Annotated in this window: 38 protein-coding genes and 9 pseudogenes; 20 read left to right on the plus strand and 27 right to left on the minus strand. The window is 38.9% G+C overall.

Going from position 1 to position 40,903, the window contains the following annotated elements; all coding sequences use genetic code 11:
- Positions 1-44: 44 nt before the first annotated feature.
- From ACINWC743_RS19075 to ACINWC743_RS19120, 12 genes and pseudogenes are all read right to left on the minus strand, one after another.
- Positions 45-1,210, minus strand: a protein-coding gene (locus ACINWC743_RS19075; RefSeq protein ID WP_085947548.1) for an IS3-like element ISAba21 family transposase whose coding sequence is annotated in 2 segments (ribosomal slippage) — positions 45-952 and positions 952-1,210 — 1,167 coding nt in all. Because the reading frame shifts where the segments join, the coding sequence is not laid out codon by codon here.
- Positions 1,211-1,398: 188 nt separating this feature from the next.
- A pseudogene (locus tag ACINWC743_RS24045) lies at positions 1,399-1,515 on the minus strand (transposase); the annotation flags it as partial.
- A gap of 186 nt (positions 1,516-1,701) precedes the next feature.
- Positions 1,702-1,995 (minus strand): type II toxin-antitoxin system RelE family toxin, encoded by a 294-nt coding sequence (locus ACINWC743_RS19085; protein ID WP_000221360.1) that lies wholly within the window; start codon positions 1,993-1,995, stop codon positions 1,702-1,704.
- Complete coding sequence (locus tag ACINWC743_RS19090) at positions 1,985-2,230, minus strand: type II toxin-antitoxin system RelB/DinJ family antitoxin (RefSeq protein WP_000246757.1); 246 nt, start codon at positions 2,228-2,230, stop codon at positions 1,985-1,987. The genes ACINWC743_RS19085 and ACINWC743_RS19090 overlap by 11 nt, the downstream gene beginning before the upstream one ends.
- Positions 2,231-2,486: 256 nt before the next feature.
- Positions 2,487-3,389, minus strand: a complete 903-nt coding sequence (locus ACINWC743_RS19095; RefSeq protein ID WP_000466974.1) for a hypothetical protein — start codon at positions 3,387-3,389, stop codon at positions 2,487-2,489.
- A gap of 207 nt (positions 3,390-3,596) precedes the next feature.
- Positions 3,597-4,109, minus strand: coding sequence for an SMI1/KNR4 family protein (locus tag ACINWC743_RS19100; protein ID WP_001089570.1), 513 nt, complete (start codon positions 4,107-4,109; stop codon positions 3,597-3,599).
- A 131-nt stretch (positions 4,110-4,240) separates the two neighbouring features.
- Complete coding sequence (locus tag ACINWC743_RS19105; RefSeq protein ID WP_000447196.1) at positions 4,241-4,759, minus strand: tetratricopeptide repeat protein; 519 nt, start codon at positions 4,757-4,759, stop codon at positions 4,241-4,243.
- A gap of 316 nt (positions 4,760-5,075) precedes the next feature.
- Positions 5,076-5,171 (minus strand): annotated as a pseudogene (locus ACINWC743_RS25320) (DNA-binding protein); the annotation flags it as partial.
- Positions 5,169-5,339 (minus strand): annotated as a pseudogene (locus tag ACINWC743_RS24380) (IS3 family transposase); the annotation flags it as partial. The pseudogenes ACINWC743_RS25320 and ACINWC743_RS24380, both read right to left, overlap by 3 nt.
- A 185-nt stretch (positions 5,340-5,524) precedes the next feature.
- Positions 5,525-5,809: a putative quinol monooxygenase gene (locus tag ACINWC743_RS19110; RefSeq protein ID WP_000155817.1), complete on the minus strand. Its 285-nt coding sequence runs from the start codon at positions 5,807-5,809 to the stop codon at positions 5,525-5,527.
- A 20-nt stretch (positions 5,810-5,829) separates the two neighbouring features.
- Positions 5,830-6,828, minus strand: coding sequence for a zinc-binding alcohol dehydrogenase family protein (locus ACINWC743_RS19115; protein ID WP_002120211.1), 999 nt, complete (start codon positions 6,826-6,828; stop codon positions 5,830-5,832).
- 73 nt (positions 6,829-6,901) lie between these two features.
- A complete protein-coding gene (locus ACINWC743_RS19120) occupies positions 6,902-7,642 on the minus strand; it encodes an SDR family oxidoreductase (RefSeq protein ID WP_001059480.1) in 741 nt (246 codons plus the stop codon).
- Between the two features lie 135 nt (positions 7,643-7,777).
- On the opposite strand from ACINWC743_RS19120, the gene ACINWC743_RS19125 reads away from it, so the two are divergent.
- Positions 7,778-8,677 (plus strand): LysR family transcriptional regulator, encoded by a 900-nt coding sequence (locus ACINWC743_RS19125; protein WP_001180108.1) that lies wholly within the window; start codon positions 7,778-7,780, stop codon positions 8,675-8,677.
- A gap of 50 nt (positions 8,678-8,727) precedes the next feature.
- On the opposite strand, the gene ACINWC743_RS19130 is transcribed toward ACINWC743_RS19125, so the two are convergent.
- From ACINWC743_RS19130 to ACINWC743_RS24065, 8 genes and pseudogenes are all read right to left on the minus strand, one after another.
- The gene (locus ACINWC743_RS19130) at positions 8,728-9,744 is read right to left on the minus strand and encodes a zinc-dependent alcohol dehydrogenase family protein (protein WP_000009381.1); all 1,017 of its coding nucleotides are present in this window, start codon (positions 9,742-9,744) and stop codon (positions 8,728-8,730) included.
- Complete coding sequence (locus ACINWC743_RS19135; RefSeq protein WP_001038516.1) at positions 9,734-10,729, minus strand: zinc-dependent alcohol dehydrogenase family protein; 996 nt, start codon at positions 10,727-10,729, stop codon at positions 9,734-9,736. The genes ACINWC743_RS19130 and ACINWC743_RS19135 overlap by 11 nt, the downstream gene beginning before the upstream one ends.
- A gap of 485 nt (positions 10,730-11,214) precedes the next feature.
- Positions 11,215-11,905: pseudogene (locus tag ACINWC743_RS24195) on the minus strand (IS5 family transposase).
- A 195-nt stretch (positions 11,906-12,100) separates the two neighbouring features.
- A complete protein-coding gene (gene yddG / locus ACINWC743_RS19140) occupies positions 12,101-13,015 on the minus strand; it encodes an aromatic amino acid DMT transporter YddG (RefSeq protein WP_000925802.1) in 915 nt (304 codons plus the stop codon).
- Positions 13,016-13,027: 12 nt separating this feature from the next.
- Entirely contained in the window at positions 13,028-14,320 is a 1,293-nt protein-coding gene (locus ACINWC743_RS19145) for an MFS transporter (RefSeq protein ID WP_000794339.1), read from the minus strand.
- Positions 14,321-14,376: 56 nt separating this feature from the next.
- On the minus strand, positions 14,377-15,615 hold the full coding sequence (locus ACINWC743_RS19150; RefSeq protein ID WP_001094923.1) for a M24 family metallopeptidase: 1,239 nt from the start codon (positions 15,613-15,615) through the stop codon (positions 14,377-14,379).
- 115 nt (positions 15,616-15,730) lie between these two features.
- The gene (locus ACINWC743_RS19155; RefSeq protein ID WP_000941154.1) at positions 15,731-16,690 is read right to left on the minus strand and encodes a GlxA family transcriptional regulator; all 960 of its coding nucleotides are present in this window, start codon (positions 16,688-16,690) and stop codon (positions 15,731-15,733) included.
- A gap of 166 nt (positions 16,691-16,856) precedes the next feature.
- A pseudogene (locus ACINWC743_RS24065) lies at positions 16,857-17,435 on the minus strand (DDE-type integrase/transposase/recombinase); the annotation flags it as partial.
- Between the two features lie 89 nt (positions 17,436-17,524).
- On the opposite strand from ACINWC743_RS24065, the gene ACINWC743_RS19160 reads away from it, so the two are divergent.
- From ACINWC743_RS19160 to ACINWC743_RS19175, 4 genes are all read left to right on the plus strand, one after another.
- A complete protein-coding gene (locus ACINWC743_RS19160) occupies positions 17,525-17,800 on the plus strand; it encodes a metal/formaldehyde-sensitive transcriptional repressor (protein ID WP_001133624.1) in 276 nt (91 codons plus the stop codon).
- A gap of 21 nt (positions 17,801-17,821) precedes the next feature.
- Positions 17,822-18,934 (plus strand): S-(hydroxymethyl)glutathione dehydrogenase/class III alcohol dehydrogenase, encoded by a 1,113-nt coding sequence (locus ACINWC743_RS19165; RefSeq protein WP_000842149.1) that lies wholly within the window; start codon positions 17,822-17,824, stop codon positions 18,932-18,934.
- 228 nt (positions 18,935-19,162) lie between these two features.
- Complete coding sequence (fghA, locus tag ACINWC743_RS19170; RefSeq protein ID WP_000402510.1) at positions 19,163-19,993, plus strand: S-formylglutathione hydrolase; 831 nt, start codon at positions 19,163-19,165, stop codon at positions 19,991-19,993.
- A 334-nt stretch (positions 19,994-20,327) separates the two neighbouring features.
- Entirely contained in the window at positions 20,328-20,630 is a 303-nt protein-coding gene (locus ACINWC743_RS19175) for a putative quinol monooxygenase (RefSeq protein WP_000920558.1), read from the plus strand.
- 85 nt (positions 20,631-20,715) lie between these two features.
- Here ACINWC743_RS19175 and ACINWC743_RS25325 read toward each other — a convergent pair.
- Positions 20,716-21,045: pseudogene (locus ACINWC743_RS25325) on the minus strand (IS3 family transposase); the annotation flags it as partial.
- A 184-nt stretch (positions 21,046-21,229) separates the two neighbouring features.
- Here ACINWC743_RS25325 and ACINWC743_RS19180 point away from each other — a divergent pair.
- From ACINWC743_RS19180 to ACINWC743_RS19190, 3 genes are all read left to right on the plus strand, one after another.
- A complete protein-coding gene (locus tag ACINWC743_RS19180) occupies positions 21,230-22,387 on the plus strand; it encodes an iron-containing alcohol dehydrogenase (protein WP_000931663.1) in 1,158 nt (385 codons plus the stop codon).
- Between the two features lie 85 nt (positions 22,388-22,472).
- On the plus strand, positions 22,473-23,150 hold the full coding sequence (locus ACINWC743_RS19185) for a type 1 glutamine amidotransferase domain-containing protein (RefSeq protein ID WP_000697979.1): 678 nt from the start codon (positions 22,473-22,475) through the stop codon (positions 23,148-23,150).
- A 203-nt stretch (positions 23,151-23,353) separates the two neighbouring features.
- On the plus strand, positions 23,354-24,481 hold the full coding sequence (locus ACINWC743_RS19190; protein WP_000655283.1) for an alkene reductase: 1,128 nt from the start codon (positions 23,354-23,356) through the stop codon (positions 24,479-24,481).
- 83 nt (positions 24,482-24,564) lie between these two features.
- Here ACINWC743_RS19190 and ACINWC743_RS19195 read toward each other — a convergent pair whose 3' ends face one another.
- Together ACINWC743_RS19195 and ACINWC743_RS19200 are read right to left on the minus strand one after the other, a co-directional pair.
- Positions 24,565-24,795, minus strand: coding sequence for a hypothetical protein (locus ACINWC743_RS19195; protein WP_001088959.1), 231 nt, complete (start codon positions 24,793-24,795; stop codon positions 24,565-24,567).
- Between the two features lie 107 nt (positions 24,796-24,902).
- A complete protein-coding gene (locus ACINWC743_RS19200; protein ID WP_000805351.1) occupies positions 24,903-25,508 on the minus strand; it encodes a TetR/AcrR family transcriptional regulator in 606 nt (201 codons plus the stop codon).
- Between the two features lie 145 nt (positions 25,509-25,653).
- On the opposite strand from ACINWC743_RS19200, the gene ACINWC743_RS19205 reads away from it, so the two are divergent.
- Both ACINWC743_RS19205 and ACINWC743_RS19210 read left to right on the plus strand, forming a co-directional pair.
- Entirely contained in the window at positions 25,654-26,673 is a 1,020-nt protein-coding gene (locus ACINWC743_RS19205; RefSeq protein ID WP_000859510.1) for an NADP-dependent oxidoreductase, read from the plus strand.
- Between the two features lie 15 nt (positions 26,674-26,688).
- Positions 26,689-27,327 carry a glutathione S-transferase family protein gene (locus ACINWC743_RS19210; protein WP_000631290.1) on the plus strand — a complete coding sequence of 213 codons (639 nt, stop codon included), beginning with the start codon at positions 26,689-26,691 and terminating at the stop codon, positions 27,325-27,327.
- A gap of 414 nt (positions 27,328-27,741) precedes the next feature.
- Here the strand turns inward: ACINWC743_RS19210 and ACINWC743_RS19215 are convergent, their stop codons facing one another.
- On the minus strand, positions 27,742-28,173 hold the full coding sequence (locus ACINWC743_RS19215) for a PPC domain-containing protein (protein WP_000684953.1): 432 nt from the start codon (positions 28,171-28,173) through the stop codon (positions 27,742-27,744).
- Between the two features lie 299 nt (positions 28,174-28,472).
- Between ACINWC743_RS19215 and ACINWC743_RS19220 the strand changes: the two genes are divergently transcribed.
- Positions 28,473-29,672: a tyrosine-type recombinase/integrase gene (locus ACINWC743_RS19220; protein ID WP_000059636.1), complete on the plus strand. Its 1,200-nt coding sequence runs from the start codon at positions 28,473-28,475 to the stop codon at positions 29,670-29,672.
- Positions 29,673-29,705: 33 nt separating this feature from the next.
- A pseudogene (locus tag ACINWC743_RS24625) lies at positions 29,706-29,927 on the plus strand (antitoxin HicB).
- Positions 29,928-30,203: 276 nt separating this feature from the next.
- Here the strand turns inward: ACINWC743_RS24625 and ACINWC743_RS19225 are convergent.
- Positions 30,204-30,455 (minus strand): hypothetical protein, encoded by a 252-nt coding sequence (locus ACINWC743_RS19225; protein WP_000937271.1) that lies wholly within the window; start codon positions 30,453-30,455, stop codon positions 30,204-30,206.
- 194 nt (positions 30,456-30,649) lie between these two features.
- Here ACINWC743_RS19225 and ACINWC743_RS19230 point away from each other — a divergent pair, with 194 nt between their 5' ends.
- Both ACINWC743_RS19230 and ACINWC743_RS24070 read left to right on the plus strand, forming a co-directional pair.
- Positions 30,650-30,871 carry a helix-turn-helix domain-containing protein gene (locus tag ACINWC743_RS19230; RefSeq protein ID WP_004658364.1) on the plus strand — a complete coding sequence of 74 codons (222 nt, stop codon included), beginning with the start codon at positions 30,650-30,652 and terminating at the stop codon, positions 30,869-30,871.
- 251 nt (positions 30,872-31,122) lie between these two features.
- Positions 31,123-31,776: pseudogene (locus tag ACINWC743_RS24070) on the plus strand (IS5 family transposase).
- 246 nt (positions 31,777-32,022) lie between these two features.
- On the opposite strand, the gene cadR reads toward ACINWC743_RS24070, so the two are convergent.
- Positions 32,023-32,430: a Cd(II)/Pb(II)-responsive transcriptional regulator gene (gene cadR / locus ACINWC743_RS19240; protein WP_001219642.1), complete on the minus strand. Its 408-nt coding sequence runs from the start codon at positions 32,428-32,430 to the stop codon at positions 32,023-32,025.
- Positions 32,431-32,525: 95 nt separating this feature from the next.
- On the opposite strand from cadR, the gene ACINWC743_RS19245 reads away from it, so the two are divergent.
- The 5 genes and pseudogenes from ACINWC743_RS19245 to ACINWC743_RS25205 form a co-directional block, all read left to right on the plus strand.
- Entirely contained in the window at positions 32,526-33,422 is an 897-nt protein-coding gene (locus tag ACINWC743_RS19245) for a cation transporter (RefSeq protein WP_009392494.1), read from the plus strand.
- A gap of 60 nt (positions 33,423-33,482) precedes the next feature.
- Positions 33,483-33,911 (plus strand): signal peptidase II, encoded by a 429-nt coding sequence (gene lspA / locus ACINWC743_RS19250; protein WP_227549024.1) that lies wholly within the window; start codon positions 33,483-33,485, stop codon positions 33,909-33,911.
- A gap of 27 nt (positions 33,912-33,938) precedes the next feature.
- Positions 33,939-34,871: an IS5 family transposase gene (locus ACINWC743_RS19255; protein ID WP_000743262.1), complete on the plus strand. Its 933-nt coding sequence runs from the start codon at positions 33,939-33,941 to the stop codon at positions 34,869-34,871.
- A gap of 199 nt (positions 34,872-35,070) precedes the next feature.
- A complete protein-coding gene (locus tag ACINWC743_RS19260) occupies positions 35,071-35,400 on the plus strand; it encodes a four-helix bundle copper-binding protein (protein ID WP_004827037.1) in 330 nt (109 codons plus the stop codon).
- A gap of 346 nt (positions 35,401-35,746) precedes the next feature.
- Positions 35,747-37,163 (plus strand): annotated as a pseudogene (locus ACINWC743_RS25205) (HNH endonuclease); the annotation flags it as partial.
- Between the two features lie 32 nt (positions 37,164-37,195).
- Here ACINWC743_RS25205 and ACINWC743_RS19275 read toward each other — a convergent pair.
- Positions 37,196-37,804, minus strand: a complete 609-nt coding sequence (locus ACINWC743_RS19275; RefSeq protein ID WP_004726718.1) for a recombinase family protein — start codon at positions 37,802-37,804, stop codon at positions 37,196-37,198.
- Between the two features lie 94 nt (positions 37,805-37,898).
- Between ACINWC743_RS19275 and ACINWC743_RS19280 the strand changes: the two genes are divergently transcribed.
- Positions 37,899-40,865: a Tn3-like element ISAcsp1 family transposase gene (locus tag ACINWC743_RS19280; protein ID WP_004726714.1), complete on the plus strand. Its 2,967-nt coding sequence runs from the start codon at positions 37,899-37,901 to the stop codon at positions 40,863-40,865.
- The last annotated feature ends 38 nt before the right edge of the window (positions 40,866-40,903 follow it).

The following is a 40,903-nucleotide window of genomic DNA, read 5'->3' on the forward strand; positions in this document are numbered from 1 at the left end:
CTTGATATGTGCTGAATTAGCAGGAGACTTTCACTTGGGATATGCTAGGCAGCTAACCGATAAAAGTTCTCTGCTATTTGATTTGGCGTTTTAAAATCCAAACTCTTTTGAATTCTTCGCTGATTATAAAATAACACAATGTATTCTGTAATATCTGCTTTAGCTTCATCTCTGGTTTTATAGTTGCAATGATGCACTAATTCATTCTTGAGTATGCCCCAGAAACTTTCAATCGGTGCATTATCGTAACAGTCCCCACGTTTGCTCATTGAACCTTGAAAATCACATTTTTCCAGTATCTTTCGATATTCATGGCTGCAATATTGGCTGCCTCTGTCCGAATGAATAATTAAGCCTTTCGTTGGTTTTTGATTACGAATCGCCATAGTCAGTGCATTGCAAACAAGTTGTGCGGTCATACGCTCATTTAAGCTATAGCCAACCACTTGTTTCGTGTACAGGTCTTTTACTGCTGCCAAGTATAACCAACCTTCAGCAGTCCAAATGTATGTAATATCGCTTGACCATGCAAGATTGGGCTTAGTCATTGAAAACTGTTGCTCTAGTAAATTTGCGTAGATCGCTCGATTATGATCACTCTTCGTAGTTCTTTTGAAACGCTTATGACGCTTACAATACAGCTGGTTGAGCTTTTTTATTTGACGTACAGCATACGTACTGATTTTGATACCTTGCGCTTGTAAATGCTTAGTTAATCGAATATAGCCATAGCTTTGTTTAGTTTCCTCATGAGCTATTTTGACCAAAATTGTCTGTTGATTTCGCTGAACCAATCTTTTATTCATGCCTCGTTTTAGCCAATCATAAAATCGTGACACTGAAACGTGAAGTAATCTAGCCATAAAGCTAATCGGGAATAAATATCTTTGCTGTTTCATATAGGCGTACCTTACTGACTTTCTTTCGCAAAGTACGCTGCTGCCTTTTTTAGAAATTCACGTTCCATTTCAGCTGTTTTGAGCTGTTGTTTGAGCTTTTTATTTTCTTCGAGTAAGGCATTTAGATCAGGTGAATATTGTTTAGTGCCTGCTAAGGTGCCAGTCTTTGCTTTATTATTCCAATTTGAAAGAGTTTGCATTGAAATGCCAAGTTGTCTGGCTGTTTCCGATACATTGCCTTGATTGGCTTCAATCAATTTTATTGCTTCAACTTTAAATTCTGCGGTGTAAGTCTTCTGTTTCTTGCTCATGGTAAACTCCTGATGAGTGTCTATAGTTTACCAAGTTAAAACCTCCTGTTTTCTCAGCACACATCAGTTTCAAAAGTGGACGAATGAAGAGATCAATGAAGTGATAGAGAAAACTATATATGAAGATAAAATTAGGGTGTAGGAGATTTTAAGAGAATATTCTAGAAATATTTAGGGCGTGTTATCAATTAAGCCTGGTAGATCGCTGATAAAAAGTTTTGAGCCAATTTATCATAGCGTGTGGCAATAGCACGATACTGCTTGAGCTTGGTAAAAAATTTCTCGATCAGATGTCTTGCCTTGTAGGAGGCATCCCAGTATTGGGCTATATTTTGCAGCAGAACAAGCTGACAAAAAAATGTATGAGAATAAGCAAAAAATTAAATCAGCTTTAAAATTAGTTGCAGAAGCTATCTAAATTTTATATTAACTAAAAATTAACATAATACACCTTATACGAGGTCAAAAATGGGAGCTTGAAGCTCCCATTTTTAGTCTTTAATGCGTTTTTTTGCTTCGTCATAAACTATGCTGTCAGCTCGTTTCCCAACGGTGATGAGCAAGATAACTACCTGATCATCTTTGACTTGATAGACCAGTCGAACTCCAGTCTTTAGTAATTTAATTTTATAACATCCCGTGAGATCACCTCTAAGCATATTCTTGGGAATATGTGGCTGCTCTATGACCTTGGCGAGTTTCTTCTTAAATTGATCTCTTATAGCACTAGGAAGCTTTTCCCATTCAGCTGTGAAGTCCTTATTACGTAAAAGCTTATAAGTCATCTAAAGTAATTTCCTCGAACATTTCTTTAGGATCATTCATACGTTTACGAACAATCGCTAATAGCTCGGTATCCTCTTCTGAGAGTAAAGCTTTTTGTACAGGGAGTTTCCCAGTCGCTGCAATGTATTCAAGGACATTTGTAAAAAACTCAGTAGGTGCAATACCTTGTTCTCTAAGAACTGAATAAGATTTTTCTTTAAGGGCTTCATCAACCCTGAAGTTAACAGTAGCCATTATTTTTTTCCCATTTATTGAATGTATGGGGATATTGTAATGCGAATTGCATTACATAGCTAGTTTTTATAACAGCCATTATGTTAAATGATGAAATTTTAGATATTTTTACTAAAAAACGATATAGAACAGTAAAAGTAGCTGAGCAAACCTCGATCTAAGCAAGATCGAGGTATGGATTTTAGTTTTTATAGCTAGGAAATAGTAAAAACTTTATCTTAAATATAAGCGCTTATGTAAATTATAGACTACTATCTTACAAGCCTGATTTAGCTGTATTCACTAAATGTGAAGAAGTCTGTCTGTCTATAACAATATAATATTTATTGATCCACTCTAGTGCTTTATCTAATGATGATTCTTGAAAAGAGACTTGCTCTTCTCTAGAAATAGATTGGCCGATTAGAATGACTCTATTAAAAAAGCCTTGATCAACAGCATCAAAGTCAGCTTTTGAACATATTCCTTGAGAATACATGCCAGCATAAGCGATACGAAGAGCGTAAAGTAAGGGCATAAAAGTACTATGTGATGGCTGTTCATATAAGCTACTTAAATAATCCTCAAGGTCTTTGAACATGTCATAGTACTTTCCTTGTGCTGTATGGTTTGAAGGAGTAATAATTTTTGTTAAATCATCGGGTTCTAGGATAGTTTTTTTACTAGCTCCTTGTATTGAGTTAATGACATCAAACCATGCTTGAATTTCACCTTCTGGAAGATAAGAACTTCCAACCTGAATGTAGCTTTTTGCAAAAGTTAAACGGCTACTATTTAATGTGTTTTGATTTGCCTCTATTAACCTTTTTATAAGCGTACATCTTATTTTTACAGCCTCATCTATTCCTAACTCCTTAATCAACTGGGGGCTGACACTATTATTTAATATTGATAGTGGGCTATTAGGTAAGTCCATTGCAGATTCTTTATTTAATGCATTCCTATATTCAATTTCATGAAATTGTGAAAAATCTACTAGTTGTTTTCCATCATTGTTCCCTTGTGATGCTCCACAAAGTTCCTCAATTAAAAAAAGATAAAGCTCATTGGGTGATTTAATACTATTACTTAATTCTAAGTAGGCATTATTTATGAATTTTTCTAAGTAAACAGGGTTTTTTAAGGAGTTTTGCTTTTTAGAAGAAAAAATACCAAACATATATTGCACTCTTTAAATTTCTTTTAATTATTATACTGTTTTTATCCATTAGAAATATCTAAATTTTATTAATAGGAACTGTATAGATTTTCTAAAATTAACATAATACGCGTTATATGAAATTCAAAAAATGATACTATTTTTATGATAATTAAATAAATTTTAGGTGAACATAAGTTAAATAGAGCTTATGTCCGCCATATAATTTTAAGGTTCCCAGAATTTATCACCCTGAGTTTCATAAAATTTACTAATGAATTCTTGAAAAGTATTAGCAACAATGTACCAATCTTGTCTTTGATCTATAGGTAAGACAACAAAAATAGAGCCGTAATCATCACTATTAGGATCACATCGAACTAACAATAAGTCTGAATCTCCATAGAATTCTCCAATAATTAAGTCACTTTGAAGAGCGTCATTATTACGATTAATTTTATAAATTTTTGAAGCAAAAATTACTTCCTCAATAGAATATAATTTTAAGCCCCATTGTCCGTATTCTTGATCTTTAAATAGATCTGCACCATTAGATACTGTATAAAAATCCTCTAATACTTTTGGTAAAAGTACTTGGGGTATTTGTGAGTAAATTTTGCTTTTTAGGTTTAATGAACACTGCAAAGGAAAGGGACATTCCATACCTCTCTGAATAGCTTTCTTAGGTTCAATCTCCCATTCATTATGTATTTTTGCTATAATTTCATGAACACTATTCATTTATTAAACTCTTAAAAATCCTTAACTTTTACTAAAATTAACATAATACGAGTTATACAAAGCCTGAGCCAATTTCCTACGTTTTTTGCTTCGTGTAACCGCCATTATGTTAATTTTAGGAAGTCTTAAGACTAATTTTCAGACTTATCCCACCAACTTTGAGCTAAATCAGTATTTTTAGGAATGCCTATACCATCACGATACATAACGGAAAGACTTCGCATTGCTTTCTTATTACCTAACTTTGCAGCCTTTTCACGAAGTTCTAAAGCTTTCTTAATATTAACTTCTATTCCGCTATCTGCGCGAGTATATAGGTCAGCTAACTCAACCATTGATTCAGAATGACCATTTTCTGAAGCTTTCTGAAACCACTTAAAAGCTTTTTGGAAATGTTCTAAAGAATCGTTTTTGTCATCATCCTCTATTAATCTAGCATAGGTAACATATCCATCAGCTAACCAAAACATTGCTGCTACATTTCCATTTTCAGCTGATTTAATAGCCCAAATTTCAGCTTGATTTTCATCTGAATCAACACCATGACCATATAGATAAATCTCAGCTAATTCTAACTGGGCAGAAGTATCTCCACTTTCTGCTTTCGCTAATAAATCATTAGAAAAAACAGGTTCTGCAAATGTTTCCATTGAAAGGCAAACTCCTAAAGCCATAAAAATATTTACTAATTTATTCAATTCTTAACCTTTAAATTAAACTCTTAGGCTTGTATGTTTTTACATCATACCTAAAAGAGAACTCTAAAATTAGAGTATATTTTTAGTCCTATTTAACATAAAAACTCTTATACGAAATGCTATTTTTATTCCTTTAAAAATCAATTTTTTATATACTATTAAAAAGCTCATTTACCCTCGAATGGGCTTTTTTAATGATTTTTTATGTTCCACGCTTACTATTTGATCAATGTTCCACGGTTTTAATAAGCCAAGGTGAACAATCAGATCAGCCATACGGCTTAAAGAATCGGCTCCCAAAGCCTCTTTTTTCCGGTTAAGGCTCTACGTGTTCAGGAATAGGAATTCGCTTATTCTCGATTACCCAGTTTAGTGTCGCAAGTTGTACATCTTCTAAACCTTGCCAATCTGCTTTTAAATATTCAATCACCTCTGTTTTGTATAAGCCATTCACCGTTTCAGCCAAAGCAATATCATATGAATCACCAGTCGTACCGACTGATGCTCGTAAATTTCCTGCCTCTAAACGATGACATTGTTGTCAAAATGCAGGGTATTGGTGGCTCCCCTTAGGGGCATAATTTGTTGAAGCCTAGGTTACTACTAAAAAATTAAAAAAATATTAAAAAACAGGAGCTTATAGCTACAATTTTTATGTTAGCTTTCTAAGTCTCTATGTTAATTTGAAGAATACTTCATCATAATGTCCGAATACAGCTATATTTTTTTGATTTCTATAATATCACTTGATTCAATTAGCGATTGGATATTACCAAATAAACTTTGAATATAATCAGAGGCTATATGGATATCTAAATCCTCCCTGCTACGCCATTCTTCTAAGAAGAAATATCTACTCGAGTCATTTTCGCTAATATAAAGCTCATATTTCAAGCATCCTTCTTCTTGAAGCGTAAGCTCTATTACACTTTTTAAAAGCGCTTCTAACGTCTCTTTTTGATCTGATTTTGCCTTAAAGTTCGCAATTATTGAAATAGTCATTATTTCACCTTGAATTTGTTTTAGAAGTTTTCTAGTACAATTTTGCCTTTTGACTTGCCTGATTCAAGCAACTTATGCGCCTTCTCCAAGTTTGCAGCGTTAATTTTTCCTAGATTTTGGTTGAGGGTACTTCTAATTTTTTGCTGGTCAACTAATTGGGCAACCTGTTGCAATAGATTACCTTGCTTTTCAATATCATCGGTTTCATACATTGAACGGGTGAACATCAACTCCCAATGGATAGAAATAGATTTAGTCTTAAACGGCATAATATCAAATGCTTGTGGATCATCGATCAATCCAAGCTTGGCTTGTGGTGCAATCAGAGAAACTATTTGCTTGATATACGTTTCTGTATGATTTGTAGAGAATACATATTTTGGTTTTTCAATGCCTAGTGTCTCGATTTGTACATTTAAATCTTTGCTATGATCAATGACATGGTCGGCACCAAGTGATTCCACCCAAGATTTCGTTTCTTCACGTGAAGCTGTTGCTATAACGCTCAGATTTGTTTTTGCTTTTAGGAGTTGGATAGCAATTGAACCTACACCGCCTGCACCACCAATAATTAAAATACTGCCAACTTCTGTTTCTGAAATTTGAAACCGATCAAACAGCATTTCCCATGCCGTTATTGCAGTTAATGGCAATGCTGCTGCTTCTGCATTAGATACTGTAATTGGTTTAAGACTGATAATTCGTTCATCGACTGCTTGAAACTCAGCATTACTACCATCTCGGGTTAAATTGCCAGCATACCAAACAGAATCTCCTACTTTAAACGAGGTAACTTTTGAGCCAACTTCGATAATTTCCCCAACGGCATCCCAACCTAAAATACGATTATTTGCTTCAGACGAATTTTTTCTCACTTTAGTATCAACTGGATTCACAGAGATTGCCTGAACTTTTACCAGTACATCACGTTCCTTAAGCGTAGGCTTCGCTTTTTCAATATCTACCAATGAATTTTTAAAATCATCATGGTTATTTATAACATACGATACGGCTTTCATAGATTTGTCCTCAACTTTAAAAAAATATAGTAAAAATGGGAGCGAAGTACTCCCATTTTATGTTATTCAATAATTAAAACTCTTGGCTCGTTGGGCGCAAAACAATTTCATTAATATCTACATCCGCAGGCTGTTCAATTGCATAAGCAATTGCTCGAGCGACTGAGTCAGCTGGTATGGCTTGTTTGTAGAAATCAGTAACAAACTCTGAACTTTCTTTATGAGAAGAACCAAATTTTAGTTCTGACTCAATTGCACCAGGCTCAATAGTAGTCGTTCTAATTGTTCCCCCAACTTCATGACGAAGGCCTTCAGAGATGGCTCTTACAGCAAACTTAGTACCGCTATAAACAGTACCTCCTGGACTAAATACTTTTAACCCTGCAACAGATGCGAGATTAATAAAGTGTCCAAAGTTTTGTTTTTGGAAAACAGGCAGTGTAGCTGCTATACCATAAAGAACACCTTTAATATTAATGTCGATCATACGATCCCATTCATCAACTTTTAGCTCACTTAATGGTGCAATAGACATTAATCCAGCATTGTTTACCAATACATCGATTTGACCAAATGCGCTTAATGCCTTTTCAATAAGTGCTTGTACTTCATGTGGTTTGGTTATATCCATACCAATAAATTCAGCTTGACCACCTTCAGCACGAATGTCGTGAACAATAGCCTGTAATTTTTCAGTACGTCTAGCACCAAGTACAACCTTTGCACCTTTTTTAGCAAGTAAGCGAGCAGTAGCTTCACCTAAACCACTACTTGCACCAGTGATAACAATAACTTTATTTTCTATATTATTCATATAAGTAACCTTCAACCTATCTGTCAATCATATTTGATGGGTTAAGTATTACAGCCTTGTCAGGTATAATAAATGAATAATATTATCTTTCAGAATTCCTATTTACGGAATAATTACCATAACACAGGATTGGACATGCAGAACAAATTGGAAATGATGCGTATCTTTTGTGTCGCAGCAGAGTCTCGAAATTTTAAGGAGGCAGCAACTCAGCTAGGTATTTCCCCACAGGTAGTGACACGGGCAATAAAAGAGCTAGAAGAGCAGCGCGGAGAGATTCTGTTCTACAGGAGTACTCGACAAATTAAAATTACCGCTGATGGTGAGCGTCTGGCAAAGCAAGCACGTTTTGCGGTGGGATCAATCGATGCTTTGCTTGTAAAAGACACCAAGGAAAAACGAGATGAAATGCGTGGGACTGTCCGTCTTACTGTGTCGTCTGTGTTAGGGCGTAAATTGGTAATACCTGCACTAGCAGAATTTGCCACACGTTATCCAGATATTGTCGTTGATTGTGTGCTAACAGATTCACACTCGGATGTGATCGATGAGCGGATAGATATCGGGATCAGATTTGGATTTTTGCCGGACAATCGATATGTGGCAAAGGAATTGGCTAAAGTGAACTTTTATTCTGTGGGTACGCCAGAGTTAATTGATAAGGTTGGAATGCCCAAAAAAATTATTGATCTTGATAAATACCCTCTAACAGCACTAGTCGATCATAAAACAGGGCGTTACTGGCCATGGACATTCACCGAAAGTCGAAGCTTTACGCCATCAAAGCCCCGTTTTATTACAGATGATCTAGAAGCTGAATTTCAAGCTATTCTCGCTGGAGTCGGATTCGGACACATGCCTGGATTTCTAGTTTTGCCGTGGCTTAGGAGTGGTAAGCTCATTCAGATACTTCATGAGGAAAACTCTCCCGTTTGGCGCCTGTATTTATATCGTCCACAGCGGGGCCCGACACCTTTGCGAATCCGAGCATTGTTTGATTACTTAGCGGAAGTGCTGGGCCATATAGAAACTTGAATCAGATGTAACTAACCTTTTTTTTAGAAAGTAGAAATCAGATAAGACCATCATGTATTTAGAGTAACTACAATTTTTCCTATTTGCTGATTTGATTCAAGATAGCGCTGAGCGTCATGCATGTCCTCAAAGTTAAAGCAACAGTCGATCACTGGACGAAGATATCCTGCACCTATACTGCTAAGAATAAATCGTCTGGCTTGCTCCCTTAGAACAGGGTCATGGAGAACCTCAAGGAATAAAAAACCTCGCATGGTTAAGCTTTTGCGTAATGCAACTTTAAGGGGAAATGGTGTGATCTCCGGGCTAAGTGCACCATGCATAACCATAGTTCCTCCCACAGACATCGCTTTTGCAATCTGTTCAATATGTGGCCCTCCCACAGCATCGAAGGCGACATCAAGATGTTCTCCACCTAAACGTAAAACAAGCGCCTCATACAAATCTGGTTCATCTTCACGGGCTATAACATTTTTAACACCGAGATCCAGTAAACGTTGCTTTTTCTCTATCGTCTGTGTACTTGCAATGACCTTAGCATCCGCTGCTTCAGCTATCTGTATCGCAGCTAGTCCTACGCTACTTGAAGCTGCTGTGATCAAGATCGTTTTTCCTTTCGAAACTCCACCAGCATGGATTACACCACCCCAAGCCGTCAAATACTGCATCCAGATTGAAGAAGCTTCTTCCCAGCTTAAACTATCAGGTTTGTGAACTAAAAAAGTTTCTGGAATCAGAAGCTTGTCCGTATATGTCCCATATTTGGCTAGATTGTCAGTCGGAAGAATCGATACTGCATCTCCTGGAGAAAATTGGCGTACACCTTCACCTATCGCAAGAACTATGCCTGCTCCCTCATATCCCAGACGAGAAGGGAATACTGCCTTTTGAATATAAGTACCACGCCGAAACATTACATCAGCCCGGTTGAGTCCGATCGTTTTCATCTGTATTAGAACTTCTCCTGCGGCTGGTAAAGCAACAGGAAGTGTTTCTAATGTCAGAACATCTGTATCTCCAATACAATTGAAGCGCCAAGTCTTGGCCTGAAGTGCGTTAAATGACATCAATAACGACCTTAATATTGGCAGAGCGATCTTGAACAGCATCATGAGCCTCAATCGCTTGGTCTAGAGTAAAATGACGAGGATCAACAATAGGACACAGTTTACCTTCCTCAACGAGACGGGTAGCGATCTTAAGGACATCACCATGATGAGAACGGCGATTGCCTGTTAACATCGGCAATAGGACGAATACGCCAGACAGTGTGGCACATCGTAGAGATGAACTCGCTAAATTATGATTACCAAATGCAGCACAGCTGGTAATGTGGCCATAGTGAGTTGTCATGGAAAGTGAGGCTTCGAGTACTGGACCACCCACAGTGTCGTAAACAATGTTAAAGCCTTGACCCTCAGGGCTTGCAGCAATAATGTCATCGGAAGATGCTGTTGTGTAATCGAGAGGTGTTGCACCGAGTTCTGAAATCAGCGATTGATCAGCTGTACGACCAGTCGCCCAAACATTTGCATCAAGTGCTTTTGCAAGCTGAACAACCATATAACCAACGCCACCAGCACCACCCTGAACCAGTACAGTTTGCCCTGGTTGAACCTTAGCATTATCCACTAAACCTTCCCAAGCGGTGAGGAACGTCAATGGTAGTACTGCTGCCTCGCGCATAGAGATATTCCGTGGCTTTAATGCGATCAGATCAGCATCTGCTACAATATATTCTGCTAAAGATCCTTGAAGATTACGAACGCCACCAATCAGACCGTAAACTTCATCTCCGACGTTGAAGTGAGTGACACCTTCACCAATAGCAGTTACAACCCCAGCCATATCTGTTCCCAACACGGCAGGAAGCTCTGGCATAGCATATGGTGCTTCACCAAGACGAATTTTATAATCAATAGGGTTTACACCACTAGCATGAATACGTACTAGAACTTGCCCAGCCTCTGGTTGAGGTATAGGGAGTTCTACACGTGTAAATTCATGATCACCAAAATTTTCTAGGATAAGAGCACTCATCATCTTATTCATAGTTGTTCCTTATTCATAACTGGGGGTTGATATGCACAGTACCAAAGTAAAATAATCCAATAAATGATATTTATAGGATTTAATAATTCCTAAATAATGAATAATAAATATCATCCGCTCACTAAAAATAATCTAGTACAGTCTGTAAAGGCATTTTTAATCTAAACTATCGGTAGTATTTTTAAGGTGTGATACGTTCAAAATATCTACAAAGTGGCTAAAAGTTGGAAACATAATTCTAAAAGGTCACAGCATTACAAAGAACATGAGCCAAAATAAAAAAATGGGAGCTAAAGCTCCCATTTTTTTGTGACTTTTGTATAAGCTCTACTATGTTTATTTAAAAAAATTAAAAATAGAGACAGAAAATTTTCGCTAAAGACCTTTTTGATTTTTCGATTTATAAAAAGTATTGCTTTTTATACTATGGGGCACTATAGTATAAAAACTAAAAAATAAGGAGGTCTGATGTCTAGGGCATGTCCTCATTTGGCTTTGCACCAAATTAACATGCAAGCAATGTAAATCATAGACTGATAATTTCGTGCAAGCTTATCAAATCGGGTCGCTATCGCTCGGAAATGTTTTAATCTCGCAAAGGCATTTTCAACTAGATGACTTAAACGATATTAATACCGATCAAATTCTTTATTTTCTCTCTTACTATTTGATTTCATTGGGATGATCGGCACAATATTTTGCTTTCTTGGCAACGTCCTAATTTTTTCCGAATCATAACCTTTATCTGCAATCAGATAATCTGCCTCACCAATCAACTACTCCGCAACTTGGCTGTCATGGAGTTCACCTCTAGTGATTTTAAAATCAATCGGCAATCCATTCGCGTCGGTTGCAAGATGAATTTTTGTGGTTCTTTCACCTCTAGACCGTCCAATTGCTCGCTTGAAACCGTGCCGAGCTCCACTTGCATGCTGATGCGCGCATATGTAGCTTCCCTCAATGAATACTCATTCTTGATCCAATACGCCTCGTAGTTTAAAAAAATTTACCCCACAAGCCCTTACTCGCCCAACGATTAAAGCGGTTATATGCTGTTTTCCAAGGACAAAATTCTTCAGGAATATCACGCCATGTTGCATCTGTACATAATTTCCATAAGATGGCTTCCATGATATTTCTACCGTTCTTTGAACAATAACAACCATGAAATTGCATCGTAGACTGGATTTGTTGTCAAATATCATCGGTGAGTAGAGTTCGTGCCATTGAGAAATATACAAATAAAAAGAGGTTAAATCATTCTTTTAAATCTTTAAAATCAATTTTTCAAATGAGGACACGCCCTAATAGATAAACAGTTTCAATATCTTGACTTCGCTTAAAGTCTAGTATGTTAATTTTAGTATAACTCTAAATAATTTGTTTCTTTCGAGTCGCTAACCAACACAAAACTGCTCCTGCTGTCACCATTGCAACACCTTGCCAAAAGATAAAAGATAAGGACGTACTTAGAATTAATGCCGCAAACAAAGCTGATAGCACGGGAATAAAATAAGAAGCTCCAGCCATTAACGTCATGTTCCCTGAAATAATTCCAATATTCCAAGCACCATATCCCAAACCTAAAGCACCAGCTGCCATAATCAGAGTGACTGTATTGTCATAAGTAAAATTAAGAGCTGACCCACTCATGAGAAGGTATTTGATCCATAGTACAACTCCAGTCAAGGCAAAAAATATAGTGACTAGATTTTTACCCTGAGATGTTTTTACTGTCACAGAACAATATGCAGCCCACAAAATAGCAGCAGCAAAAGCTAAACCATAACTAAGAGGATTAGCTTTTAAATTAGTAAATATCTGAAAAAAATCAAATCCAGTATCTCCTCCTAATACCCAACAAATTCCAACTAAAGCGAATATGCAGCCAGGAATAATTAAAATATTGGCCTTAACGTTGTTAAAAATAATTGCGAATAGTAGAGTAAATGTTGGCCATAGATAATTAATCATGCCGACTTCGATTGCTTGTCTACTGTTTTGCGCATAGCCAATAGAAAGGGCAAAACATAATTCATAAGCAACAAATAAAAGGCTTCCCCACCATAAATAGGATTTTGGGATGGTAGAAAACTTAGGCATACCAACCATGAAAACTAAAATCATGGATGCGACACTGTAAATTAGAGCAGCACCAGCTACAGCTCCAAAGCTCTCACTGACACTACGCATTAAGCCTACATTTGTACTCCAAAATATGACAGCTGTAAGACCAATTAAAGTCGATATATTTCTATTGAATGTAGGGAGAGCATTTAAAAGCATAACCTATTCCTTTTAAGCCTTAGCATTGATTAAATGATGTGATTTCCTCTCTAATAAAGCCATACTTGCAAAAATTGCAACTATAACTAATAAGATACTAGGTGCTAAGGTATTAGCTGTTTGTTGAATTAACCAAGTTGCAACGAAAGGAACTGTTCCACCTAACAGTGCATTAGCAGTATTAAAACTAAAGGCAAAACCGGTATAGCGCACTTGTATAGGGAATTGTTCTGTTAAATATGCAGGTAAGCTCCCATCGTTCATTGCTAATAATGTGCAGAACATGAGCTGAATGATCACCATTTCAATAAAACTGGCAGTTGAAAGTAAGTAGAACAAGGGTACAGTCAGTGCTATAAAGCTTAGACCTGCCCAAAGCAACATTTTCTTACGTCCAATTCGATCTGAATATTTGCCCATCACAAAAACTACAGCAATATAAAATAGCAATGAAATTGACCCTGATATAAAGGCTTGGGATTTATTTACACCTAACTCTGTAGCTAAATAATTTGGCATATAACTAAAAATAAGATAGAAGGCGGTGGCATTTAAAGATGCAACTGCAAATGCTTTAAAAAGTGCTGGTTGATACTGAGTAAATAAGGCTTTGATTGGAAAATTTTCTTTGTTGCTATTTTTTTGATGTTCTAAAAACTCTGGGGTTTCTTCTAACTTTACACGGATATAATACCCGATTAAACCTAATGGTGCTGCCAATAAAAATGGAATTCTCCAACCATATTCGTGTAAAAACGCCTCTGACATGAAAGCGAACATCGCCGCTGCCATTAAAGAGCCGAGTAGTAAACCCGTTGCAGTACTTGCAGGAACTAAACTGGTATAAAGTCCTCTTTTTCCCTTAGGGGCGTATTCTGCAAGAAAATTTGCTGCACCAGCATATTCACCTGAAGCGGAGAAGCCTTGGATCATCCGGAATATTAATAACATAATCGGTGCAAAAATACCGATACTTTGATAACTTGGTAACAGTGCAATACATACCGTAGCCAGTGTCATTAATATAATCGACCACGATAGTGCATTTTTTCGACCAAATTTATCCCCAACATGCCCCCAAAAAATACCGCCTAATGGACGAAAAATAAATGAAATTGCAAAGATCGCATATGTAGCCATTAATGCGGTTAAAGGGTCACTTTTCGGGAAAAAAACCACTGCAATAACTGTTGCCAAAAAACCATATGCAGCATAATCAAACCACTCCACAAAATTACCAATAAAGCTGGCGCTAGCAACACGTCTTAGAGTATTTTTTTGCTCTATTTGATGATTGTTTTTCATTCTATTTACTCCTAATTAAATAGGCACTCATTTTCAGAGTGCCTATTTAAAATCTTTTATTTGATAATGTTATGTTCTGGACCATATGGGAATTTGGTAATATTTTCATTTCCTGATTCTGTAACGACCAAGATATCATGTTCACGGTAACCACCAGCCCCAGCCATTCCTTGCGGAATCATAATCATAGGTTCCATTGAAATCACCATGCCTGGTTCTATCACCGTATCAATATCTTCACGTAATTCTAAACCGGCTTCACGACCGTAATAATGTGATAACACACCAAAGGAATGTCCATAACCAAATGTGCGGTACTGCAATAAACCTTCTTCATAGAAAATTTCATTTAACTCTTTAGCAATATCACTGCAACGTGCACCTGGGCGAATGAGTTTTAAGCCAGCTTCATGCACCTTGACATTCGCCTCCCAAATTCGTAATGAAGCATCATCACAGTGATCAAAGAACTGTGTACGCTCTAAAGCTGTATAATAGCCAGCAATCATAGAAAAGCAGTTTAAACTTAAAATATCACCTTTTCGGACTTGGCGGGTTGTAACAGGATTATGTGCACCATCCGTATTAATGCCTGATTGAAACCAAGTCCACGTATCCATGAGTTCAGAGTTTGGAAAACGTTTGGCAATTTCACGTACCATGGATTGAGTAGAGGCTAAAGCCACTTCATGCTCTGGCACACCTTCACGAATTGCTGCAGTCACTGCAAAACCACCAATATCACATACTGCAGCACCTTGGGTGATATGTGCAATTTCTTCAGCAGATTTAATCATGCGTAGCTTCATGCATGCGGCACTAATATCCACAAACTGCACATTCGGTAAAACTGCTTTTAACTTGTTTAAACGTTCTAAAGGTAAATGATCAAACTCAATTCCTACACGGCCTTTATTTGGAATTTCTTGTGTAACCGCTTTAAAATAGTTATCACGCTGCCAGTCAGTATAAACTACGTTATAGTCGCCAATCGTACGACGCCAAGGTTGCCCAGCATCAATATTTGCTGAAATTGTCACCACTTTTTCTGGGCTAACCACCAGACCGTAGAAGCGCCCAAATGAACAATAAATAAAGTCTGCATAATAGTTAATGTTATGGATTGAACTAAATAGAATATGATCAATTTCTAGCTCTTCCATTAGTTGGCGTAACTTGCTCTGTCTATTTTGATACTCAGATAATGAAAATGTTGCAGAAACTTTTTCACCATTTTCAATGGTTAATAATGATGGTAGTTGTGAAGCAACAAAATTATTTACTAAAGTATTCATATATTTTCCTAGATCAATGTAATGTAATCAATGAGCTAAGCTTATGCAGAATATGAATAGGGATTTTTGCTAAAAGCGTCAAAAAGTTGTCAAAAACCGACAAGACTAAAAAACACTAATGAGCAAAATCCAGAATGTTACGTTCAAATTTGGGGGAATAGTTAAAAAAAGCTTTATAGGCTTTAGTAAAACTAGATACATTACAAAAACCACATGCCAAAGCAATATTTGAAATGTTTAACGTAGACTGTTTAAGTAGATTCTGTGCATAGGTGAGTCTTAGTTTTAAATAATATTCTTTTGGAGCCAATTGTAGATTCATTTTAAACAAGCGCTCTAAAGTACGCGGTTGAATTTTTACATGCTGTGCAATTTCAGCAATAGTTAAAGGCTCATTAATATTATTTTCCATTAAGCGCAATACTTCTTGAATCTGAAAATCAAGTTTTTTCTTATGTTCAGCAATAGGTTGATGTTGAATTTCATTGCTCTCACGCACTTGATGAACAATAAATTGCTCACAGATTCTTTTAGCAATATTTGGATAGTGTATTTCAACAAGTGCCAAGCCTAAATCAATCGCTGCAAGCCCACCAGAACAGGTAAAACGGTTCGCATCAATGGTAAAAATATGTGGGGTAAACTGTACTAATGGAAACTCTTCTTGTGCCGCTAAGGTATTTTCCCAATGAAGGCTAGCACGAAAGCCATTTAGTAGATTGGCTTTCGCTAATACATAAGCGCCTGTACATAAACCACCTAAAGCAATTTTTTGTTGATCCAACCTATATAAAAAATTCTTTAAGCGTACTGTCATATTTTTATAAAGTTGAAAACCACCACAAATAAAAACTATATCCATGTTCAGTAAATGTGACCAAACACAGGTATGTTGTATTTGAAGACCATTGCTTGCGCAGCTATGATGACCATCTAAACCCGTTACATTCCATTGGTATAAATTGTCTTCTGTAACATAATTAGCCATACGCAAGACTTCAACCATGTTTGAGAAAGCAATCATTGAAAAGTTATCGAGTAATAAAAAACCAATACGCTTAGAGTTTTGTAACATAAATTTAATGTTCTTCACTTTTTTCAATATTTTTATAAAGCAATTTTGAGACCACAATTTTGATTTTTTCAGATTTAAAAGTCACTTTTGTCTTTATTTCCATGAGGCTTTGTTGCATAAAGCCTTTGATAGCAGAGTGAACCGTACTGGGTTTGTAGGAGACTTTTTATTTAAGTTGGGCCACCTGAACTAACGGGTTAATTTTATCATAATACTTTGTTTCAAAATCAAAAGGCGATACATAACCAATGCACTGTGTACACGCTTTTTATTGAACCAATCTACCCAATTTAATATCGCAAGTTGTACATCTGCTTTTCAATAGTCAATCACCTCAGTTTTGTATAAGCCATTCACCGTTTCAGCCAAAGCATTATCATAGGAATCACCAGTTGTACCGACTGATGCTCCTAAATTTGCTGCCTCTAACAGGAAAACGAATAGAAAGATATTGCACACCTCTATTTAAATCATGAATTACATTCTTTGGCATACATCGGTCACGTAATACTTGCTCCAGTGCATCAAGCACCATATCTCTATTCATCCGTGTTGATACTTTCCATCCAACAATTGCGCGTGAGAACACATCAATAATAAGGGCGGTATAGACCTAGCCTGAATTTGTTTGAATATAGCTGAAGTCTGCGACCTGACATACAAAAAGCACTGCTTCGCAAGGGTCAGGATGATCAGCACTAAAATTACGGTTCACCAAGCCAACTGCCCGTTTTTGGTCATCTCGTACAAAGCCTTTTCGATTTATAAAAAAATATTGTTCTTTTTTATACTATAGGGTACTATAGTATTAACACTAGCAAATAAGGAGGTCTGATGCCTAATCAGGTTGAAGACAAAAAAAAGATTCTTCTACGCGTCAGAAAGATCAAAGGTCAGACGCAAGCGATTGAAAAAGCGTTAGAAGACAATGTGGAATGTGGTGCAATTCTGCAACAAATATGCTCTGTGCGCGGTGCTATTAATGGTTTAATGAATGAAATGTTGGAGGTTCATTTAAAGGACACTTTAGTATCAGGTGAAACCACAGAACAACAACGAAAAGAAGAATTGGCTGAAATCGCCAAGATTTTAAAATCATATTTAAAATAGATCTGTATAAGGAATTATTCCATGAAGTCACGTGCTGCTGTTGCGTTTGGTCCTGGTCAACCTCTTCAAATTGTTGAAGTTGATGTTGCACCACCGAAGAAAGGTGAAGTATTAATCAAGATCTCCCATACCGGTGTGTGTCATACAGACGCATTTACTTTATCTGGCGATGATCCTGAAGGTGTTTTTCCCGCTATTCTCGGGCATGAAGGTGCTGGTGTTGTAGTTGAGGTTGGTGAAGGCGTGACTAGCGTCAAACCAGGTGATCATGTAATTCCACTTTACACTGCTGAATGTGGCGAGTGCGTATTCTGTAAATCTGGAAAATCGAACTTGTGTATTTCCGTTCGCGAAACTCAAGGTAGAGGCGTAATGCCAGATGGTACCACTCGTTTTTCCTACAACGGTCAACCGATTTACCACTATATGGGCTGCTCAACGTTCAGTGAATACACTGTAGTGGCAGAAGTATCATTGGCTAAAATCAATCCTGAAGCCAATCACGAACATGTCTGCTTACTGGGTTGTGGGGTAACAACGGGTATCGGTGCAGTACATAACACGGCTAAAGTACAAGAAGGTGATAGTGTTGCGGTCTTTGGTTTAGGTGGTATTGGTTTGGCAGTCGTACAAGCCGCACGTCAAGCTAAAGCAGGGCGTATTATTGTGGTTGACATGAATCCAGATAAATTTGCGCTGGCAAAAGAGTTTGGTGCAACGGACTTCTTGAACCCTAAAGATTACGATAAACCAATCCAGCAAGTAATTGTCGAAATGACTGGCTGGGGTGTAGATCATTCATTTGAATGTATTGGTAACGTGAATGTGATGCGTGCAGCCCTTGAAAGTGCACACCGTGGCTGGGGACAATCCGTAATTATTGGTGTAGCTGGCGCAGGTCAGGAAATCTCTACCCGTCCATTCCAACTGGTTACTGGTCGTAAATGGCTAGGTTCTGCCTTTGGTGGTGTAAAAGGTCGTACGCAACTTCCAGGAATGGTTGAAGATGCCATGAAAGGTAAAATTCAATTAGAACCATTTGTGACACATACGATGGGCTTGGATCAGATCAATGAAGCCTTTGATCTAATGCATGAAGGTAAGTCAATTCGTACTGTAATTCATTACGAATAATTGCGTCAGACCTTATACTTTTCCATGCATGTGCATCATGAATGACATGCATGGAATCCTCTAAAACGGCACATCATCTGTAAAACAGATCTATCTGTGTAGGCATCGTGTATAGGTTCAATAAACCTGCCTACATTTTAAATCTTTATCACTATTCTCTGTGGAGAATGTAAGACTCTTTGTTTACTTGATTTCTCATGAAGTCTTGCTCAACATAGGTAATTGATTATGGAAATAATTGAGAAGCATGCTTCTTTTGGTGGATCGCAAGAAGTGTATCGCCATCAGTCAATAGCATTAAACTGTTCAATGAAATTCTCAATATATCTGCCACCTCATGACAAAGATGAGCGGTTGCCAGTGTTATATTGGTTATCAGGATTGACTTGCAACGAACAGAACTTTATTACTAAAGCCGGAGCACAAAAGTATGCGGCTGAACATAAAGTCATTATTGTTGCACCAGATACCAGCCCACGTGGAGAGGATGTACCAGATCATGCAGATTATGATTTAGGCCAAGGCGCAGGATTCTATGTGAATGCAACACAAGCACCCTGGTCGCAGCATTTCAAAATGTATGATTATATTGTGGAAGAGCTCAGAAATCTGATTGACCTGAATTTTCCGACCAATCAAGTCCAAAGTATTATGGGTCATAGCATGGGTGGTCATGGTGCATTAGTAATTGGATTAAAAAATCCTGAGCTGTATAAAAGTATTTCTGCTTTTGCACCAATTGTTGCACCTAGCCAAGTACCTTGGGGGAAAAAGGCTTTTACACACTACCTAGGTGAAACCGAAACTTTATGGAAAAGCTATGATGCGATTGAATTAATCAAAAACGCTGAAGTTCATTTACCTATTTTAGTCGATCAAGGAACAGCTGATGATTTTCTTGAAGAACAGTTAAGGCCTAAGCTTCTTAGTGATATTTGTTTGGAACAAGAATATCCTCTTACACTTAACCTAAGAGAAGGGTATGACCATAGCTATTACTTCATTGCGAGCTTTATAGAGAAACATATAGAGTTTCACAGCAAATTCCTAGCTAAATAACTTTCATAGATATGAGGATGTACAATATTGTTCTTGAATGCTTCTTGAGCAATATAATTTCCAGATGAAGAGGTCAGCTTATAAAGCTAAGGTAGAGTCAATTGATCCTTATATAAATAAGATTGAATTTAATCATCTCATATCTTGATTTTTTGATTCAAATGTTAATGATATTAACTTGAATAAATTCATAGCATTATGTCGAAATAAAAACCTAAATTTTGGCTCAGCTATGGGAATTTTTTCTAACTTTTATACAACAAAACTTTCTGACATGCATACATTAGCAATGTCAGAATCAGTTTGAATTCTAATCAATTATGGAGTTTTAGTCATGCTTAAAACAGCTTTATATGTCCGTCTTGAAGCTAAACCGGGTAAAGAAGACGAAGTGGAAGCTTTTCTTAAAGCCGGTTTACCTATTGTAATGGAAGAACCTGCGACAGTTGCGTGGTTTGGCCTACGTCTTGGACCTACAACATTTGGTATTTTTGATGCATTTCCTGATGAGGCGGGTCGCCAAGCGCATTTATCTGGCAAGGTTGCAGCTGCGTTGATGGCTCAGGCCGAAGAGCTATTTTCAGAGCCACCGTCTATTGAAAAAGTAGATGTTTTGGCGAGTAAACTACCAGCTTAAACCGATGCTTAAATGTATGAGGGTGCTGTCTGAAATTTTGAATGTAAGGCAGCACTTCAACCCTATGATGTTTGTCAGAGGCTTTCTATTCAAGTTGGGCTACTTTATTTAATGGCTTAATCTCATCATTTACAAGGGTCAATATCCAAAACAGGGTAAATAAACAAATGCAACTATTTACACGCTTTATATTGAACCAATCTATCTAATTTACTGTCGCATTTGTACATCTGCTAAACCGTGCCAATCTGCTTTTAAAATATTTAATCATTGCTATTTTGTATGAGCCATTCACTGCTTTAGCCAATGCGTTCACGACCATGTCAGTAGTCATGCGTGTTGATACCTTCCATTCAACAATCGCTCGTGAAAATACATCAATAATAAAAGTGGTATAGAACAAGCCTGAATGTGTTTAACCATCACTAAGGTCGGCAAGCTGAAATAATTTTTATAAAAATAGACGACTGGTCTATTTTTGTGTATAGTTAGCACATAGTGCAGTCAAAAGCCGCAGTGTTGTCCAATTTTTTTAAAGTTTATTTGATGAATAACGGTGGTTTTTCAAATCAATTAGCTGATCATCCTAGGATAAAAATATGTTGAATTTTAACTTTTATAATCCGACTCGCATTATTTTTGGTGGCGATACAATAGCTAAAATCAATGACTATGTGCCTACAGAAGCAAAAGTATTAATGTTGTTTGGTGGTGAAAGTGCACGTAAGAATGGTACTTTAGCTGAGGTGCGTGAAGCATTAGGTGCAAGAGAAATTCATGAATTTGGCGGAATTGAGCCGAATCCGAGTTATGAAACCCTCATGAAAGCTGTAGAGCTGATTCGAGAACAAAAGATAGATTTCTTGATGGCTGTCGGTGGCGGATCGGTAATTGATGGTACTAAATTTATTGCAGCAGCAGTCAATTATACAGGGGATACATGGGAGATTTTAGAAACCCATGGTACTAAAATTACTCAAGCTTTGCCTTTTGCGAGTGTACTCACCCTTCCGGCAACTGGTTCAGAAATGAATAGCGGTGGGGTAGTAACCAGAAAATCGACCCAAGCCAAATTGTCATTTAACAGCCCCTATGTTTTTCCGCAATTTTCCGTACTGGATCCGAATAAAACTTTTAGCTTGCCGACGCGCCAATTAGCAAATGGCGTGGTCGATGCATTTGTTCATGTCATGGAACAGTACTTAACTTACCCTGTCAATGCACAAGTACAAGATCGTTTTGCCGAAGGTCTATTGCAAACTCTGATTGAGATTGGACCGAAAATCTTGGAAGATTCAGCAGATTATGACACGCGTGCGAATTTGATGTGGGCTGCTAGCATGGCACTGAATGGGCTAATTGGAGCTGGTGTACCACAAGATTGGTCAACTCATTTGATTGGGCATGAGCTCACGGCTTTACATGGTATTGATCATGCTCGTACCTTGGCCATTGTGTTGCCGGCCAATCTACAAGTGCGTCGTCAAGAGAAGCGAGAAAAATTACTACAGTATGCAGCTCGAGTCTGGCAGATTGTCGAAGGTGATGAAGAACAACGTATTGATACTGCTATTGCTCGTACTCGAGCCTTCTTTGAGCAACTTGGATTGCCGACTCGTCTTAGCGATTATGGACTGGGGGAGACAGATATTGAGATCATCATTACGCAACTTAAATCACACAATCTTACACAGCTAGGCGAACATAAAACTGTTTCATTAGAGATCAGTCGCCAAATTCTCGAGACGAGTATCTAAATAAGCGTATCTGTCATGGTCACGTTACACGACAAGTGATCATGCAACAATGCTCCTCAATCCTGAAAAATATCGGAGAAATAACATGAAAATTTTAATCGTTTTAACCTCACATGATCAACTTGGCAATACTGGTAAGAAAACAGGTTTCTGGCTAGAAGAACTTGCTGCACCGTATTACACCTTTATTGACTCTGGTGCTGAAGTTACGCTGGCGTCGCCTCAAGGTGGGCAGCCACCACTAGATCCGAAAAGTAATTTGGCCGATGCGCAAACTGAAACCACTCATCGTTTTGAAGCTGATCCAACTGCAATGCAAGCATTGGCACAGACGCATAAACTTAGCGAAATTTCTGTAGCTGATTATGATGCAGTGTTTTATCCAGGCGGGCATGGCCCATTGTGGGATTTAGCAGAAGATCCGATTTCAATTTCTGTGATTGAACAGGCGATTCAGTCTGGCAAACCTGTTGCAGCAGTGTGTCATGCCCCGGGTGTTTTTCGACATGTGAAAGCGAGTAATGGAGCGCCTTTAGTTAGCGGTAAATTAGTGACTGGTTTCACCAATACTGAGGAGGCCGCTGTAGGTTTGACTGAAATTGTACCATTTTTAGTCGAAGACATGCTTAAAGAAAACGGTGGTCATTATTCTAAAGTGGATGATTGGCAAGTATATGTTCAAGTAGATGGCTTGCTGGTTACTGGACAAAATCCAGCATCTTCTGCTGCAACCGCTACAGCATTACTTCAATTGTTGAAATAAAGAGTAGCTAGTCTCTGTTGTGGTGCTTAGCAGTGAATAAACTTCTGACTCTGAGCAACTGGCGCAATAAGCAAAATAACCCTCACTTAATGGTGAAGGGCCTGAGTGAATAGCTTTCCTTCCTTTATTTTTCTATATACAGGAAGGAAGGTTATTTTTTTTAATTTAGATCAATTAAGCCATGATGACTTGGATTCAATGAAATGAAAGACAGCAAACTTTTTCAAAACTTAAGCTTAGGCCCTTATGTTTTGCAAAACCGTATTGTATTGCCACCATTAACGCGGTCGCGTAGTACTCAGCCAGGGAATATTCCAAATGAACTGATGGCAACCTATTATCAACAGCGTGCCGGGGCAGGATTTATGGTGACCGAAGGTACGCAAATCGAGCCACGTGGTCAAGGCTATGCTTGGACTCCCGGTATTTACAGCCCTGAACAGATTGCTGGATGGCGTAAAGTGACGGAAGCAGTGCATGCTAAAGGAGGCATTATTTTTGCACAACTTTGGCATGTTGGGCGTGTTTCACATACATCTTTGCAACCCGATCACGCATCACCGGTCGCGCCCTCGGCTATTAGGGCTGATAGTAATGTTAAAGTCTTTATTGAAACCGGGCCCAATGCAGGGGCCTTGGCTGATCCTTCAATGCCACGTGCTTTAAGCAATGCAGAAGTTAAAGAATTAGTGCAACTCTATGCTCAAGCAGCGCGTAATGCATTGGCTGCTGGTTTTGATGGGGTTGAAATTCATTGTGCAAATGGTTATTTGGTAAATCAATTTATCTCTGCACATAGTAACCACCGTGAAGATGAATATGGTGGATCACTAAACAATCGTTTGCGTTTTTTACGTGAAGTAGTACAGGCAGTTGCTGAGGTGGTTGGTGCAGATCGTTTAGGAGTGCGTTTTGCCCCGCTATTTGAAAGTACAGAGGAAGATCGTGTTTATATGGGGTTGGTTGAAGATGATCCACATGTGACTTATATTGAAGCCATAAAAATACTTGAAGAAGTTGGGATTGCCTATTTATCGATTGCAGAAGCTGATTGGGATCATGCACCAGAACTTCCTCATAATTTTCGTAAAGATGTCAGAGACACTTTCAGTGGTCGGATTATTTATGCAGGTCGATATACGGCAGAAAGAGGGACTCGAATTTTAAAGGCAGGGCTGGCCGATTTAATTGCATTTGGACGCCCATTTATTGCGAATCCAGATTTACCCGATCGCATCGCCAATGGCTGGCCATTGAATGCAGTAGATGCAAGCACTATGTATGGTGGGACGGAAAAAGGCTATATTGATTATCCAGCTTACGCAGATTAATATTGACTAAGTGAGTTATTTTGCCAACCTTTGTGGTTGGCAAAATAAGGACTTAGGATTGCTGTTGCCAGCATAAATTCTTATTAAAACAAATTCTTAAAAATTTTTAGCTGTGTAATGAGCCAACCTGCCAGTGGGAAAGAAATCAGTTGCGTTACTGGCACTAATACTATGACTTCAATCAACACCATCATCGGGAAACTTTGATGCTGAGTAATTGGCTTTAATAAAGTGAGTACCAGTAATAGTGTGGGATATAAGCCTAAATATCCGACTAAAATACGAGTCATGAGGGCTTTAGGAGAAGAATTCATTGTGCGCTATACTCATGGATTGTAAATTAATCTAATAGCAACACATTAATAACTAATCATTGGGCTGCTGTCATTAATTATGTAATTGATATTTAATCTAAATTTTATCAATCTTCACTTTTTAATAGAAATTTAGTTGCTCTCAGAGCTTGATGTAATGGTGTTTTATCTTTTTGCAACTTACTCAGTAATGCTGCACCTAACCACATTTGGTAAAGTACTTGTGCCAACGTCGAGGCCTCAGTATTTGCTTGAATAGACTGATCCTGTTTTCCCAAATCAATTAAACCAGCAATACGTTGGATTACATCATCCACGCCAGCGGACATAATGGAACGCATATCTTCAGATAGATCGGCAACTTCTGCGGCAAGTTTCACAATTAAACAGCTATTCGCCCAACCACAGTGTGTTTCAGGATCTTCTATCCATAAATTAAAATACTCAATCAGCTTTTGATAAGGGGATTTATCGCTACGCCATACATCATTTAAACGGACTTGGTAATTATCCACATAATGCTGTACCAATTCACATCCGAAAGCTTCCTTGGATTGGAAATAATGATAAAACGAGCCTTTGGGGATCTCACAGCTCTGTAAAATTTCCTGTAATCCTACGCCAGTAAAACCTTTATGCAAAATCAGGTCTGAACTGGTGTTAAGAATGTGTAAGCGCTTCGCTTCAGACTTTTTAATAGGAGTAGGCTTCATATTAATTATTTACTCTATTGTAAAAAAAATAGACCAGTCGTATTGTTTTTTATTATAACTCATCTACAATGGATGTAAAGAAATTTTAATCATAATTTTTGATTATGAAGAGAAATACTTTTAAATAAAACATGGAGTTATATGTGTGAAAACAGTTATTAATCAACGCATCGTTTTAGCTAAACGGCCAGTGGGTGAGCCAAAACACAGCGATTTTCGTATTGAGCAAGTTGAGCTCAATGAACTTAAACAAGGCGAGATATTGTTAAAAACCATTTACTTGTCACTCGATCCTTATATGCGTGGTCGCATGAGTGATGCTCCCTCATATGCAGCACCGGTTGAAATTGGCGAAGTGATGGTCGGTGGAACAGTCAGTCAAGTGATGGCCTCTAAAAACCCAAAATTCAAAGAAGGCGAGTGGGTTCTTTCTGGAAATGGTTGGCAGGGCTACGCAATTTCTGATGGGACTGCATGTCAAAGCTTAGGTATGCAACCCGAACATCCATCTTGGGCATTGGGTATTTTGGGGATGCCTGGCTTTACTGCTTATATGGGGTTGTTGGACATTGGTCAGCCTAAAGCCGGTGAAACTTTAGTCGTTGCAGCTGCAACGGGACCTGTTGGTGCTACAGTTGGACAAATTGGCAAACTTAAAGGTTGTCGCGTGGTTGGCGTCGCAGGTGGGGCTGAAAAATGCCATTATGCAGTACAAGAACTCGGCTTCGATGCTTGTATCAATTATCATGATGAAAATTTTGCAGAACAATTACAACAAGCAGTTCCCAACGGTATTGATATTTATTATGAGAATGTAGGGGGTAAAGTGTTTGATGCGGTATGGCCATTGCTTAACTCTGCGGCACGTGTACCGGTGTGTGGTGTGGTTTCGCAGTATAACGCTACCGAGCAAGCACAAGGGCCAGACCGTTTACCTGGCTTTATTTCCACTCTTTTAAGAAAGCGTATTCGCATGCAAGGCTTTATTATTTTTGATGATTATGGCAATCAGTATCCGGAATTCAATCAGCAAATGTCTGAATGGTTGAAAGACAGAAAAATCAAATATAAAGAGCATATGGTGCAAGGTTTAGATAACACGATCAATGCTTTCAATGGTATGTTAAAAGGCAAAAACTTTGGCAAAGTGGTTGTAAAAATTTAAAAAAATAGGAATATTATGATTACACTACATCATTTAGATCAATCACGTTCTTTTCGCATTTTGTGGTTACTTGAAGAAATCAAGCAGCCCTATGAGCTGAAAAGCTATTATCGTGACTCAAGCACGCATTTGGCCCCTGAATCTTTAAAAAACATCCATCCTTTAGGGAAATCTCCAGTATTGGAATGGGATGGCAAAGTTATTGCAGAGTCAGGCGCAATCGTTGAGTTATTAATTCAGAAACTTGCGCCGCATTTAGCACCAGATATGGATGAACCTACCTATGTCGATTATCTACAGTGGATTCATTTCTCAGAAAGCTCTGCCATGCTGCCATTTTTATTAAAAACGTTTAATGCGATTGAAACCAAGCAGGGTACGAAGTTGGTATTTCTAGAAAATTATACTCAAGTTGAGTTCGATAAAGTATTCGGCCATTTAAATGAATATTTAAAAGATAAAGAATTTCTAGTGGCAGACCGTTTAACCGGTGCTGACTTTATGATGGGCTTTGGACTACATGCTTTAGTTTATCATATGGGACAAGGTGAAAATTATCCCCATATCCAACGTTATGTAGCAGGTTTAAGCCAACTACCTAGCTGGCAAGCCGCAGTACAAATTGAACAAAATGGTGTGAAAAGTCAAAAATAGCAAGATTGATTTTTTAAAGGCAATTTAGAAAAAGAATCGTGATTGTCAAGTACATCTAGTTATAAAATAAGCTGACACTTATTTAAATTAAACGCCTAATGAATTTCATCGGGCGTTCTCTATTTTAAAGATAAGGAATTACCATTATTTAAGACAAGTTTCGCCTATTCTTCCCATCAAATTCCTATCAAAAGAGTTTGAATATCACGACGGTTACGTTGAAAGATATAATCAACTTCTGAAAGAAAGAAACGTGACTAACGCACAGCAAGATTAAATTATTCCTCGGGGTATTAAACAAGTAAACTACATCATTTTACTAACATAAACGCATATACGTAAAAATCACGCCCCGTTTAACTGGCAATAGTTTTTGAACCCTTGTATAAAAGTTTAAACGAATCTAGCAAGTCTTTATTTAATGTTAATACTCATCCAGTATTGAGGTTTTTTATCTTTTCTTGCCTGTGATCTAGGTTGTAATACTCTAATTTCATACTCACCTGAAGCAGGTAAAATATAAATACCATTATCATCAAGCTTTGGAGAATATTCTCCAAGATTGATGGAGTCTTTTAATTGATTACCCCATAAGTAAGTTTCAACATTTCCTCCAGTCAACCTCACTTTTAACTTTTGCCCTTTTTTAGCATAAAATTTGTAGGAATCATACTTGTATCCATCTATCCTTCCGTAATAATTTGCAGAGTAAGCTTTTTTAGCAAACTTAACTACAACAGTCTTTCGTATATCATTGTTATCATTTGCAAGTGCGGCAGGGCTAAGCATAGTTAAAGTTAGGGTCATAAAAGCACCAGCTAGTAATTTCGTATTCGCTATTTTCATAAGGTTACCTTAATTCTTGTATCGCCCCTGACATAGTAACATAAGTAATAAGTAACCATGAATCATGGAACAGAACTGTGAATAGTCATAACATAGAGTTGCACTTCAAATGTTAATTTAAGACTTGCGAAATCAATGGTTAATTAATTGGTCACTAAGGAATAGCCAATCTATATATAAACTTTATTTAACAAATACTTATAAAAATATATGATGCGTATCATACGCATCATATATAAAGCGTTCTATTTTGATATAATTGATCCAATCAACCCCTTATTAGGTTTCATTTAAATTCCATGAGTCTTACTGATATTAAAGTTCGCCAAGCTCATTGCAAGGAAAAAACCTGTTTTTTATCCGATGAAGATGGGCTTAGCCTGAAGATTGAGCCGAGTGGAAGAAAATCTTGGTGCTATCGCTATACAGATCCACAAACTAAAAAACGTCGACGCATTCAGTTAGGTCTTTATCCTGATTTATCGCTGAAAAAGGCACGACAAGTCAGAGATGACTTTAAAGACAATAATTTCTGTTTTGAACATGATACTGCCTCTAATCTTATCACCTTTGGTAAGGTCGGGGAGGAGTGGTTACAGTTCAAACTGAAGAATGCCTTCAACGATCTACCCCGCTGTGGTGTACTACAGTTAGCAGAAAGATGCTTACAGCAAGATATTTATCCAGACCTTCAGGATTTACCTTTTCAAAACATCAAGCGCTATGACCTGGTTTCAGTAATCAAAAAAATAGAGGGACGCCAAGTAAAAGAACCTGTCAAAAAAGCTTGTAGTTATTTGAACCAAATTTATGACTACGCTGTAGCGATGGGTTATTGTGAGTTCAACATCGCTCATGGTTTAAATAAAATCACCATTAACAGCAAAATCAAGAAAAATTATCCGTATTTGAAAGCGGAGGAAATATCTGATTTTAAGAATAAATTACAAAAATTGGATGCCCATCCCATTATTAAAAAAGCACTGATGTTCAAATTACATACTGGCGTGAGAGGGGCCGAATTGTTATTGGCTGAGCCTCATCATTTTGATTTAAATGAAAAAATCTGGAAAATACCTGCCTTGCATATTAAACAGTTTCGACGAAAAGTCATATTAGGCCATGAGATTCCAGATTTTTTAGTTCCACTTTCAAATCAGGCTTTAGAGATTTTGAAAGACGTCATGCAGTGGTCATACGGTGAAAAATACCTTTTTGCTAGCCCTCGCAAACACAATCAACCGATTCATTTTAATACTCTAAATATGGCCATACGTAAGATGGGGTATGGCAAACATCAACTATCTTCTCATGGATTACGTTCTACTTTTAGTACCATTTTGAATGACTCAGGTTTGTTCCAAGATAATTGGATTGAGGCACAACTTTCACATATTGATAAGAACCGTACCCGTGCCAGCTATAATCACGCTGACTATTTAGCTCAACGGACTGAAATGATGCAGTGGTGGGGTGATTATTTAAGTACTAGTAAGTGAAAATCGTACTTTTATACATAAACTTAAAACATGATGGGGTGTCAAATGGATAGTAAACAATATACTTACCGTGTTAAATGGTCAGCTGAAGATAATGGGTATGTTGGGTTGTGTGCTGAGTTTCCATCATTGTCTTAGCATGATGCGGATCAGTCTAAAGCATTCTCAGGAATAGAGGAGCTCGTTGCTGATGTTGTCGCTGATATGATTAGCAATAATGAAAAAGTTCCTACACCACTCTCCGGAAAAATATAGTAGGCAATTTATTGTCCTTGTTCTCAGTGGTTCAACAAAAACTAGCCCTCGAAGCTGCAGAACGTAGTGTGGGCATGAATCGTTTAGTATCAGTAAAAAGAGCTATGTAATTTTAGTCTTTACTAAGGTCTAGTAGGAGTGAGTGATAAAGCAGGAACAAGAATTTATGCTTCATATACTCTGTAAATCGTATGAATTTGAATTAATAGGTATTTTAAAAGAAAGTTTTCTTTGATTTAGTGTTTTTATATAAAAAAAATAATTTTTAAAAATAACTTAGGCTAATTGATAAACACTATCTGGAAAGATTAAAAGAAAATATTTTTTAATTTCTGCTAATTCATTTAAGGCAGGTTCTCTTTCTAGCAGTTGAAATGTCCAAATAAGTACAGCCTGATGATTATCATAGCAAGTATTTACTCCAAGAAAATTAGCCAATCCATAACTTCTATTGATGTTCATTTCTTTAATTAATTGATTTCCTAAGTCACGAGCTTGCTGGCTGATTAATAACTCATTTGGTAACACGGCGGTCATCTCCACAAAAAAATCTAATGCAGGTTCAATCCTTATATTTAAAAAGTTATAATTTAATTGAAATGGATAAAATATACTTTCTATAAGTTGTAATAACCTGCTGTAGGTTAATTTTAGCAAAGTATTACTCAGGCAACAACTTCAAATAACCCACAGCAAGTTATTTTTTGTAAATTAATTTAAATATGATTACTTGTAAGTTATCTAGCCTCATGGGCGATAGAAAAATTTTAAAATTAAGTGAAGTGGTGCATGCAACAGGTATCAATCGCAACACGCTCACAAGTATGTATTATGACCGTGCTGTACGTATTGAATTACCAGTCGCCGATAAGTTGTGTAAGTACTTTAACTGTACGATGAATGATTTGTTTGAGTTTAAGGAAGAAGTTGAAGAAAAAGATTAACTTAATACTTCGTTTGATAAGTTTTTCGAAGAAAAAGACTAGCCAATACTTAGTTTGATAAGTTTTTCTCTGCAGATCTAATATTGAATTTTATAAAATATCATTACAAACAGATACTAATTTCATTACTTCTAAAATGAAATCAATCGAATGGTAGAGTTTTTTTGCTATTTGCATTTTAAGGTGGGATTTTGAGGCCTTGTTGCGCAAACCTACCGATAAGGTCTTATACAGCAATAGCCTACACCTAAATTTATCGTACACCGAATTGGTCATCCTACAATCATGCTTTGATCAATCATGGTAATTTTACAATTTGGTTTGATACTAAGATTCAATGATATTCGCAGTCACAAGGAAAACATGGTCGAAATCAAACTTATTCTGACATAGCCATTCAGTGCTATCTCATGATTAAATCCTTATTTCGTCTTTCTGTATGCATGGTGACTGGCTTTGTCCAAAGCTTGATTAAACTTTGCGGATTAGATTGGACAGCTCTGGATTATTCAACCATTCGCAGAAGACAAAAGCATATTGATATTCAAATTAGCTATGAAAAGAGTTGCAATGGACTGCATCTACTCGTTGATTCCACGGATTTGAAGTTCTTAGGTGAAGGTGAATGGAAACGTAAAAAGCATTAGCCGAAATATCGTCGCCAATGGCGTAAACTTCATATTGGTATAGATACTAAAACCCTGCTAGGTAGAACACTATGGAAAAAATGGTCAGGCTATCATCGCCGAAGTTTGGTCGAAACAAAGATGCACTGCATCAAATTATTAGGCGATAAATTAATGGCAAGAAGCTTTCCTAGTCAGATGAGTGAAATTCATGCTCGCGTAGCAGTCCTCAACAGATTTATGGAATTAGGCCGACCTAATACCCGAGTTGTAACTTAAATTTGAGTTGCTTAGGAAAACTCAATCTTTAAAGGCTTTATGCAACAAAGAACTTCGAAATTGATTTATGGATTATGAGCACCCTAAGGGCTTATAATTCAAAATATTTTCAATTATGGGGTGGTGAATTTTGGATAAGGTGAAAGCAAAAAAAAATAGGGTAAGCGGATTAAATGGTTGATCTTACCTTTGCATGAGAGTGAGGCAAACCGGCATCTCATCGGATTATCTGGTTGGCACTCCAACCTACTGCTGATGCATGCTTCCCTCGCTAATTCCAGCAAGAACCCCACACGCCTTAACTTCCCGGTCATCGTTGCAACGCGCTCTTAGTGAAACGAGTTGTTTCTCAAGCGCCTGTAGAGCGGTTATCTGCGAGCGCACATGAGAGATGTGATCATCGAGCAAGGCATTGACAGCGGTACAGGACTGATGAGGGTCGTCCTGATAGCGCTTTAGTTCGTGAATTTCTGCCAGTGACAGATCCAGGATGCGGCAGCGACGAATAAAGGCCAGCCGCTCAACGTGTTTCTCGGTATAGACACGGTAACCGTTCTCCTGCCGACCAGGCGGCGGCAACAAGCCCTGCCGTTCGTAGAAGCGGATCGTCTGTGTATCTACCCCTACTGACTGTGCCAACTGACCAATACGCATCGGGTTCCTCCGCAACGGATTCTCTACGCTATTGACATTATAGCTACTATATAGTTTTAAATGAAAACCCGATCACATTCAAGTGGAGTCATATCATGAGTAAAAACTGCGGAGGCCCCTGTGGCGACCATGCAAGGCCTGCGTCGGATACCGATATGCAGGCCTCCTCCGATGCGTCGGGGGAATGGGTCAGTGTTTATGCCGTGCCGAAGATGGACTGTCCATCAGAAGAGCGCATGATTCGCCTGGCCCTGAACGGCGTTGAGGGGATTCGGGCACTGTCCTTCGACTTGTCGAACCGCCGGTTGAAGGTCGTGCATGACGGTGAGGTCGAGCCCGTCACCTCGAAACTGAAGACCTTGGGGCTAGGCGCCTCGCTTCAGGAAACCGTCGCTGCAAATCCGGAGACCATCAAGGCCGCCGAGTTTTCGGCAGCTTCTGCTAAGCAAGAATCCGGGACCCTGCGCTGGTTGCTCGGCATCAATGCACTTCTGTTCGTGGTGGAAATGACTGCCGGTCTGATCGCCCGGTCCACTGGCCTGATTGGAGAATCCCTGGACAATTTTGCCGATGCGGCGGTGTACGGGCTTGCCCTTTATGCGGTTGGACATAGCGTGAAAATGCAGGTACGTGCCGCGCATCTTGCTGGTGTACTGCAACTGATCTTGGCTGTGGGCGTACTCATAGAGGTGGTGAGACGCTTTGTATTCGGTAGTGAGCCTGAATCGCTGGTGATGATGGCTATCGCATTCGTCGCATTGATTGCCAATACCAGTTGTCTGCTGCTCATATCCAAACATCGGGAGGGCGGGGCGCACATGAAGGCAAGCTGGATATTCTCGGCCAACGACGTGGTGATCAACCTGGGGGTCATCACCGCCGGCGCTCTGGTCGCGTGGACCGGGTCCAATTATCCGGATCTGATTATCGGCACCATCGCGGGGGTAATTGTACTTAACGGTGCTAGACGCATTCTGGCGCTCAAGGATTAAGCAATGTCCATTTTTGGCAAACATCTGTCACCGTACGCTCTGTTGTCCATATCGGGCCTGCTGGCAGCGTCTGATCAGGCCATAAAATGGCTGGTGCAACAATCAATGGCATATGGCGAGTCTATTTCAGTGACCTCATTCTTTAACTGGGTACACGTATGGAATACCGGTGCCGCATTCAGTCTTTTTGCGAATGGTGGAGGCTGGCAGCGCTACTTTTTTATCGGAATCGCGGTAGTGGTCTCGATTTTTCTGATCAAGCTGATCCTTGAAAATCGTCATAAAGGAGAAGCCATCGCTTACAGTCTTATCCTCGGTGGCGCCATGGGCAACCTGATTGACCGGGTCTTTCGCGGCTATGTTGTGGATTCCTTTGATTTCTATTGGCGAGACTGGCATTGGCCGGCCTTCAACCTGGCTGATATTGCAATTGTCCTCGGTGCCTTACTTTTAGTTTCCAGCGGCTTTGTTGCACAAACCTATCTGTAAAGGCTTTTTCAGCGATATAATTTTCAAATGAAGAAGCCTACACACAAAATCTACCGCACAACCAATTGGCCCGCATATAACCGAGCACTCATTAATCGCGGAAATATTGCCCTTTGGTTTGATCCTGCTACGCAATGGTATGCTCCATCAAAAGGCAAACAAGGGCGAAATCAAACCTACTCCGACGCAGCCATCCAATGCTGCTTAATGATTAAATCCTTATTCCGTCTATCTTTACGTATGGTCACTGGCTTTGTGCAAAGTCTGATTAAACTTTGCGGATTAAATTGGACCGCACCAGATTACAGTACGCTTTGTAGAAGACAAAAGCATATTGATATTGCAATCAGCTACCAAAAAAGTAGCGATGGGCTGCATCTACTCGTAGACTCTACAGGGATGAAGTTTCTAGGTGAGGGCGAATGGAAACGCAAGAAACATGGAGCTGAATATCGTCGCCAATGGCGTAAACTACATATTGGTATAGATGCCAAAACCCTACAAATACGCGCTATTCAGCTCACAACCAATAATGTCTGTGATTCACAGGTGCTTGGTGATTTACTTAATCAGATTCCACAAGATGAGCAGATTGACTCTGTTTATACCGATGGAGCTTATGACACCAAGCAATGCCGTCAGGTCATTGCAGATCGGCAAGCACATGCGGTGATTCCACCTAGAAAAAATGCGAAACCATGGAAAGATACAAAGAGTAGCTCGCTAGAGCGAAATGAATTACTTCGAACAATTAAACGTTTAGGTAGGACACTATGGAAAAAATGGTCAGGCTATCATCGCCGAAGTTTGGTTGAGACTAAAATGCACTGCATCAAATTATTAAGAGATAAACTCAGTGCAAGGAGCTTTGATAGCCAAGTCAATGAGGTTCATGCACGTGTAGCAGTCCTCAACAGATTTACGGAATTAGGTCGACCACTTACCCAAGTTACGCCTTAAATTTGGCTCAATTAGGGGCGCTTTGCCTTTCAAATCTTTGTGCAACAAAGCCATTTGGAATATAAATAAGATTTAGTTAAAATTAACATTATTCATATAAATTAACATTATGTATTACATTTACTAATAATTTAAAATAATTAGTAGAAAAAAATTATGTTTTAATTATTTCTTTGATTATATAAGTTGAGAGTAAAAAATGATTAATACGGAATTTTCAAAGTGTATTTCTGCATGTACAAACTGTTCACTTATTTGTACTGAATGTGCAACTTCTTGTTTAAAAGAAAAAGATTTAGAGATGATGCGTGAATGTATTCAACGTTGTCTAGAATGTGCAGATATTTGTCAGTTATGTGTGCGTATGCAACAACATAACTCACCTTTCCTCAAAGAGATTTGTGAGCTTTGTGCTAAGATCTGTGAATATTGTGCGGAAGAGTGTGAAAAACATTCACATGATTATTGTAAAAAATGTGCTGAGGCTTGCCGTCAGTGTGCAGAAGAATGTCGAAAAATTGCCATGTAAAATACTTCAATAATGTTAATTATATGGCTCTAGACTAACATAATCATTCTACTAGTCTAGAGCCTTTCCTAAAATTAACATAATACACCTTATACGAAATTCTTATATTTTTTTCTTTATTTTTCAATGGTATAATACAATCTTTAAAGCCCCTTTTCTCCAATCGGGGCTTTTTTATGATTTATTACGTTCTCTAATCCCCCCATTTCTCTTAGGTCTCTTTTGTTAGCGCTGACTGGATATTGACGGTCATTTAATTCACAGCTTTAACCAAATCGAACTATATACATTTTCAAATTTCGTACTTGAGCGAAAGTAGGAAAGTGTTGCCTGGAGAGAATAAGAAATGGGTTCTACACGACTATTGACCAATATTATTCAGCGTAAAGTCATGTTGCCAGAAGAAATGTCACCTTCAATGCAGCGTGACAATTTTGAAGTGACACTGACTGATTTTGAAAAGCATCCAATCATCAAATGTTTATTTAAGGCGGATAACCAGCGTTCTACGGAATGTTGGAGCGTGCAAGAAATTGCAAACTTTATTGAGGATTGCACAGAAGATCAAAACATCAATTTATGCATTTTGTATTGGAAAGATATACACAGCAATATTTACATTATTGATGGAGCACATCGTCTTTCCTGTATCTATGCGTGGATCAATAGATATTTTGCGGATGAGCAAGTCCCTCAAGCACCTAATTTCAATGATCAACAAAAACAAGATATTCGTTACCTCCGCAATTATTTAGGAGATCTTGCTGATTTTCAAAAAATTTGTACTGATGCCGAATTTGCAGAAAAAAAAATCGAAATTAGGCGATATTAAAATCAGTTTCCGGCAGGTACTGGGGACTCCGGAAGATGCGCGACGGGTATTTCAATCTATTAACTCAGATACTAAACGTTTAGATAAATATGAGGAATATCACCTAAGAAATCGCGGTAGTGACGCGTATTATGCGATCTATGCCTGTTGTTATATCAATGACAATAAATCTAACCTAGAAGAGCTCCAATATACACGTTTAAATGAGTTGATTGAGTTAGGGGAGAGGATCCACCAGTTACTTTTTTCGACCATTTTATTAGACAATGAAATGAGTCATGGCAAAAAAATTGGCCTGGTCAATGAGCTGATGAATATCATTGCGGGTGATCAGATTCATAATATTATGAGTCTGAATCAGGGGGAGCGCGTTGAAAACCTAATGTCGCATCTGTTGACCATTCTTTGCAGAATAGCGACGCCTGTAAAAAATGCTGGGGTTCCGAGTTTGGGCTTACATCCATACTTATATTTTTATAAGGATCAGAGTTTTCAGATTACTTCTTTTCTTGCATGGTTTTCAATTGTGTATGAAATTCATGAAAGCCGCATGCAGATTCATCATCGAAAGATTAGTTTCAAGGACTTCACCCGGGTACGCCGTAGTATTGAGTTCTTGATCGCCAATTTCCCCGTGGCGACCACCGAAACGGTCGGCAAGTTCGGCAGTGGTATCAAGGGCTATGATCGGCTACAAATTGTCTATAAAGCCTTTATTTGCTTAAGCTTGGAAATGGAGGTTGATTTTGATGATGAGGAATGCCTGAATACCTTTATTCTGTCCATGTCTAAGGCCTTCAAGTACATAAACTTTAACGAGTTTTATGTCGAAAGATTTTTGGGTGGTTATGATGATGCAGTCGTCAAGCATGTGGTGGGATATGTGGAGTCGATTAGTCCAATTTCTCGGTCAAAGCCCAAGGCCTTTTCGGGGTCGTCTCAGGAAACGGAAAATATAGCACGCTAAGGATTTTCACTCCGACTTCTTTTAACGATATCCAACACGGTATTTTTGCTTAGATTGACCAGCCGACCGACTTGTCGATAAGAGTGTCCAGCAGACACCAACTCCAACACTTTAGGTGCCAGACGATCTGACTTGGTACGTTGACCAGGACGACGACCAAACACAACGCCCCGCGCTTGTGCCGCTGCTACACCAGAGCGCACACGTTCACGTAGTAAATCTCCCTCAAACTCTGCTAATGCAGACATCACAGAAGCCATGAGCTTTCCCTGAGATGTGGAAAGGTCAAACTGCAAACCTGTTTGTGCCACCAGAGATACCCCGAAATGCCCAAGATCTTGTAATGACTGTACGAGATCCACGGTGCTTCTGCCCCAGCGTGTCAATTCCGTCACCAAGATGGCATCGATTTCACGAGATTGCGCCATGGTCATCAAGTATTTTCTTTGCAATCTCTCATCCTTACTGCCTGATGCAGTTTCTTTCCAAACACCGACAACATCGTAGCCGCAACGATTGGCGTAGGCACGTAGGTCATATTCCTGTCGTTCGCAGGACTGATCGTTCGTTGATACTCGGCAATAAATGGCCGCATTCTGTCCCAATTGAACCTCCTTGCGAAATTGCAGCGCAAAGCTAAGCGTGGCGGTACAAAATAATGTACCTTTAATAGTTTAGTTTATTTGGGACTAATGAGCCATGCCGCGCCATTCTATTTTGTCGTCCACGGAATTGGGAAGCCTGTTCGAAATTCCAGATGATAGAGCTTTTATGCTTCAGCATTACACTCTGAGTGATTCTGATAAATCCATAGTCCATCAACATCGAGGGGCATCCAACAAGCTAGGCTTTGCAATTCAACTTTGCTACATGCGTTACCCTGGAGTGATATTGGGTATTAACGACGAACCATTCAAACCCTTACTTTTCATGATGGCTGCTCAACTTAGTATATCAGTGGACTGCTGGAATGATTATGGTCAGCGCGAGCAAACAAGACGAGAACATATTGCCGAATTGAAAAAAGTTTTTGGGTTCAAACTATTCACCTTGAGTGACTATCGGCAATCGGTCAATATGATGGTGGATTTGTCCCTTCAGACAGATAAAGGTCTTATTTTAGCCACAACTCTCGTTGAAAATTTACGACAAAAATCAGTCCTTTTGCCAGCTATAAATGCAATTGATAGTATTTGCGCAGAAGCAATCACATCTGCCAACCGCATAATTTATACTGCTTTGACGAGCTCACTTTCAGAAACTCATCGTCAAAATATAGATGCTTTGCTGAACCGTAAAGAGGGCAGCAAACTGACAATATTGGGGTGGCTTAGACAGTCACCAGCTAAACCAAACTCAAAGTACATGCTTGAGCACATTGAGCGGCTGAAGTGCTTACAAGCCATCGATCTACCTGAAGACATTGGAAAACACGTTCATCAAAATCGCTTACTGAAAATTGCTCGCGAAGGTGGGCAAATGACTCCTGCTGATTTGGCCAGATTTGAATCTCAACGTCGATATGCCACTTTGGTAGCAATCGTTGTGGAGAGTATGGCCACGATCACCGACGAAATTATTGACCTGCATGATCGCATTATTGGAAAGCTATTTGCTATCGCAAAAAATAAACACCAGCAACAATTTCAATCATCAGGTAAAGCGATCAACGACAAAGTGCGTTTGTATGGGCTTATCGGGAAAGCCTTGCTAGATGCCAAGCAAAATGGCAGTGATCCGTTTGCCGCCATCGAAACTGTTATTTCATGGGATGCTTTTGCAGCAAGTATTACTGAGGCAGAAAAACTGGCGCAACCCGAAGACTTTGATTTTTTACCACGAATTGGCGAGAGCTATGCAACTTTACGCCGTTACGCGCCAGAACTTCTTGCCATACTTAAATTGCGTGCTGCCCCAGCAGCAAAAGATATGCTTGCCGCTGTAGAGTTGCTCCGCAGCATGAATGTTGATAATACACGAAAAATCCCCTCTAATGCTCCAATAGCGTTTATCAAAAAACGGTGGGCAAGACTAGTCTTTACCGATGATGGTATTGATCGCCGCTATTACGAAATATGTGTGTTATCTGAACTTAAAAACTCGCTACGGGCTGGGGATCTCTGGGTACAAGGCTCTCGCCAATTCAAAGACTTCGATGAGTATTTAGTGACTGCTGATAAATTTAATCAGCTAAAACAGTCCAATGAGTTACCTCTAACCATTACTACTGATTGTGATCTATATTTGCAAAGTCGCCTTTCACTATTGGAGCAGAAATTAGCAATCATTAATCGCATGGCAGCGACCAACGATTTGCCTGATGCGATGATCAATCAATCTGGTCTAAAAATAACACCTCTCGATGCCGTGGCTCCTGATACAGCCCAAACTTTAATTGACCAAACAGCAATGCTGTTACCACATATCAAGATCACCGAATTATTAATGGAGGTCGATGAATGGACAGGCTTTACTCGACACTTCACTCATTTGAAAACGGATGACACTGCGAAGGATAAAGCGTTATTGCTCACGACCATACTGGCTGATGCAATTAATTTAGGGCTGACGAAAATGGCCGAATCATGTCCTGGTACAACTTATGCCAAACTCTCATGGCTACAGGCTTGGCATATCCGTGATGAAACTTATTCAACGGCATTGGCCGAATTGGTGAATGCTCAATTGAAACAACCTTTCGCTGAAAACTGGGGAGATGGCACTACCTCCTCATCAGATGGCCAACGCTTCCGCGCAGGTGGCAGAGCTGAAAGTACAGGACATATCAATCCAAAATATGGCGCAGAGCCTGGAAGGTTATTTTATACACACATTTCTGATCAATACGCACCATTTAGCAGTAAGCTGATCAATGTGGGCGTTCGTGATTCAACCTATGTTCTTGATGGGCTGCTGTATCACGAGTCTGATTTACGCATCGAGGAACACTACACCGATACGGCTGGATTCACCGACCATGTTTTTGCACTCATGCACATGCTAGGGTTTCGATTTGCACCACGAATTCGTGATCTGGGCGATACGAAACTCTATATTCCAAAGTCAGACATAGACTATGCCGCACTTAAACCCATGATTGGCGGCACACTGAATATCAAACAGATTCGTACTCATTGGGACGATATTTTGCGTCTGGCCGCATCAATCAAGCAAGGGACTGTCACAGCGTCGCTAATGCTACGTAAACTCGGTAGTTATCCACGACAGAATGGTTTGGCATTGGCATTACGAGAGCTGGGGCGTATTGAGCGCACACTGTTTATCTTGGATTGGTTGCAAAGCGTAGAACTACGCCGTCGGGTTCAAGCTGGATTAAATAAAGGTGAAGCCCGTAATGCATTAGCGCGCGCCGTTTTCTTTTATCGATTGGGTGAGATTCGAGATCGAAGCTTTGAGCAACAGCGTTATCGAGCCAGTGGCTTGAATCTAGTGACCGCCGCCATTGTATTGTGGAACACGGTTTATTTAGAGAGAGCGACTAACGCCCTACGAGGGCATGGTCGCACAGTCGATGATACCTTGCTGCAATATCTGTCACCGCTGGGGTGGGAGCACATCAATTTAACTGGGGATTATCTATGGCGAAGCAAAGCCAAGATAGGTGGTGGAAAATTTAGGCCATTGCGCGCAATTGAAAAACCTTAGCGTGCTATATTTTCCGTTTCCTGAGACGACCCCTACAA

The sequence above is a fragment of the Acinetobacter sp. WC-743 genome (genome assembly GCF_000335555.1).
GTDB classification, from domain to species: domain Bacteria; phylum Pseudomonadota; class Gammaproteobacteria; order Pseudomonadales; family Moraxellaceae; genus Acinetobacter; species Acinetobacter bereziniae.

Coding starts and splice junctions, on each gene's coding strand:
- ACINWC743_RS19085 (WP_000221360.1), bottom strand. CDS start 1,995: ATGACTTATAAGCTTTTACGTAATAAGGACTTCACAGCTGAATGGGAA.
- ACINWC743_RS19090 (WP_000246757.1), bottom strand. CDS start 2,230: ATGGCTACTGTTAACTTCAGGGTTGATGAAGCCCTTAAAGAAAAATCT.
- ACINWC743_RS19095 (WP_000466974.1), bottom strand. CDS start 3,389: ATGTTTGGTATTTTTTCTTCTAAAAAGCAAAACTCCTTAAAAAACCCT.
- ACINWC743_RS19100 (WP_001089570.1), bottom strand. CDS start 4,109: ATGAATAGTGTTCATGAAATTATAGCAAAAATACATAATGAATGGGAG.
- ACINWC743_RS19105 (WP_000447196.1), bottom strand. CDS start 4,759: ATGGAAACATTTGCAGAACCTGTTTTTTCTAATGATTTATTAGCGAAA.
- ACINWC743_RS19110 (WP_000155817.1), bottom strand. CDS start 5,809: ATGACTATTTCAATAATTGCGAACTTTAAGGCAAAATCAGATCAAAAA.
- ACINWC743_RS19115 (WP_002120211.1), bottom strand. CDS start 6,828: ATGAAAGCCGTATCGTATGTTATAAATAACCATGATGATTTTAAAAAT.
- ACINWC743_RS19120 (WP_001059480.1), bottom strand. CDS start 7,642: ATGAATAATATAGAAAATAAAGTTATTGTTATCACTGGTGCAAGTAGT.
- ACINWC743_RS19125 (WP_001180108.1), top strand. CDS start 7,778: ATGCAGAACAAATTGGAAATGATGCGTATCTTTTGTGTCGCAGCAGAG.
- ACINWC743_RS19130 (WP_000009381.1), bottom strand. CDS start 9,744: ATGTCATTTAACGCACTTCAGGCCAAGACTTGGCGCTTCAATTGTATT.
- ACINWC743_RS19135 (WP_001038516.1), bottom strand. CDS start 10,729: ATGAATAAGATGATGAGTGCTCTTATCCTAGAAAATTTTGGTGATCAT.
- yddG (WP_000925802.1), bottom strand. CDS start 13,015: ATGCTTTTAAATGCTCTCCCTACATTCAATAGAAATATATCGACTTTA.
- ACINWC743_RS19145 (WP_000794339.1), bottom strand. CDS start 14,320: ATGAAAAACAATCATCAAATAGAGCAAAAAAATACTCTAAGACGTGTT.
- ACINWC743_RS19150 (WP_001094923.1), bottom strand. CDS start 15,615: ATGAATACTTTAGTAAATAATTTTGTTGCTTCACAACTACCATCATTA.
- ACINWC743_RS19155 (WP_000941154.1), bottom strand. CDS start 16,690: ATGTTACAAAACTCTAAGCGTATTGGTTTTTTATTACTCGATAACTTT.
- ACINWC743_RS19160 (WP_001133624.1), top strand. CDS start 17,525: ATGCCTAATCAGGTTGAAGACAAAAAAAAGATTCTTCTACGCGTCAGA.
- ACINWC743_RS19165 (WP_000842149.1), top strand. CDS start 17,822: ATGAAGTCACGTGCTGCTGTTGCGTTTGGTCCTGGTCAACCTCTTCAA.
- fghA (WP_000402510.1), top strand. CDS start 19,163: ATGGAAATAATTGAGAAGCATGCTTCTTTTGGTGGATCGCAAGAAGTG.
- ACINWC743_RS19175 (WP_000920558.1), top strand. CDS start 20,328: ATGCTTAAAACAGCTTTATATGTCCGTCTTGAAGCTAAACCGGGTAAA.
- ACINWC743_RS19180 (WP_000931663.1), top strand. CDS start 21,230: ATGTTGAATTTTAACTTTTATAATCCGACTCGCATTATTTTTGGTGGC.
- ACINWC743_RS19185 (WP_000697979.1), top strand. CDS start 22,473: ATGAAAATTTTAATCGTTTTAACCTCACATGATCAACTTGGCAATACT.
- ACINWC743_RS19190 (WP_000655283.1), top strand. CDS start 23,354: ATGAAAGACAGCAAACTTTTTCAAAACTTAAGCTTAGGCCCTTATGTT.
- ACINWC743_RS19195 (WP_001088959.1), bottom strand. CDS start 24,795: ATGAATTCTTCTCCTAAAGCCCTCATGACTCGTATTTTAGTCGGATAT.
- ACINWC743_RS19200 (WP_000805351.1), bottom strand. CDS start 25,508: ATGAAGCCTACTCCTATTAAAAAGTCTGAAGCGAAGCGCTTACACATT.
- ACINWC743_RS19210 (WP_000631290.1), top strand. CDS start 26,689: ATGATTACACTACATCATTTAGATCAATCACGTTCTTTTCGCATTTTG.
- ACINWC743_RS19215 (WP_000684953.1), bottom strand. CDS start 28,173: ATGAAAATAGCGAATACGAAATTACTAGCTGGTGCTTTTATGACCCTA.
- ACINWC743_RS19220 (WP_000059636.1), top strand. CDS start 28,473: ATGAGTCTTACTGATATTAAAGTTCGCCAAGCTCATTGCAAGGAAAAA.
- ACINWC743_RS19230 (WP_004658364.1), top strand. CDS start 30,650: ATGATTACTTGTAAGTTATCTAGCCTCATGGGCGATAGAAAAATTTTA.
- cadR (WP_001219642.1), bottom strand. CDS start 32,430: ATGCGTATTGGTCAGTTGGCACAGTCAGTAGGGGTAGATACACAGACG.
- ACINWC743_RS19245 (WP_009392494.1), top strand. CDS start 32,526: ATGAGTAAAAACTGCGGAGGCCCCTGTGGCGACCATGCAAGGCCTGCG.
- ACINWC743_RS19255 (WP_000743262.1), top strand. CDS start 33,939: ATGAAGAAGCCTACACACAAAATCTACCGCACAACCAATTGGCCCGCA.
- ACINWC743_RS19260 (WP_004827037.1), top strand. CDS start 35,071: ATGATTAATACGGAATTTTCAAAGTGTATTTCTGCATGTACAAACTGT.
- ACINWC743_RS19280 (WP_004726714.1), top strand. CDS start 37,899: ATGCCGCGCCATTCTATTTTGTCGTCCACGGAATTGGGAAGCCTGTTC.